General features: G+C 64.9%; 55 protein-coding genes and 2 tRNA genes (1 of these 57 only partly in view). 32 read left to right on the top strand and 25 right to left on the bottom strand.

The annotated features are described in order from the left end of the window. Both HPY67_09010 and HPY67_09005 read left to right on the top strand, forming a co-directional pair. Window positions 1-107, top strand: partial view of a chain-length determining protein gene (locus tag HPY67_09010; GenBank protein NPV04857.1) — the end only. Its footprint begins 1,459 nt before the window's first position; the window shows 107 of its 1,566 coding nt (coding positions 1,460-1,566); its start codon lies beyond the left edge, outside the window; its stop codon occupies window positions 105-107. Between the two features lie 232 nt (window positions 108-339). Further along, window positions 340-1,230 carry a polysaccharide biosynthesis tyrosine autokinase gene (locus tag HPY67_09005; protein ID NPV04856.1) on the top strand — a complete coding sequence of 297 codons (891 nt, stop codon included), beginning with the start codon at window positions 340-342 and terminating at the stop codon, window positions 1,228-1,230. Window positions 1,231-1,333: 103 nt separating this feature from the next. On the opposite strand, the gene HPY67_09000 is transcribed toward HPY67_09005, so the two are convergent. From HPY67_09000 to HPY67_08960, 9 genes are all read right to left on the bottom strand, one after another. Continuing rightward, the gene (locus HPY67_09000; GenBank protein ID NPV04855.1) at window positions 1,334-1,513 is read right to left on the bottom strand and encodes a hypothetical protein; all 180 of its coding nucleotides are present in this window, start codon (window positions 1,511-1,513) and stop codon (window positions 1,334-1,336) included. 208 nt (window positions 1,514-1,721) lie between these two features. Beyond that, complete coding sequence (locus HPY67_08995; protein NPV04854.1) at window positions 1,722-3,053, bottom strand: AAA family ATPase; 1,332 nt, start codon at window positions 3,051-3,053, stop codon at window positions 1,722-1,724. A gap of 169 nt (window positions 3,054-3,222) precedes the next feature. Continuing rightward, window positions 3,223-3,897 (bottom strand): hypothetical protein, encoded by a 675-nt coding sequence (locus HPY67_08990; GenBank protein NPV04853.1) that lies wholly within the window; start codon window positions 3,895-3,897, stop codon window positions 3,223-3,225. Continuing rightward, on the bottom strand, window positions 3,894-4,964 hold the full coding sequence (locus HPY67_08985; protein NPV04852.1) for a hypothetical protein: 1,071 nt from the start codon (window positions 4,962-4,964) through the stop codon (window positions 3,894-3,896). Before HPY67_08985 ends, HPY67_08990 begins: the two co-directional genes overlap by 4 nt. 37 nt (window positions 4,965-5,001) lie before the next feature. Continuing rightward, complete coding sequence (locus HPY67_08980) at window positions 5,002-5,949, bottom strand: hypothetical protein (protein NPV04851.1); 948 nt, start codon at window positions 5,947-5,949, stop codon at window positions 5,002-5,004. A 66-nt stretch (window positions 5,950-6,015) separates the two neighbouring features. After that, window positions 6,016-6,639 carry a DUF47 domain-containing protein gene (locus tag HPY67_08975; GenBank protein NPV04850.1) on the bottom strand — a complete coding sequence of 208 codons (624 nt, stop codon included), beginning with the start codon at window positions 6,637-6,639 and terminating at the stop codon, window positions 6,016-6,018. A gap of 63 nt (window positions 6,640-6,702) precedes the next feature. Next, window positions 6,703-7,329 carry a LysE family transporter gene (locus HPY67_08970; GenBank protein ID NPV04849.1) on the bottom strand — a complete coding sequence of 209 codons (627 nt, stop codon included), beginning with the start codon at window positions 7,327-7,329 and terminating at the stop codon, window positions 6,703-6,705. Continuing rightward, window positions 7,326-8,645, bottom strand: coding sequence for a purine/pyrimidine permease (locus HPY67_08965; protein NPV04848.1), 1,320 nt, complete (start codon window positions 8,643-8,645; stop codon window positions 7,326-7,328). The genes HPY67_08970 and HPY67_08965 overlap by 4 nt, the downstream gene beginning before the upstream one ends. 10 nt (window positions 8,646-8,655) lie before the next feature. Beyond that, on the bottom strand, window positions 8,656-9,342 hold the full coding sequence (locus HPY67_08960; GenBank protein NPV04847.1) for a Crp/Fnr family transcriptional regulator: 687 nt from the start codon (window positions 9,340-9,342) through the stop codon (window positions 8,656-8,658). 200 nt (window positions 9,343-9,542) lie between these two features. Between HPY67_08960 and hcp the strand changes: the two genes are divergently transcribed. Then, the gene (gene hcp, locus HPY67_08955) at window positions 9,543-11,171 is read left to right on the top strand and encodes a hydroxylamine reductase (protein ID NPV04846.1); all 1,629 of its coding nucleotides are present in this window, start codon (window positions 9,543-9,545) and stop codon (window positions 11,169-11,171) included. 69 nt (window positions 11,172-11,240) lie between these two features. Then, on the top strand, window positions 11,241-11,975 hold the full coding sequence (locus tag HPY67_08950) for a 4Fe-4S binding protein (protein NPV04845.1): 735 nt from the start codon (window positions 11,241-11,243) through the stop codon (window positions 11,973-11,975). 271 nt (window positions 11,976-12,246) lie between these two features. Here the strand turns inward: HPY67_08950 and HPY67_08945 are convergent, their stop codons facing one another. After that, complete coding sequence (locus HPY67_08945; GenBank protein NPV04844.1) at window positions 12,247-12,432, bottom strand: hypothetical protein; 186 nt, start codon at window positions 12,430-12,432, stop codon at window positions 12,247-12,249. An 849-nt stretch (window positions 12,433-13,281) separates the two neighbouring features. On the opposite strand from HPY67_08945, the gene HPY67_08940 reads away from it, so the two are divergent. From HPY67_08940 to HPY67_08925, 4 genes are all read left to right on the top strand, one after another. Further along, on the top strand, window positions 13,282-14,247 hold the full coding sequence (locus HPY67_08940; GenBank protein NPV04843.1) for a polysaccharide deacetylase family protein: 966 nt from the start codon (window positions 13,282-13,284) through the stop codon (window positions 14,245-14,247). A gap of 81 nt (window positions 14,248-14,328) precedes the next feature. Then, a complete protein-coding gene (locus HPY67_08935; GenBank protein NPV04842.1) occupies window positions 14,329-15,675 on the top strand; it encodes a hypothetical protein in 1,347 nt (448 codons plus the stop codon). A gap of 74 nt (window positions 15,676-15,749) precedes the next feature. Next, window positions 15,750-18,443: a formate dehydrogenase subunit alpha gene (fdhF, locus tag HPY67_08930; protein NPV04841.1), complete on the top strand. Its 2,694-nt coding sequence runs from the start codon at window positions 15,750-15,752 to the stop codon at window positions 18,441-18,443. A gap of 306 nt (window positions 18,444-18,749) precedes the next feature. After that, complete coding sequence (locus tag HPY67_08925) at window positions 18,750-18,929, top strand: hypothetical protein (GenBank protein NPV04840.1); 180 nt, start codon at window positions 18,750-18,752, stop codon at window positions 18,927-18,929. Window positions 18,930-19,106: 177 nt separating this feature from the next. Here the strand turns inward: HPY67_08925 and HPY67_08920 are convergent, their stop codons facing one another. The 4 genes from HPY67_08920 to HPY67_08905 form a co-directional block, all read right to left on the bottom strand. Beyond that, window positions 19,107-20,363, bottom strand: coding sequence for an OFA family MFS transporter (locus tag HPY67_08920; GenBank protein NPV04839.1), 1,257 nt, complete (start codon window positions 20,361-20,363; stop codon window positions 19,107-19,109). 99 nt (window positions 20,364-20,462) lie between these two features. Continuing rightward, entirely contained in the window at window positions 20,463-21,110 is a 648-nt protein-coding gene (locus HPY67_08915) for a CBS domain-containing protein (GenBank protein ID NPV04838.1), read from the bottom strand. A 10-nt stretch (window positions 21,111-21,120) separates the two neighbouring features. After that, a complete protein-coding gene (locus HPY67_08910) occupies window positions 21,121-21,468 on the bottom strand; it encodes a transcription termination factor Rho (GenBank protein ID NPV04837.1) in 348 nt (115 codons plus the stop codon). Window positions 21,469-21,638: 170 nt separating this feature from the next. Next, the gene (locus HPY67_08905) at window positions 21,639-23,765 is read right to left on the bottom strand and encodes a LysM peptidoglycan-binding domain-containing protein (protein NPV04836.1); all 2,127 of its coding nucleotides are present in this window, start codon (window positions 23,763-23,765) and stop codon (window positions 21,639-21,641) included. 136 nt (window positions 23,766-23,901) lie between these two features. Between HPY67_08905 and metF the strand changes: the two genes are divergently transcribed. Further along, window positions 23,902-24,765, top strand: a complete 864-nt coding sequence (gene metF / locus HPY67_08900) for a methylenetetrahydrofolate reductase [NAD(P)H] (GenBank protein NPV04835.1) — start codon at window positions 23,902-23,904, stop codon at window positions 24,763-24,765. 15 nt (window positions 24,766-24,780) lie between these two features. On the opposite strand, the gene HPY67_08895 is transcribed toward metF, so the two are convergent. Then, window positions 24,781-24,990 carry a flagellar biosynthesis anti-sigma factor FlgM gene (locus HPY67_08895; GenBank protein NPV04834.1) on the bottom strand — a complete coding sequence of 70 codons (210 nt, stop codon included), beginning with the start codon at window positions 24,988-24,990 and terminating at the stop codon, window positions 24,781-24,783. A 414-nt stretch (window positions 24,991-25,404) separates the two neighbouring features. On the opposite strand from HPY67_08895, the gene HPY67_08890 reads away from it, so the two are divergent. From HPY67_08890 to HPY67_08875, 4 genes are all read left to right on the top strand, one after another. Further along, window positions 25,405-25,481 (top strand) — tRNA-Arg (locus HPY67_08890). A 115-nt stretch (window positions 25,482-25,596) separates the two neighbouring features. Beyond that, window positions 25,597-25,785, top strand: coding sequence for a hypothetical protein (locus HPY67_08885; GenBank protein NPV04833.1), 189 nt, complete (start codon window positions 25,597-25,599; stop codon window positions 25,783-25,785). After that, a complete protein-coding gene (locus HPY67_08880) occupies window positions 25,770-26,090 on the top strand; it encodes a type II toxin-antitoxin system RelE/ParE family toxin (protein ID NPV04832.1) in 321 nt (106 codons plus the stop codon). Before HPY67_08885 ends, HPY67_08880 begins: the two co-directional genes overlap by 16 nt. A gap of 281 nt (window positions 26,091-26,371) precedes the next feature. Next, the gene (locus HPY67_08875) at window positions 26,372-26,689 is read left to right on the top strand and encodes a hypothetical protein (GenBank protein ID NPV04831.1); all 318 of its coding nucleotides are present in this window, start codon (window positions 26,372-26,374) and stop codon (window positions 26,687-26,689) included. Window positions 26,690-26,808: 119 nt separating this feature from the next. On the opposite strand, the gene HPY67_08870 is transcribed toward HPY67_08875, so the two are convergent. Together HPY67_08870 and HPY67_08865 are read right to left on the bottom strand one after the other, a co-directional pair. After that, complete coding sequence (locus tag HPY67_08870; protein NPV04830.1) at window positions 26,809-27,912, bottom strand: hypothetical protein; 1,104 nt, start codon at window positions 27,910-27,912, stop codon at window positions 26,809-26,811. Further along, window positions 27,909-28,664 carry a HEAT repeat domain-containing protein gene (locus tag HPY67_08865; protein ID NPV04829.1) on the bottom strand — a complete coding sequence of 252 codons (756 nt, stop codon included), beginning with the start codon at window positions 28,662-28,664 and terminating at the stop codon, window positions 27,909-27,911. Before HPY67_08865 ends, HPY67_08870 begins: the two co-directional genes overlap by 4 nt. 375 nt (window positions 28,665-29,039) lie before the next feature. On the opposite strand from HPY67_08865, the gene HPY67_08860 reads away from it, so the two are divergent. Continuing rightward, window positions 29,040-29,228: a hypothetical protein gene (locus HPY67_08860; protein NPV04828.1), complete on the top strand. Its 189-nt coding sequence runs from the start codon at window positions 29,040-29,042 to the stop codon at window positions 29,226-29,228. 223 nt (window positions 29,229-29,451) lie between these two features. After that, window positions 29,452-29,889 carry a hypothetical protein gene (locus HPY67_08855; GenBank protein ID NPV04827.1) on the top strand — a complete coding sequence of 146 codons (438 nt, stop codon included), beginning with the start codon at window positions 29,452-29,454 and terminating at the stop codon, window positions 29,887-29,889. Window positions 29,890-29,963: 74 nt separating this feature from the next. On the opposite strand, the gene HPY67_08850 is transcribed toward HPY67_08855, so the two are convergent. From HPY67_08850 to HPY67_08830, 5 genes are all read right to left on the bottom strand, one after another. Continuing rightward, window positions 29,964-30,266: an HNH endonuclease gene (locus tag HPY67_08850; protein NPV04826.1), complete on the bottom strand. Its 303-nt coding sequence runs from the start codon at window positions 30,264-30,266 to the stop codon at window positions 29,964-29,966. After that, complete coding sequence (locus tag HPY67_08845; protein NPV04825.1) at window positions 30,263-30,706, bottom strand: 4Fe-4S binding protein; 444 nt, start codon at window positions 30,704-30,706, stop codon at window positions 30,263-30,265. The genes HPY67_08850 and HPY67_08845 overlap by 4 nt, the downstream gene beginning before the upstream one ends. 131 nt (window positions 30,707-30,837) lie before the next feature. After that, entirely contained in the window at window positions 30,838-32,790 is a 1,953-nt protein-coding gene (locus HPY67_08840; GenBank protein NPV04824.1) for an aldehyde ferredoxin oxidoreductase family protein, read from the bottom strand. 132 nt (window positions 32,791-32,922) lie between these two features. Then, entirely contained in the window at window positions 32,923-33,816 is an 894-nt protein-coding gene (locus HPY67_08835; protein ID NPV04823.1) for a ThiF family adenylyltransferase, read from the bottom strand. A gap of 107 nt (window positions 33,817-33,923) precedes the next feature. Beyond that, a complete protein-coding gene (locus tag HPY67_08830; GenBank protein NPV04822.1) occupies window positions 33,924-34,610 on the bottom strand; it encodes a hypothetical protein in 687 nt (228 codons plus the stop codon). 384 nt (window positions 34,611-34,994) lie between these two features. Here HPY67_08830 and HPY67_08825 point away from each other — a divergent pair, with 384 nt between their 5' ends. The 3 genes from HPY67_08825 to HPY67_08815 all read left to right on the top strand — a co-directional run bounded on the left by HPY67_08825 (window position 34,995) and on the right by HPY67_08815 (window position 37,810). After that, entirely contained in the window at window positions 34,995-35,876 is an 882-nt protein-coding gene (locus HPY67_08825) for an EamA family transporter (protein ID NPV04821.1), read from the top strand. Between the two features lie 102 nt (window positions 35,877-35,978). Continuing rightward, window positions 35,979-36,572 (top strand): hypothetical protein, encoded by a 594-nt coding sequence (locus HPY67_08820; protein ID NPV04820.1) that lies wholly within the window; start codon window positions 35,979-35,981, stop codon window positions 36,570-36,572. A 209-nt stretch (window positions 36,573-36,781) separates the two neighbouring features. Further along, complete coding sequence (locus HPY67_08815; GenBank protein NPV04819.1) at window positions 36,782-37,810, top strand: hypothetical protein; 1,029 nt, start codon at window positions 36,782-36,784, stop codon at window positions 37,808-37,810. Between the two features lie 179 nt (window positions 37,811-37,989). Here HPY67_08815 and HPY67_08810 read toward each other — a convergent pair whose 3' ends face one another. Together HPY67_08810 and HPY67_08805 are read right to left on the bottom strand one after the other, a co-directional pair. Further along, the gene (locus HPY67_08810; protein NPV04818.1) at window positions 37,990-39,099 is read right to left on the bottom strand and encodes an alanine--glyoxylate aminotransferase family protein; all 1,110 of its coding nucleotides are present in this window, start codon (window positions 39,097-39,099) and stop codon (window positions 37,990-37,992) included. A gap of 41 nt (window positions 39,100-39,140) precedes the next feature. Beyond that, on the bottom strand, window positions 39,141-39,854 hold the full coding sequence (locus HPY67_08805; GenBank protein ID NPV04817.1) for a flagellar motor protein MotB: 714 nt from the start codon (window positions 39,852-39,854) through the stop codon (window positions 39,141-39,143). Window positions 39,855-40,152: 298 nt separating this feature from the next. Here HPY67_08805 and rpsF point away from each other — a divergent pair, with 298 nt between their 5' ends. From rpsF to dnaB, 5 genes are all read left to right on the top strand, one after another. Further along, window positions 40,153-40,563 carry a 30S ribosomal protein S6 gene (rpsF, locus tag HPY67_08800; protein ID NPV04816.1) on the top strand — a complete coding sequence of 137 codons (411 nt, stop codon included), beginning with the start codon at window positions 40,153-40,155 and terminating at the stop codon, window positions 40,561-40,563. Window positions 40,564-40,567: 4 nt separating this feature from the next. Continuing rightward, on the top strand, window positions 40,568-40,891 hold the full coding sequence (locus HPY67_08795; GenBank protein NPV04815.1) for a 30S ribosomal protein S18: 324 nt from the start codon (window positions 40,568-40,570) through the stop codon (window positions 40,889-40,891). Window positions 40,892-40,966: 75 nt separating this feature from the next. Beyond that, complete coding sequence (locus HPY67_08790; GenBank protein NPV04814.1) at window positions 40,967-41,932, top strand: YybS family protein; 966 nt, start codon at window positions 40,967-40,969, stop codon at window positions 41,930-41,932. A 234-nt stretch (window positions 41,933-42,166) separates the two neighbouring features. Further along, complete coding sequence (locus HPY67_08785; GenBank protein NPV04813.1) at window positions 42,167-42,610, top strand: 50S ribosomal protein L9; 444 nt, start codon at window positions 42,167-42,169, stop codon at window positions 42,608-42,610. Window positions 42,611-42,754: 144 nt separating this feature from the next. Further along, on the top strand, window positions 42,755-44,113 hold the full coding sequence (dnaB, locus tag HPY67_08780) for a replicative DNA helicase (GenBank protein NPV04812.1): 1,359 nt from the start codon (window positions 42,755-42,757) through the stop codon (window positions 44,111-44,113). 188 nt (window positions 44,114-44,301) lie between these two features. On the opposite strand, the gene rpoH is transcribed toward dnaB, so the two are convergent. Continuing rightward, window positions 44,302-45,162 carry an RNA polymerase sigma factor RpoH gene (gene rpoH, locus HPY67_08775; protein NPV04811.1) on the bottom strand — a complete coding sequence of 287 codons (861 nt, stop codon included), beginning with the start codon at window positions 45,160-45,162 and terminating at the stop codon, window positions 44,302-44,304. A gap of 273 nt (window positions 45,163-45,435) precedes the next feature. Here rpoH and clpB point away from each other — a divergent pair, with 273 nt between their 5' ends. The 9 genes from clpB to HPY67_08730 all read left to right on the top strand — a co-directional run bounded on the left by clpB (window position 45,436) and on the right by HPY67_08730 (window position 55,656). After that, the gene (gene clpB / locus HPY67_08770) at window positions 45,436-48,024 is read left to right on the top strand and encodes an ATP-dependent chaperone ClpB (protein NPV04810.1); all 2,589 of its coding nucleotides are present in this window, start codon (window positions 45,436-45,438) and stop codon (window positions 48,022-48,024) included. A gap of 195 nt (window positions 48,025-48,219) precedes the next feature. Then, window positions 48,220-49,071, top strand: a complete 852-nt coding sequence (gene htpX, locus HPY67_08765) for a zinc metalloprotease HtpX (protein ID NPV04809.1) — start codon at window positions 48,220-48,222, stop codon at window positions 49,069-49,071. A 219-nt stretch (window positions 49,072-49,290) separates the two neighbouring features. Further along, window positions 49,291-49,530: a DUF1844 domain-containing protein gene (locus HPY67_08760; protein NPV04808.1), complete on the top strand. Its 240-nt coding sequence runs from the start codon at window positions 49,291-49,293 to the stop codon at window positions 49,528-49,530. Further along, complete coding sequence (gene ispE, locus HPY67_08755; GenBank protein ID NPV04807.1) at window positions 49,527-50,363, top strand: 4-(cytidine 5'-diphospho)-2-C-methyl-D-erythritol kinase; 837 nt, start codon at window positions 49,527-49,529, stop codon at window positions 50,361-50,363. The genes HPY67_08760 and ispE overlap by 4 nt, the downstream gene beginning before the upstream one ends. Before the next feature lie 52 nt (window positions 50,364-50,415). Continuing rightward, window positions 50,416-50,490: transfer RNA gene (locus tag HPY67_08750), tRNA-Gln, on the top strand. 41 nt (window positions 50,491-50,531) lie between these two features. Then, a complete protein-coding gene (locus tag HPY67_08745; GenBank protein ID NPV04806.1) occupies window positions 50,532-51,476 on the top strand; it encodes a ribose-phosphate pyrophosphokinase in 945 nt (314 codons plus the stop codon). A gap of 110 nt (window positions 51,477-51,586) precedes the next feature. Then, window positions 51,587-52,252, top strand: coding sequence for a 50S ribosomal protein L25 (locus HPY67_08740; protein ID NPV04805.1), 666 nt, complete (start codon window positions 51,587-51,589; stop codon window positions 52,250-52,252). A 188-nt stretch (window positions 52,253-52,440) separates the two neighbouring features. Then, complete coding sequence (locus HPY67_08735; GenBank protein NPV04804.1) at window positions 52,441-53,043, top strand: aminoacyl-tRNA hydrolase; 603 nt, start codon at window positions 52,441-52,443, stop codon at window positions 53,041-53,043. Window positions 53,044-53,244: 201 nt separating this feature from the next. Then, on the top strand, window positions 53,245-55,656 hold the full coding sequence (locus tag HPY67_08730) for a sodium-translocating pyrophosphatase (protein NPV04803.1): 2,412 nt from the start codon (window positions 53,245-53,247) through the stop codon (window positions 55,654-55,656). The last annotated feature ends 107 nt before the right edge of the window (window positions 55,657-55,763 follow it).

Below are 55,763 nucleotides of genomic sequence, written 5' to 3'. Positions count from 1 at the left end.
CCGTTGCCGCCGTGGTCGTCCTCATCGTCGCCGTGGCCGCTTTCCACTTCTTTGTGATGGATCTCGACGTGCTGTGGGCGAAGATCATGAGGAGGATAGTGATATAAATAAACAGTTCGTTAGTTCGTTGGTTCAGAAAAAGACCGTGTTACGTGTTACGTTTTAGGTGTTAGGGGAAAAAAAAGAGTTCGTTAGTTCCTTAGTTCGTTAGTTCGTTGGTTCAAAAAAAGACCGTTTTAGGTTTTACGTTTTAGGAAAGAAAGACAGTTCGTTGGTTCGGCCGCTGCGCGGGGTTACGTTCTGGGCATCCAGTAAAATACAAGGGGATCGAGAGACGGGATGAAGATCTTGGATCGGCTGTTCGGCCGGAAAAACAGGAAGAAGCAGCGGATGAAGGCTGCTACCATCATGAAGCTCTACGAGAGACGGCCGCCCCCGCCGCCGGAGTTCCAGAGAGTCACGGAAAAGGAGGGCTGGGTGTCGCCCTCGTACACGAGTTCCAGGGCGGTGGCCCTCGACCCGAAGCTCGTGCTGGCGAACCGGTGCGTGGGCTACGTCTGCGGCTCCTACGAAGCCGAGTCCTACAAGGTGCTGCGCACCCGCATCCTGCAGAAGACGGGCGAGGAGGGCGGGACGACGGTCATGATCACGAGCGCGCTTCCCGGCGAGGGGAAGACACTGACCTCGATCAACCTGGCGCTCACCTTCTCCAAGGAGTTCAAGCAGACGGTGCTGCTCGTGGACAGCGACCTTCGCCAGCAGCGCGTCCACGAGTACCTGGGCTACGAGAGCGACAAGGGGTTGAGGGATTACCTGGTCGACGGGACGCCGCTGTCGGAGCTGATCGTGTGGCCCGGCGTGGAGAAGTTCACCGTCATCTCGGGCGGCAAGACGGTCATGGCCAGCAGCGAGCTGCTCAGCTCCCCCCGGATGCGGGACCTCGTGAAGGACCTCAAGAGCCGCTACCCCGAGCGCTACGTCCTCTTCGACGTGGCCCCTGTTCTGGCGGGCGCCGACGCGCTGGCCTTCGCCCCCCAGGTGGATCACATCATCCTGGTGGTCCGTGCGGGGGTGACGTCCATCGAGGAGGTGAAGCAGGCCCTCGACCTGCTGCCCCGGGAGAAGGTCCTGGGCGTCGTTCTCAACGGCGCCGATCAGCCTGAGATGATGAAGGAATACTATTCGCCGAAGAAGCCGAAGGCGGAAAAGGACAGGAAACTGGTCGGCTAAACATCAGGGACGTTGTTTACTAATTAGAATAACTCGTTACACATTTCGACCGGATGGAAGTTATTCTAATTAGTAAACAACGTCCCTCTTTTTTTATCTTTTTTTACAGCAGCGGGGCCAGCACGGCGATCAGTACGAGCCAGAGCAAGGCCGAGATCAGGGCACCCCACAGTATGCCCTTCCCCGGACAGGCACGCACATCCGCTGCAGCAGCCTGATGACCCGCCAGATCCTGCGGAACGCTGTCGCGCTCCGCCGCCAATACCCTGCCTTGATGACCCATGACCGCATACCCTCCATGGCCGTTCTGATGTCAGCTTGCCTTACCGCAACCATGGGATATCTTGACGAAAACGAGCTGTCCGCCTGAAGCTGACGGCCGTCAGTACCACATTTGCGCGGCGAAAGCAACTAATACTTTTTTACTAGTTTTGGGGAGGGCCGGGTGCCCTGCGGGGGATTTTCAGCGGAAGGGAAGCGCCGCGGCGTGCTCACTTGCGCGGGGATTCCTTCAGGGACTCATCGAGCGGCGGGAATACAATGGTGGTCCCCACCTCGATCTGCTTCACATCCTTGATCGAGGGGTTGTTCTTCTTGACGAACTCCATCACCCGGTCGTTGCTGAAACCATAGGCCCGGACCGTCATCCCGAAGAGGGTGTCGTCCTTCTTCACAACAGCGGTATGCGGAAACCGCCCGGCGGCTGCCTCCGGGCCTCCGGCGGCCTTTGCGGGCGCGCCGAAGGGATCGGGCGCGCGCTCCCCGTCCGCGGGGGCCGGCCCGGCCGAGCCCCTGTCAGGGCTGTCCGTTCCGGCGAGCGCCCTCTCGCGCAGCGCGGGATCGATCTTGCCTTTCACGATGGGCTGCCGGAGCCTGGCCAGCTGCGCCTTGTGCTCTTCCAGAACGTCGAACACCCTGTAGAGCATGAACGCCAGCACGACGAGAAGCAGAGCGGCCAGGCACGCGGCAACGGGGACCCACACCGGGCTCCGGTTCTTCTTTCCTTTCGGTTTTGCGTCTGACCGGTAATCGGCGATCACTTCCCGGACGATCTTCGCGCCCACGGGTTTCTCGTGGTACCCCAATCCCGTGACCAGGGCGTTGTCGCAGAGGATGTTGATGACCCTCGGGATGCCTTTGGCCCGTGCCGCGATCATCTTCACGGCCCTCTCCGTGAAGACGGGATCCCCTCCCTTCGACGCCACCGACAGCCTGTGCCGGATGTACTCTTCGCTCTCCTTCGCGCTCAGCGGGAGGATCCTCGCCCGGACGGCGATGCGCTGCTTGAGCGACTGCAGCCGGGGATGATCGAGAATGGCCTCGAATTCCGGCGGGGCGGCGAAGACGATCTGGATCAGCTTGTACGTGGACGTCTCGAGGTTGGACAGCAGGCGCATGTTCTCGAGCGTCTCGACGGGCATGTTCTGGGCCTCGTCGATGACCACGACGAAATTGCGGCCCTCCACGTACTCGTCGACCAGCACGCGCTGGAGTTTTTCCACCAGCTGCGTCGTGGTGAGCCCTTCCGTATCCATCCCCAGCTCCCGGAAGATCTTCTCGAGAAACTCCCGGAACGTGATGTTCGGGTTGATGATGTAGACGTAGCGGATGTTGTCCGGCTTGAGATCCTGCAGGAACGCGCGCAGGACGGACGTCTTCCCCGTGCCGACCTCGCCCGTGACGAGAATGAAGGCCTTCCGGTTTTCAATCCCGTAGGCGATCATGGCCATCGCTTCCTGATGCGAGGGGCTCATGTACAGGAAAGCGGGGTCCGGGGTGATGTTGAAGGGCTCCTTCGAGAACTGGTAGAAGTCGTTGTACATCGGCACTCTCGCTGCTGGCTGTCTGTCGATCGGGCGGCCAGGGGTTGTCCGCCTTTTACATGCCGAATTTTACACACGATTTGCGGCAGATGTCCACCATCAAATGAATGGGGCCGCCGGAGCCGTCCCGCAAACGGCGGCCCGGCGGGGATGCGCCCCGTGATCCCTCTCATTTTCCCGGCTTCAGGTCCGCCGGCGGGCGGACCAGGCGGTAGAAGCGGATGTGCTCGGCGGGCAGCAGCCTGTCGCCGATCATGACGTCGCCGATGAACTCCAGCGCCCCGCCGCCCTCCCAGGGAGGGTAAGGGCCCCTGGCCTGGACGGACTTCGGGTAGTAGAAGTTCACAACGAGCGAAAGGCCGTTCTCGTGCTCCCAGGGGGTCTGGATCAGGGGGTTTCGCTCCCCGGCCATGGCCTTGGCCGCGGCCTCCAGGGCATAACGCCAGAGTGCGGGTTCCCTCGGGCAGAGGAAATCCTTCGAGAAGGCGGACCGCGGCGAGACGGCGGGGTTGAACTGGCCCTTTTTGAAGACGACGCCCCGGATGCCGCTTCCGAAGGATTTTTTCATGCTCTCCGAGCGCTCGGCCAGCCGCACCCGGTTCATGACGCCCCAGGCGATGGCCTCGTGCACGAGGGAGTCGTCGCCGAAGCCCGTCGAGAGGGCCTCGGCGTAGACCAGCCGCGCCAGCAGCTCCTTCTGGCTGAGCTTTGCCTTCGCCGCCGCGTACTCGACCGTGTCAGAGGGCTCCCGCGCCAGGCACTTCGGGACGCCGGCGGCCGGAGCGGCAGGCGCGTGGGCGAGACACAGGAACAGGATGACCAGGCCCTGCGCGACGATTCTCATAGGCTGTACTCCAGGAACTCGTACTCGCAGGGCGGCCCCGCGGCGATGTACATCCGCCCCTCGGCGGGCACCATGACGAAGGAGGCCCTCGACAGGGAGGCCAGCTCCGGCGGTTTTTCCGGGTCCACGTGACGGCAGATCGAGTTGGGGTGCCCCTCGTGGTCCGAAAGGATCGCCATCATGGCCTGCGGGGTGATCGTGCCGTAGGCGCCCTCGATCCGCTCGCGCAGCCGCAGGGCCCGCGCGCCGGTGTCGGGAATCAGTTGTGCCGTCCGGTCACCGGCCTTGAACCGCTCGGTCTCGTAGTGGTTCGCGTGGACGAGAACGTCGCGCTCGGGGAGAATCAATTCGAGATCGCCCGTTACCGCCTCGATGCCCGTCATGCCGCCGTGGGACTCGGCCAGGTGAAAATACCCCATGCCGGCCATCTGCCTGCGGAGGATTCCCAGGGCAAAGCCGATACGGGGCTGGCGCATGGCCCGGGAGATGGTGAAGGAGAGCGGCACCTGGTGCTTCATGTCGCCCAGTGGGCCGAGAGTGAGGTTTGAGCAGTTGCCGATGCCGGCGGAGTTCAGATGATAGTAGGGGCTGCCGGAGAGGCACAGCACGAACTCGCGGATGCCGCTGTCGTGACGGATGCGCAGCAGGTCGAGCGTCGAGTCGGGGTGCCAGTCGACGTTCTGCCCGAGAATCGCCCCGCCGCCCGCCGTCGCCTTCCCCGCCACGGCGAAGGACGTGCACAGCCCCATGATCCTGTCGTAATTGAAGGCGATCTCGAGGGTGCACTGCAGGGCCAGGGCCTCCTCGAGGTCCATCCCGGCCCCCTCGGCCTGGCCGCGCAGCACCTCGAAGCCGTAAGGATCGAAATTGCGCGCGGCGGCCATGAACGTCACGGCCGCATCCCGGACCTGGGCCTTGCCGACACGGAAGGGGCCATGCTCGAGGCCGGCGTAGAGCAGGGCCAGCGACCTGCGGAGATTCTCGCGGCACCCTTCGCCCCACTGCCTGCCGATCTCGTAGGGCCCCCCGCCGCACTCGACGATATTCAGCCTTGTTTCCTTCTTCATCTCAAGATTGGGGACGTTGTTGACTAATTAGAATAACTCAGCCCTTCCTCTCCAAAATCTTATAAACAGCTGCTTTTGTAACTCCCAGCAGACGACCGATTTCCGCAAGCGTCATCCCGGGTAACACGATGAGCTGGCGCGCCAACCGCTCGCGCAGTTTCGCCACTTCAGCGCGCCGACTGCCTGACAACAGTTCCGCGACATTGACGCCGGTCTTCTCACAGGCGCTGCCTATAATTGCCGTTGCCGCTGCTGTATCCGGTAACGGCTGATTCTTCTCCCGCCACATACCTCGGGCAAACATCTCCCCGCCAAGGATGCGTCCATCACCAGATGTCTCCTGTCCGCCGCCAGGCTGCGAATTCCTCAACCAATCCAACAAACTCCAGTCCGATCGCCAATTGCTGCTTCCTCTGCCCACGGCCTCATCCCGAATTCCGCTCTTGAGAAACTCCTGATATCGCCGACGAGCCTCTCCCCTTTTCTCGCCGAACCGAGACAATACGAAAGAAACATCATGCCAGGGGTACTGGCTTCGATTGATCACATATGCGTGCCCGCACCAGGGGTAGGTATCTAAAGCGGAAAGGCTGTCGACCAGTCCCGCCCGGAGCGGGTTGAGGTGGATGTATCGGATCAACTCTTTGAAATAGGGTTCTTCTTCGCAAAGAATGGACTTGTATCGGTTTTGGAACAGATAACCGTGCCTTTCGTGCCTTCGGTTGTAATAGACGGCATACCCCGTTAGAAGACGCCGCATGAATTTTGATATCCCATGCGGTCCGCTGCGGATAAGCAAATGAGCGTGATTGGGAAGCAATGCCCAGGCATAGATTGTCGTCTCCGTCTCCACCGCGACAGACGCCAACCGCGAGATGAAATTTCCCCGGTCCCCGTCGTCGTCGAAGATCCGCCTCTGCTCGATCCCGCGGACGATGACGTGATGAATGGCACCGTCCGCGTCTAATCTTGCCCTTCTCGGCAACTGGCCCCTCCTGTCCCAATCCAAGCCAACACGAGTTATTCTAATTAGTAAACAACGTCCCCGATCTTAGCTGTATTTGAGGACGATGCCTTCGATGATGTTGGAGACGTCTTCGCAGTTGTCGACGGCGTTTTCGATCCGCCCGATGATGTCCTTCACCTTGATGAGCTCGATCGCGTCCTTCTCCTCCTCGAAGAGCCGCACCATGGCCGCCCGGTGGAGCTGATCGGCCTCGTTCTCGAGCGTGTTGATCTCCACGCACAGCGCGAGGATCAGCGACGCATCCTGCTTCTTCCGCACGGAGAAGACAACCTTGCGGATCTTCGCGACCGCCTCGCCGAGAATCGCCGTGATCTTCACGAGCTCTGGCGCGGGCGCCTTCATCCGGAACAGGTACATCCGCACGGCGGCGGATTCGACCTCGTCGAGAATGCTGTCCATCTTGTTGGCCAGCTGGAAGATGTCCTCCCGGTCCATCGGCGCGAGAAACACCTTGTGCATCCTCTTGTAGACCTGGTGGGTGATGTAGTCGGCCTCGTGCTCGATCTCCTTGAGCTTGCCCACCTTGTACTCCGAATACGCGTAGTTGCCGATGATCTCGGTGAACAGCTTCACCCCCTCCTCGAGCTTGTCGGCCAGCTCTTCGAAGAGGTCATAGTACTTCTCTCGGTTCGACTGGAAGAATTTCATGGCACACCGGCTTTCCTTGGAAATTGAGGCTCCCCTATATCACACTCCGGGGCCGGGTGACAGTCAGGAATGCCCGAGGAGCCCCGACAGGGCGAGCCCGTCCCGCAGCAGCAGCAGGGCGAAGACGAGAAGCGCCAGGCCCAGGGCCCGCATCACGATGCCGTAGGCCCTGCCGGCCAGCAGGCCCCTCGACCGCCCGGCGAGGGCGGCCACGATCAGCTTGGACCCGACGAGGCACGCGCTGAACACCACCACGAAGGCCGCGGCGGCCCCGGGGCTCTCGGCCCAGGCCCGGATGACCGTGGGTCCGCCGACCGTCAGCCAGAACAGGTAGGGGTGCGGGTTGAGGGCGTTGACGGCCGCACCGCGAAGCAGCGACCTCGGGCTCTCGCCGGCCCCGCCCGCCTCCGGGGGCCTGGCCCTCGCGCAGTTGCCGGCAAGGTACATGACGAACAGGGCACCCGCCAGCGAGAGGTACCCGAGGACCGCGCGGTCGGCCGCAAAGGGCAGCAGGACCAGCACGGACAGCAGGATGATGGGCACATCCGTCACCAGGGGCGCCAGGGCGGCCTTGGCGCCTTCCCGGAAGCCGAACCGGATCGACTGCGCGATGACCAGCGCGAGCAGCGGGCCGGGCGAGAACCCGGCGGAGAGCCCGTACACGGCGGCGGCCGTCAGCAGTGCGGTCATGTGCGACCCCCCTTCCGCTCGCCCGGGGCACCCGGCTTGCCGTCAGCCCGGAACAGGCCGTGCTCCAGGAAGAGAACCGCCAGCACGCCCATGACGAAGCTGTTGCCCGCCACGGGCCGGATGACGGGCGGCCATGCCTCGACGATGCCCGCGGGCAGGAAGGCCACCACGACGGCAACGAGCAGCGGGATTCCCACCACGAGGCCGCCGTTGAGGCCCCCGGCCCCTTCGCCCTCCGTCAGCATCATGATCCCCGCGGCCATCTGGGCGCAGAGGATGTAGAGCATCGCGCTGCCCACCACGACGGGCGGCACGGCCTCCATGACGGAAATGGCGGCAGGCGAGAACGCGACGGCCAGCATCAGGAGCGCCGCCGGCACCAGCGCGTGGCGCGACAGGCACCTCGAGGAGGCGACGACCCCCGGGCTCAGGGAGTAGTTGACCTGGCCCACGATGCCGAGAAAGCCCGCGGCCATGTTCGTCAGCCCCGTCACCAGGATGCCCCTGCGGAGCCTCCCGCCCCGGTCGCCCCCGCTCACGAAGACGCTCATCGACTCGATGGAGCCGATGTCGTTGACGGCCAGGGCGAGAAAGCAGACGAGGAACGCCGCCAGCAGCCCGGGGTCGAAGGCGAGCTCCGTCGTGAAGCCCCTGAAGAACGAAGAGAGAAGCGCAGCGGGGGCGGCGGGCCCGCCGGCGGCCGCGGCGGGGAAGAGGAAATGCCAGGCGACGGTGCCCGCCACCGTGGCGGTGAGGATCAGCGTCGAGCGCCAGACGCCGCCCAGCAGCCGGTACAGGACCAGCATCGCAAGGCTCATGACGAACGCGAACAGGATGCTCGCGCGCGGCTCGGCGCCCCCGCCGGTGATCAGCCGGATGATCGTCGGCGTCAGGGTGAAGGCAATGAGCAGCAGCACGACGGCCACGACGCGCCGGGTGAAGAGTTCGCGGATCTTCCCGAAGAGGCCCGTCCAGGCCAGGATGGCGAGCAGCAGGCCGCCCAGGAGGATCGCCGTGTGGAGCGCCTGCGGCCGCGCGCCGGGGCTCGACAGGATCCCGATGAGGATCACCGTCGACGGGCCGACGATGAGCGGCAGGCCGTGCCCCCGGAAGATCTGGACGAGCATGAACAGGGCGGCGACGAAGAACATCTTCTGCAGGTACACGATGGGGTCGCAGGCACCGGCGGGCCCGACGGTGCAGATGATCTTGCCGATGATGATGATGGAGGGGACGGCGATGGCGAACCACTGCAGGCCCAGGAGGACCCGCTCCAGGGGCGGAGGACGGTCGTCGAGTCCGTAGCGGAGGTCCATGGCGCCCACCTCAGTCCAGTGTCCGCCTCGCCGCGGCCACGTCGGCCAGCGCCCTGCGGTCGAGGATGGCGATTCTCCTCCCCTGCACGCGGAGGATCCCGGCCTGCGCCATCTTCGCGAACACCCGGGAGACCGACTCCCCCGTCGTCCCGAGCAGGTTGGCCAGCAGCCCCTTCTTGATGCCCAGCTCGAATTCGGCCGCCCCCTTCTCCTGGTCGCTGACGTGCAGCAGGTAGGCCGAGAGCCGCTCCGGCACGCCGCGCAATGAAAGGTTCTCGATCGCGGCGGCGAATTCCCTCAGGCGCCGCGCAAGCACCGCCAGCATGTCCAGGGCCAGGGCCGGGTTCTTCCGGATCATGTCGGTGAGGCCGTCACGGGGGATGAAGAGCACGCGGCTCGCCTCGATGGCCCCGGCGCTCGCCGGGTAGTGGCCCCCCTGGAAGACGGGGACCTCGGCGAAGGGCTCGCCGGGCCCCATGACGTGCAGGACCTGCTCCCTGCCGTTCGGGGAGAGTTTGTAGATCTTCACCCGGCCCGAGAAGACGAGGTTGAGCCCCGCCGCGCGGTCGCCTTCCCGAAAGATCGCCTCCCCCGCGGCGTACGACCGCTCCTGGACGATGCCCGCAAGGGCCTTCAGGTCCTCTTCGGGAAGGCCTCTGAACAGGGGAAGGCGGGACAGGAAGGATTGGATGTTCACGAAAATACGGTTCCTCAGTCACTTGGTTCGTTGGTTCCCTGGTTCAAGAACGAAGGAATTAACGAACTAATGAACTGTTTTTCGCTCCTTTTCAACTTTTTTCCTTTTTTTGACCCCGGTCAAGGAATTCCCGCCGGATTTCCCGTATAAAACGTCCAGGCACACGAACCCAAGCATCAACCCAGACGAGGAGGCTGACCATGTTCTGTTACCAGTGCGAGCAAACGGCGAAGGGCGAGGCCTGCACGAAGGGGGGCGTCTGCGGCAAGCCGCACGACGTGGCCGCCCTGCAGGACCTCCTGATCCACGGACTCATCGGGCTCTCGACCGCGGCGACCGAGGCAAGGAGAATGGGAATCGCCGATCGCGAGGCCGACGTCTTCACGGTCAAGGCGCTCTTCTCGACCCTGACCAACGTAAACTTCGACGCGGAGCGCTTCGTGAGCCTCATCGGGCAGGCCGTGAAAACCCGCGACAGCCTCATCGGCAAGGTGAAGGCCGCCGGCGGACGCCTCGACCCTGCCGCCGATGCGCTTGCCTTCAAGCCCGCCGGCACCCTCGAGGGACTCGTCGCCCAGGGCGAAAACGCCGGGCTGCAATCCTACCCGGCGGCAAGCGCCGACATCCTCTCTCTCAAGCACACCCTGCTCTTCGGCACCAAGGGCATCGCGGCCTACGCGGACCACGCCCAGATCCTCGGCCAGGAGGACCCGGCCGTCTTCGCCTTCGTCCACGAGGCGCTGGCCTCGCTGGCCGACGGCAAGATCACCCTCGAGGCGGCCTTGGGGCTCGTTCTCAAGTGCGGCGAGATGAACCTGCGCACGATGGAGCTGCTCGATGCGGCCAACACGGGCGCCTACGGCCACCCGGTGCCCACGTCCGTGTCCCTGGGCGCGAAGAGGGGAAAGGCCATCCTGGTCTCCGGCCACGACCTGAAGGACCTGGAGGCACTGCTCCGGCAGACCGAGGGCACGGGGATCAACATCTACACGCACGGCGAGATGCTCCCGAGCCACGGCTACCCCGGGCTCAAGAAATACGGCCACCTGGCGGGTCATTACGGCACGGCCTGGCAGAACCAGGCGAAGGAGTTCGCCGAGTTCCCCGGCGCGATCCTGATGACGACCAACTGCATCCAGCGCCCCCAGCCGGCCTACAGGGACAACATCTTCACGACGGGCCTCGTGGGATGGCCCGGCATTCCGCACATCTCGGATCGCGACTTCGGCCCGGTCATCCGGCGGGCCCTCGAGCTCCCGGGCTTCACGGCGGACGGCGCCGGGAAGTCCGTCATGGTGGGCTTCGCCCGCAACGCCGTCATGGGCGTGGCCGGCCAGGTCATCGAGGCCGTGAAGGGAAAGAAGATCCGGCACTTCTTCCTGGTAGCCGGCTGCGACGGCGCCAAGCCCGGCCGCAACTACTACACGCAGTTCGTCGAGCAGGTGCCCGCGGACTGCGTCGTGCTGACCCTGGCCTGCGGGAAGTTCCGCTTCTTCGACAAGGAGCTCGGCGCCATCGGCGGCATCCCGAGGCTGCTCGACATCGGCCAGTGCAACGACGCCTACTCGGCCGTCCAGATCGCCCTGGCCCTCTCGAAGGCCTTCGGCGTGGGCGTCAACGAGCTTCCCCTGTCGATGGTCCTCTCCTGGTACGAGCAGAAGGCGGCCGCCATCCTGCTGACCCTGCTCTACCTGGGGATCAAGGACATCCGCCTGGGCCCGTCGCTGCCGGCCTTCATCACGCCGGGCGTGCTCGACGTGCTCGTGAAGAACTTCGGCATCAAGCCGATCACGACCCCCGAGGCGGACCTCAAGGCGATTCTGGGATAATGCACAACGCCCCCTCATCCCTCCCCCTCTGAAAAAGGGGGAGGATGGGGGGTTCGGGAAAACAAGGATATGAAAGCGAAGCGACCCATCATCGAGATCAGCGAAGAGCTCTGCAATGGCTGCGGCCTCTGCGTCCCGGCCTGCGCGGAGGGGGCCATCGAGATCGTCAACGGCAAGGCCAGGCTCGTGAAGGACATGTTCTGCGACGGCCTGGGCGCCTGCCTGGGCGAGTGCCCGACGGGGGCCCTCAGGATCGTCGAGCGCGAGGCCGATGCCTTCGACGAGAGGGCCGTGCACGCGCACCTGGCCAAGACAGAGATGAAGAAGGCGCCCCCTGCCATCGACTCTGCGGCGTGCGGCTGCCCGTCGGCGACCCTGCAAACCTTCGCCCCGGGCCCGAAGAAGACCCGGCCGGCTGGGGCCGCCGGGCCGTCCGGTTCGGCCCTGTCCCACTGGCCCGTCCAGATCCGTCTGATCCCGCCGACGGCGCCCTTCCTGAAGGACGGCGACCTGCTGGTGGCGGCCGACTGCGTGCCCGCGGCCTACGCCGAATTCCACCGCGACTTCCTCGAGGGCCGCGTGCTGCTGCTGGGCTGCCCGAAGTTCGACGACAAGGCCGAGTACCTGCAGCGCTTCACCGACATCTTCCGGGCCAACGACATCCGGAGCGTCAAGGTCCTCCGGATGGAGGTGCCCTGCTGCTCCTCCCTGCTGCCCATCGTGACCGAGGCGGCGCACCGTGCCGGCAAGAACGTCCCCGTGGAAGAGGCTGTCATCACCCGCCGGGGAGAGGTCGCCCCGTAGGATGCAGAGACTGTGTTGCAATGCCTATTCTGTCATTCCGCACAAGCGAAGCGCGATGCGGAATCCAGCATGTTCAGGAACCTCTGGATGCCCGCTCCCCGCTTCCGCGAGGACAGGCTTCGCGGGCATGACAAAATTTCGTTCCATTTCCCGATTGTGACACAGTCTCCTGAGGAAAAGGCGGCAATGACATCGCCGGAGAAAGCGGTCAAACGAAGCGCCCGGCAGAGCATGCCGGGCGCTGCAAATGATTTCGAGATTTCGCGCAATCCTATTTTTCAAACCACCATCGAGCGAATTCCTTCGATTCCAACTTCTTCAGCACCTCCGCTGCCGTCCCCCTGATCGCCCGCGCATTTCTCAGCAGGTGATGCAGCCTGTTCATGACGTAACACAGCTGCGCGATGATGACGATCAGGGCCAGCAGTATGGCAAACTGGATTTCGTAGCTGTCCATGGAATCCCCTTCCGCTTCAACCGCTGCGCCGCCGCAGGGACGATGACGGACAATCCAGCCCCCCGGGTGGCCGATTTTTGCAGGCCAGCGGGTCAACCGGCAAAACACCGTGCGCGGCCCTCTTCCTCCGGACGGGCCGCATCCCTTCATCGACGGGTCCCGTGCGTCCGGCCGGCACCCGCACCCGTCCCCTCTACTTGATCGGTTTGCGCGTGATGTACGCAAGATACCCGAGTGACAGCAGGACGAGTGCCGTCAGACTGAACAGCAGAACCGTGGTCGTATCCATTGCACAATACCCTCCCGGTGAGCAGAGCCCGGACGGGCGCAGGCTGACGTGGCCCTCCGGTGCCGCGGCAATGGGGCTCATGAGAAGAAACGGAACAGCCCCGACCGCCCCTCCCCGGTCAAGGTGTTCATCCTGAGGCGGGCATGGCTGCCTGCCCTGTGGAAGGAGGTGAATCCAGTACGGATTAAAGAAAACCGTGTCAAAAAAATCAAGAGAAAAACCCCGCCTGTGAAAAAACACCGTCCCACGCCTTCAAAAGCGGCCGATTCCCCCCGGGGACCCGGTCCGCCCCCGCCGGGCAATGCCCCGGCGCCGGGAATGATTATCCACGGGCGGAAAGATCAGGGCAATCCGGCGGGAGTACCATTTCGGGGGCCCACTTTCGGGTGAGAAAAAGGGCTGTTTCTTTACGACGGAAGTATGAGCGGGCGGGAGCAGGCCTCATACTTTCTTCTGACTCGACGGGGCGGGGCTCCCGAAAATAGGGCTTAAGCCGGGGACATTTTTCTGGTAGAATGCCGCCTCTCACGGCGTGACCGCCGGGAAAGGCAAAGCACTGCATGAAGCCAGCGTTCCTGATCGCTGCGTTCCTCCTTTTCGTTCCCATCACCGTGTCGGCTTCCGAGCAGGATCAGCCCTCCTCGAGAGGGGCGATCGTGCGGGATGCGACGCCTTCCGCCCAGACAGCGCCCGCCGCGCCTGCGATACGGAAAAAAGTGAGACACCCCGCGGCAGAGGCGCCCGTCCCGCCCCCCGCCTTCGAGGCCCCGCCGGTACCGAAATCCCCGGCAGCGAAGGCTGCGCCGAGTCCCGAGCAGATCAGGAAGAGACAGATCGTCGCCGCCTACCGGGACAAGGCCCCCCGGGAGTGGGGCGAGCGGGTTGAGGGCGTCCGGACGCGCCTCGACACGGCCGAGCCGGTCATCGCGCTGACCCTCGATGCCTGCGGGGGCCCGCGGGGAGGCCGCGCCGACACGGCCCTCATCGAGTATCTGCAGAGGGAAAAGATCCCCGCCACCCTGTTCGTGAGCGGAAGCTGGATCGACGCCAACGCCGCCCTGTTCCGGAAGCTGGCCGCCGACCCCCTTTTCGAGATCGGCAACCACGGCCTTGCGCACAGGCCCTGCTCCGTCAACGGCAGGTCGGCCTACGGCATCCGGGGGACGGGCAGCGTCGCGGAGCTGGTCGACGAGATCGAGAAAAACGGCCGCAAGATCGAGGCCGCCACGGGACAGAGGCCGAAATTCTACCGGCCCGGCACGGCGTACTGTGACGAGGTGGCCGTGACGGTGGCAGGCGAGCTGGGCTACGAGGTGGTCAACTACACCGTGCTGGGCGATGCAGGGGCGACGTGGCCGCGGGAGAAAGTGAGGGATGCCCTGCTGAAGGCCGGACACGGGGACATCGTCATCCTGCACATGAACCAGCCCCGGAGCGGCACGGCGGCCGGGGTGATGGACGCCGTGCCCCTGCTGAGGGAGAAGGGGTTCAGGTTCGTGAAGCTGTCGGAGTACCCGCTCCGCTGAAGAAGAATTTGAGAAGGTGAGAAGGTCGGACCGTCGGGCGCCGACCGAAGTGCCAAACAGTGAACGGACAGGCTGGGGACCATGAAAAAACGCCGGAACCTCATTCTTGCTCTCATTCTCATCGCGCTCGCGACCACGCCGTGCGCCGCCGAGGTGTGGGAGACGGCCCCGGCCCCCCTGCCGGGCGTGCAGCCGGGGCAGGAAAAGGCCGATTTCTGGATCGCCAGGCACCCCGACCCCGACCGGCCTATCCTCAGCCCCGAGGGGATCGAGGCGATGAACCGCGCAGCCCTCAACTTCCCGGAAACGGAGCTGTCGGACGTCCTGTCAGTCCCGGACCCGCTCGACGGCATCATCGTGCGAAAGGCGATCGCAGACGTCCTGGCCGAATCGCGGCAGTCGAAGGGCTACGACCACACCAACCGGCCCATCACGGCGGCCTTCTACGACCGCATCGAGACGTCCGTCGGGCCGGTGCCCCCCGTCATCCGGCCCGCCTGGGGGCTCGTGACCGCGCGCACAAGCCTGCGGAGGCTCCCCACGAATGAGGCCTTCTACGAGCGGCCCTTTGCCAACGAATTCGACCGGTTTCAGTACTCCGTGCTGGAGTGCGGAAACCCCGTCGCCATTTTGCACCGGACGGCCGACGGGACCTGGGCTTTCGTCCGGACAACCTACACGATGGGCTGGGTCCCCTCGGCGGCGATCGCCGTGGGCGACAGGCCGTCCATCGAATCCTTCATGCGATCCGCCCCCCTCGTCGCAACGGGGGGGATGATCCCCGTCTACGCCGACCGGGGGTTCTCGACACACGCTGTGTCGATCCCGATGGGGACGAGGCTCCCCCTCGCGGAGAAGGCGAGGCACCACTACGCCGTCACCCTGCCCTGGCGTGCGCCCGACGGCGGGGTGCGGTTCGCAACAGGCTACGTGCGCCCCGACGCGGACGTGAGCGTCGGTTATCTGCCCTACACGGCCCGCAACCTCTACAGGCAGCTCTTCAAGCTCGAGGGGCACCCCTACGGCTGGGGCGACCTGTTTGACGGGCGCGACTGCTCCCGCTTCGTCATGGACGTCTTCTCGACCTTCGGGTTCACCATGCCCCGCAACAGCCGGCGCCAGGCCGCCTTCAACCCGGCAGGCAGAAAGGAAACCGCGGCCCTGTCCGAGGCCGAGAAGATCAAGATCCTGAACGGGCTCGGCAGCCGGCCGGCCCTGCTGTACATGCCCGGGCACATCATGGTCTACCTGGGCACGATCGACGGCAGGGCATACGCCATCCACAGCGCCTGGGGGCTGCGGGAGTCGCGGCTTCTCGTCGAGAGAACCGTCATGGCGGGCCGCGTCGTGGTCTCGGACATCACCCTGGGAGGCGGCGCGCGGGGCTCGCTGCTGAAGCGCGTGACGGCCATAACCCCCATGGGATAAACGAAAAAAAGAGCCTGCGGGCACAGGCCCTGCGGTCAGACCGGCCGGGCCGGCCTGCGGCGGGAAAGGTCAACATGGAAACCCAGTTCAGCATGTTCATCAACGGCAAGGAGTGCCGGGCAACCGCCGGGCAGACCATTCTCGATGTAGCCAGAAAGAACGGGATCTTCATCCCCACGCTCTGCTACTTCCCCGCCACGACCCTCGTGGGCGCCTGCCGCGTCTGCGTCGTCGAGCAGGAGGGCGCGAGAAACCTCGTGGCTTCCTGCTCCATGCCGGCCAGCCCCGGCATGGTGATCCGGACCGACACCCCGCGGGTCACCGAAGCCCGGAAGATGATCGTGGAGATGCTCTGGGCCTCGGGCGACCACAACTGCCTGCAGTGCGAGGCGAACGGCGAGTGCGAGCTGCAGGACCTCGTCTACCGGTTCGGCATCGAGAAACCCCGCTTCGAGATCACCCCGCCCGGTTACCCCGTGGACAGTTCCAACTCGATGATCTTCCGCGACCTCAACAAGTGCGTGCTCTGCGGGCGCTGCATCCGGGCCTGCAACGAGATCCAGGTCAACGAGGTGCTCGACTTCTCCCTGCGCGGAAGCCGCATGAAGGTCGGGCCCGCCTTCGACGCGGACTACATCGAGTCCTCCTGCGTCTTCTGCGGCGAGTGCATGCAGGACTGCCCCACGGGGGCGATCATCAACAGGCAGGGCCGCTTCCAGGGGCGCCCTTGGGAGCTCGAAAAGGTCCGCACCACCTGCACGTACTGCGGCGTGGGCTGCCAGCTGGAACTCAACGTCATCAACGGCAAGGTCGTCAAGACCACCGCGGACCGGGGCCACGGCGCCCCCAACTGGGGCAGCCTCTGCGTGAAGGGCCGCTTCGCCAACGAGTTCATCCACAGCCCCGACCGGCTGACGACTCCTCTGATCCGCCGGAACGGAAAGCTCGAGCGGGCCTCCTGGGACGAGGCGCTCGACTTCATCGCCGGCAGGCTGAAGGACATCAAGGCCAAGCACGGCCCGGACGCCATCGGGGGGCTCGCCTCGGCCCGCGTCACCAACGAGGACAACTACATCTTCCAGAAGTTCATGCGGGCGGCGGTCGGCACCAACAACGTCGATCACTGCGCGCGGCTCTGACACAGCTCCACGGTGGCCGGTCTGGCCGCCTCCTTCGGCAGCGGAGCCATGACGAATTCCATCGAGGAGATCGAGCAGGCCGACGTGATCCTCGTGACGGGGTCCAACACGACGGAGAACCACCCCATCGTGGGGATGTACGTCAAGCGGGCCGTCCGCAGGCACGGCGCCCGGCTCATCGTCATCGAGCCCCGCGAGATCCCGCTGGCAAAGTACTCCACCCTGTTCCTGCGGCCCAAACCGGGCACGGACGTGGCCTGGATCAACGGCATGATGCACGTCATCATCACCGAGGGCCTCTACGCCAAGGAGTATGTGGAGAAGCGCACGGAGGGCTTCGAGGAGGTCCGCAAGGTCGTGATGAAGTACACGCCGGAGCACGTCGAGTCCATCACGGGGATCCCGGCCGGCCAGCTCAGGGACGCCGCCCGGATGTACGCCGCGGCCCCGAAGGCGACCATCCTCTACGCCATGGGCATCACCCAGCACAAGACAGGCACCGACAACGTCCGCTCGCTGGCCAACCTCGCCATGCTCTGCGGCAAGGTGGGCTACGAGTCCTGCGGCATCAACCCCCTGCGCGGCCAGAACAACGTCCAGGGCGCCTGCGACATGGGCTGCCTGCCCAATGTCTTCCCCGCCTACCAGAACGTGGGCGCCGACGAGGCGAGGGCGAGGTTCGAGGAAGCCTGGGGCGCAAAGCTTTCGCCCAAGCCGGGGCTCACCGTCGTCGAGATGTCCCGGGCGGCCGGCGAGGGCAGGCTCAAGGCCCTGTACTGCATGGGCGAGAACATGATGCTCTCCGACCCGGACCTTCACCACCTGGAGGAGTCGCTCAGGAAGCTCGATCTCTTCGTCGTCCAGGACATCTTCCTGACGGAGACGGCGGAGCTGGCCCACGTGGTCCTGCCCTCGGCCTGCTTCGCCGAGAAGGGGGGCACCTTCACGAACACGGAGCGGCGCGTGCAGCGCGTCCGCAAGGCCGTCGAGCCGCCCGGGGAGGCGCGCACCGACTGGGAGATCATCGCCGACCTCTCGACCCGGATGGGATACCCCATGCGGTACGGCAAGCCCCGCGACGTCTGGGACGAGATCCGCCGGGTCACGCCCAGCTACGCCGGGATCACCTACGAGCGCATCAGCCGCCAGGGCATCCAGTGGCCCTGCCCCAACACCGACCACCCGGGGACGAAGTACCTGCACCGCGACCGCTTCACGCGCGGCCTCGGGGCCTTCGCGCCCATCGAGTTCGTCCCGCCCGACGAGGTGCCCGACCCGGACTACCCGCTGTACCTCACGACGGGGCGCGTGCTGTACCACTACCACACGGGCACGATGACCCGCCGCTCGCGGGGCGCCAACGAGCGCTTCCCCGAGAGCCTCGCGGAGATCAACCCCAAGGACGCGGCGAAGTTCGGGATCGCCGACGGCAGCCGGGTGAAGGTCAGCTCGCGGCGCGGCGCCGTCGAGGTGAAGGCCGCGGTGACGGACCGGGCCCCCGAGGGGACGATCTTCATGAACTTCCACTTCCGGGAGTCGCCCGTCAACAGGCTCACGAACCCGGCCCTCGACCCGGTCTGCAAGATCCCGGAGCTGAAGGTCTGCGCGTGCAGGATCGAGGCGGTATGAAGAAAGTTCCTTAGTTCCTTAGTTCCTTAGTTCCTTAGTTCGTTAGTTCGTTAGTTCATTAGTTCGTTGGTTCGTTCGCGGAAAAAGAAAAGGCGGGCTCGGCGCCCGCCTTTTTTCTGCCTCGCCGCCCACCGGCGGCCCCGGGTTTGTCCAATTCGTCACCGGCGTCCCCCGAACGGATTAGGCCCGTCTCATACTCCGTTCGTAGGCAAAATTCATACTTTCGTCGAATTGCCTTCTTCGCGGGAAACGTGCACTCTTTGGCCGAGAGATAAAGGGGTAATCTGATCGGGTCAGGAGAATGACATGCCGACTCCAGATTTACCCTCCGCTTCGCCCAAGAAGGAGCGCGCGCACGAGGAAAAGGCCATCGTGCGCGCCCTCATCCGGTACTTCGAGACCGCCCCTGCCGGTGCGAAATCCCCGGCGGCGTCCGAGGTATCGTCCCTCATCAACGCGCTGCACCGGTATTTCGTCAAGAAATAGCAGATGAAGATCCGCCCGGTACTCTCGGCATACGGGTTTTTGTTTTTCGCACTGCTGTTCCTGCTGTTTCTCTACATGACGAGATGACCGGCATGCCTCGCCGGCCGGCTGCGCCCTTCCCGATTGCCCCGTCCCGCGGACCCCTGCCATGAAGGGCAACGACGTATTGCGCCCGGTTCAGGGGGTGCTGCCCAGCTTGTAATAGGATACGTGCTTGGGCCGCCTGAACATCAGGGTGATGATGAAGCCCAGCGACAGACAGGCGGCCGCGGTGTAGAGGGACTGCGTCTTGTCAAACTGCGCGAACACAAACCCCCCCACGACACCGGCTGCACCCCATGCCGTCAGGACGAAGCCGTAGACCTTGCCGATAAAGGTCGGGCCGAACGAATCCGCCGCGAAAGCGGGCATGACGGCAAACCCCCCGCCGAGACAGGAAAGCAGGTAGCAGGCAATGACGGTGAACATCAGGACGCTGTCGATCTGCGGCAGCGTCACGTAGAGAATCGCCTGCGAGAGAAACATGACCAGGAACACGTTCTTGCGGCCGATCATGTCGGAGACGGCAGCCCAGAACAGGCGCCCGAGACCGTTGAACACGGAGGCCCAGGCCAGGATGTACCCTCCCAGGACGGCGAGCTTGGCCGGATCGTCGATACTGCGGGCGACCCGGATGACTTCCTGCGCCATGGGCGAAAGCTTGGACAGAAGCCCCATGCCGGCGGTGACATTCAGGAAGAGCATGCCCCAGATCATGTACCACTGCGGTGTCCTGCGGGCTTCCGTCCAGCTGAACGAATCGGCCGCGCTGACCGTGCTGGCCGGGGGCGTGAAGCCTTCGGGAAGCCATCCGGCGGGCGGGTTTCGCAGGGTCACGGCCGCCAGCAGATTACAGACCAGATAAATGACCCCCAGGACCAGGAACGCGTTGGCCACGCCGATTTGATTGATCAGGCCCGGCACGATCATGCCGATGAAGAAGGCGCCGAGGCCGAAGCCCATGACCGCCAGTCCCGTGATGAACCCGCGCCTGTCGGGAAACCAGCGGATCAGGGTGGCGATGGGCACCACGTAGGCAAGCCCGTTGCCCACGCCGGCGACGAGGCCGTAGCCGAAGAAGAGAATCCAGATATTGCCCGTGTGAAGCGCCACACCGCCCAGCAGCACGCCGATGCCGTAGAGCAGGGATCCCAGGAGGGCGACGAATTTCGGCCCCTTCCTGTCCACGAGCATGCCGCCGAAGGCCGCGGAGACGCCGATCGTGCCGATGATCAGCATGAAGACCCGCGACACGACGGCCATGTCCCATCCCTGCGCGGCCACGATGGGTTTGACGAAGACGGACCAGGCGTACACCGTGCCCAGGATCGTCATGATCACGACACCCGCGATGGCGATGACCCATCGCTTGCTCTCGAGATTCTCGTTGCTCATACGAATCAGATTTCACCTTTCATGGATTCGCCGTAACAAAAAAAGGGCCGAAAGCCTCCTGAGGTTGCCTTCAGCCCCGAAACCTTCCCGGCCCGGTGATCAAGGGTCCTCGTACTTCGTCGTGACCTTGTATCCCGCACCGCGCAGCGCCGCGCAGAGTTCGCGGGCGTCAACGGCGTTCACCCGGATCACGGCGAAGCGCGTGGCCGGATCGGCACGGTTGACGGTGGAGACCATGGAGATGATCGAGAGCCCCAGCCCCCGGACGATCTCCGCGATGCGGCCCATCTCACCCATGTCGCTGGGCAGCGTCAGCTCGATCCGCGCGCTCTCCGTGCCCATGCCCATGACCTCGAGCAGGACATTGAGCATGTCGCATGTCGTGATGATGCCGATGAGCTCGGCGTCCCGGACGACGGGCAGGCAGCCGATCCGGCGCCGGTTGAGGATCAGCGCGGCTTCCTCGATCGGCGTCTCCGGGCCCACCGTGACGGGGTTGCGCGTCATGATGTCGCCCGCCCTCATCTCCGAGAGCAGGTAGTTGAGCTCGTGCACGGAGAGGGTGCTCGCCGGGGACGCCGAGTTCTTGCGGATGTCGCCGTCGGTGATGATCCCCACGACGCGCCGTCCCTCGACCACGGGGACCTGGTTGATGTTCTTCTCGCGCAGGAGGTTGCGGACCTGGAGGACGCTTGCGTCCGGACTCACCGTCACGACGCTTCGCGACATGCGCCGCCCGACGAACATGGCCGTTCCCCTACGCCGGCTTCTCCGCCGCCTTTCCGGCCGCCTTGCGCGCGAGCCTTCTCGTCTTCTTCTTCAGGCGGCTGATCTTCCTGTTGAGCCGCGAGGCGTCTGCGCGTCTGCCCGCCCCGCGGAGTTCCTCGCGCTGCGCCCGGCATTCCCGGATCCGCCTCTTGATCTCCAAAACCGTGTCCACGGGCCTTTCCCGGGTCTGCTTCACCGGGAGGCCCTTGGCCGCCCGGATGGCGGCGATCAGCTCCTCCTTCTTCATCGCCGTGACCCCGGTGATGCCTCCCATCTCCAGGGCCATCTCCCTGAGTTCCTTGACTGTCAGCTTCTCCAACTGCTTTTCTTTTTCCATCGTCATTCCTCCGCAAAGGGCTGGATGGCAAAAGAACCCGAACGAGATTCGATCACTGACCCTTCTATCAGAGGGCACGGGGAAAATCAAACCCAATCCGGGGCGCTCGGACCTTCGGCCCCGGAGGGCCCCGCCGAACGGAAGGACGGCCCTGCTGCTCTTCGAAGGGTTTAAATATCCTCCTCCGGCGGAATGATCAGCTTCCGGTTCACGTACAGGGGGTCGTGGAGCTTGATCTTGTTGGCCTTCATCAGGGCCGCAATCGTGGTGTTGTGCTTCGCGGCGATCTTCTCGAGGGTGTCCCCCTTGCGGACCGTGTAGGTCGTGTTCCTCTTGGCCTTCGCCGTTTTTCTCTCCGCCGGGGCGTCCCTGCCCTTTTCCTTCTCGACGGCGGGAACCTTCAGCCTGCGGTCCACGTAGAGGGGGTCCTTCGGCTTGAGGTTGTTGAGCCTGGCAAGTTCGGCCGCCGTCGTGTCGTGACGGGCCGCGATCTTCTCCAGCGTGTCGCCCTTGCGGACCCTGTAGGTCGTCGTCTTCTGCGCCTGCCCGGCGGCGGGCGGCTTCCTCGCGGCCGCCCCTTTGGCCGCCGGGGCGGGCTCGGCGGCCAGCTCCTCGTCGGGCTTCCCGACGGGCACCCGGAGCGCGCGGCCGGCCGCCGGCTGCTCGCCGGCCTTCAGGCGGTTCAGGGTCCGTATGGCGCGCACCGTCGTGTGGTGCTGCAGGGCGATTCCCTCGAGCGTGTCGCCCTTCTTCACGCGGTATTGGACGGTCTCGGGCTGCGGCTTGTCCTCCTCCTTGGCCGGGGGCGCCGGGATCTTGAGCTTGCGGTCCACCCAGAGGGGGTCCTTGAGCCTCAAGTTGTTGAGCCTGGCGATCTCGACCGCCGTCGCGCCGTGCGCCGCCGCGATCTTCTCGAGCGTGTCGCCCTTTTTCACGCGGTAGGTGAGCGTCCCGTTTTTTCTCGCGCGGGCCGGGTCGGCGGCAGCGCCCTTCCGCTCCTCACCGGCCGTGGCTTTCGACGCCTTCTTCACCGCAGGCGCGTCGTCCTCCCCCACCTTCCCGGCGGCACGGCCCTCCCGCTGGCGCGGCGGATCGGCCGCCGGCTCCTTCCTGGCGGCGGGGACCGCCCTCTCCTCGTCCCGGGCGAGCTGCACGGGTGCCGGCGGCTGCCCGTTGGGGACGAACTGCACGATGGCCTTCGCGATGGCGGCTGCCATTTCGTCCTGGAAGGCCGGCGTCCGCAGCAGCTTCTCCTCGACGGGGTTCGAGATGTAGGCCGTCTCGACGAGCACCGAGGGGATCTCCGGGAGCTTCAGGACGCGGAAGGGCGCCCCCTGGACCTGGCTGAACTTGAGGGTGTTGATGTCCGACATGCTCCGCAGGGTCAGATGCGCGAGCTCGCGGGAGCGGTTGATCGTGTTGGTCATCACCATGTCGAGGGTGATGACGTCGCTGTCGTCGATCGCATCGTCGCCCGCCCAGCCGCCGATGACGTCTGCGAGGTTCTCCTTGCGGGCCAGCAGCCTCGCCGCCTCGTTCGTCGCGCCGCCCGCGGAGAGGATGTAGACCGACCCCCCGCGGATCGTGCGGTTGCGCACCGCGTCGGCGTGGATGCTGACGAAGACGTCGGCCCCGTAGTCCCGGGCGATCTTGAGCCGCTTCTTGAACGGCACGTAGTAGTCGCCCGTGCGGGTCAGGAAGGCCCGGTAACCCTCGCGCCGGTTGAGGTTGTCCCGGAGTTTCCTGGCGATCTTGAGAACGACGTCCTTCTCCCGCGTGCCCATCTTGCCGATGGCGCCGGGGTCTTCGCCGCCGTGCCCCGCGTCGATGACCACGATCCTCGCCTTCTGGAGCCTCTTGACCTCCTGGCGGCTGAGGCTCTCCTTCTCCTCGACCTCGGGGAATTGAAGGTCGATGACGATGCGGTGGGGCTTGTCGAGGAACTTCTTGAGCTTGAAGACCTTCGCCTCCACGTCCTGCGAGAGGGTGATCTCGATGCGCACGCTCTCGTCGGGCAGGGCGGTGACGTCGATCTTCTCGATGCCGGGCTTGTTCAGGAAGCTCTGCAGGGGCACGTCCTCTGCGATGTCGGCGTTCTTCACCGTCAGGGTCAGCCGCCGGCCCTCCTTCGCGACGGCATAGGCCGTCTCGTCGCTCGTGTCGATGACGACGCGCGTGTAATCCGGCGCCGCCCAGTGGCGGATGTTGGAGACGTAGACGAGACCCCAGGCAGGGGCCGCCATGAGCCCTGTCAGGAGCAGGGTTGCGGAAAGGATCGCTCTGCAGAGTCTGGTCATCGCGGTACCGGCATGCCTCAACCGTGCCGAATCTAGCAGATTTCCGGCGGTTGCACAACACCGGCATGACAGAAAATCTATTGACAGATCCGGCCCGAAGTGCCATTTTCACAGGCAATTTTCACAGGCAGACCCGATGCTGATCCGCGACCTGTTCAAGCAGAAAAAGAGAACGCTCTCCTTCGAGGTCTTCCCGCCGGCGCGGGAGGGGAACCTGGAGAGTCTCTTCACGACGATCGCCGAGCTCAAGGAGCTCAACCCCGACTTCATCTCCGTGACCTACGGCGCCGGCGGCGGGACGCGGGACAAGACGATCGAGATCGCCGCCCGCGTGAAGAAGGAGATCGGCAGCGAGGCTCTCGCCCACCTCACCTGCGTCGCCTCGACGCGGGACGACATCGCCCGCATCCTCGAGGACATGAAGGCGAACGGCATCGAGAACATCCTCGCCCTGCGCGGCGACCCGCCCCGGGGCGAGGAGAAGTTCGTCCGTCCCGCGGGGGGCTTCGGGTTCGCCAACGAACTCGTCGAGTTCATCCGGGCGCACAACGGCTTTTCCGTCGGCGTGGCGGGATACCCCGAGGGTCACCCCGAGGCGCCGAGCTTCGACGACGACCTGAAGAACCTCAAGCGCAAGGTGGACGCCGGGGCCGACTTCATCATCACGCAGCTCTTCTTCCGCAACGACGACTTCTACCGCTTCCGGGACCGGGCGATGGCGATGAAGATCCGGGTGCCCATCATCCCCGGCATCTTCCCCATCCTCAACTACAAGCAGATCCTGCGCATCACGGAGCTCTGCGGGGCGAAGATCCCGCCGGCGCTGGGCGACAGGCTCTGCTGGCTCAAGGACAAGCCCGGGGAGGTGGAGAAGTACGGCATCGAGTACGCCCAGCAGCAGGCCTGGGACCTGATCCGCAACGAGGTCTGCGGCCTGCACATCTGCACGATGAACCAGAGCCGCGCGGCGCGGAAGATCGTCCGCGAGCTGGCCCTGTGAGCCGTCGGGCAGGATTCAGTGGCGGGGCTTGCGGGACCTCTGGAGGGCGTCCGCGAGGGCCTCGCCCAGCATCCGCTCGGCAAGCACGTCGGCATCGACGCTGCAGAGGCCCTGCCCAATCCGGGCTCTCACCTCCTCCACCTTCTCGTGCCTGATCTCGGGAAGCTCCCGGACGACCTGGAGCAGCTGCAGCCTGCAATCTTCCTTGCGGAGGGGTTTTCTCATCGTTTCGCTCCCTGGCGGCGGCGTGCCGCGTTTTCTTTGCACCCCTCGTGAGCACCTCGCGTGCCGCGGGCCAAACAACGCCGCACCATCCATTTTCTGCATTCCTTTCAGGGTGTTGCAGCCTTGCCGCCGCATGCGGACGCCGGGCACGAAGCAAACCCGGCCGTGCCGTTCGGGCATCGCCGTAAAATTTTCTTTTCATTTCAGCCGGTTGATTCCGGTATGCCGATACGGAACGGCCCGTTTTGGACCCGGGCAGGGATAAACCGCCGCAATGGGACAAAACAGGGGGTTGAAAAATTTTTTCGTCAGGGTATTCACATATTTCACCGGACGTGCTAAAGAGTGTCCTCCGGGTGCGGCCTGGGAGAGATTTCACCGGTCCGACCCGGTTTCCATTTGCCGGCACACAACGGGCGGTTAGCTCAGCAGGATAGAGCGTTGGTCTCCGGAACCAAAGGTCCTGGGTTCGAGCCCCAGATCGCCCGCCATGAATGCGAAGAGGGCTTCTGGCAGAAACGGAAGCCCTTTTGCTTTTCTACCCGGATTGACAGGGGTCGGCATAGCCGATATAAGTGCTTAAACGCTCACCCGAGGGGGAATCCCATGCAAACCGCCAAAAAGGAGGTCAACAAGCTTCTCAGGCACCTGCCCGAGGACTGCTCGATGGAGGATATCCAGTATCACATCTATGTTCTTCAGAAAATCGAGCGGGGGCTGAAACAGGCCGACGAGGGGAAGGTCATCTCGACCGAGGCTGCTGAAAAAAGGATGAAGAAATGGCTCGGTCGATAGTCTGGACGCACGATGCCGTCTCCGATCTGGAAGCCATTGCCGACTACATCGCCCGGGACTCTGCCTCATACGCAGCGGCTGTCATCCGCGAACTCCTGGATGCCGGAAACTCGCTTGACAGGTTCTACCAAAGGGGCCGGATCGTCCCCGAAACCCGCCAGACAGCCATTCGCGAGCTGATCGTCAGGGAATACCGTCTTATCTACCGGGTGGAAAAGACCCGGATCGTCATCGTCACGATTGTCCATGGACGGAGGGACCTGCGAAAGCTGTGGGCAAAGGCAGAAAAAAACAAGAAGCAGTGACGACTGCTTGAAATGCAAATCCGGATCGAGCGTTGGTCTCCGGAACCAAAGGTCCTGGGTTCGAGCCCCAGATCGCCCGCCATGCAATCAAGGGGTCAGCCGATTTTCGGCCGGCCCCTTTTTCGTCGGCAAGAAACGGACCCACCGGCCCTGCGCCGGGCGGGTGCAAGGGGCCGGGCGGCCGACCTTGACAGACCCCCCCGGGATTGCGAATATAAGGCAGGCGGGGCAGAATCCATCATCCAACCGGACGATAGAACGGCACGCCCCGCGTCAGGATCATGAGCACGAACGTCGATCTGCACGTAAAGAAAACGGTGAATTCCGTCCTGGTGACCCTGGACCGTTGCGGCAAGCACGAGCTGGCGGCCACTGTTCTGCGCAAGGGGTTCTTCGTAGCCCTGATCCGGTCCGCCGAGATCGAGGAGTACTGCAAGAATCTCAAGGAGCAAGGGAAGTGGCACGCCCTGCAGCACGGAAACTTCGGCATCCTCATCGATACGCGGGCTCCGCTGCCCGAGCATTACGACGACTTCATGGAGCATGCCCGGAGGATCTCCGCGATCTTCGACGGGATCGAGCAGTGGTATCACTCCTGAGGATGCGGGGCGTACCCGAGACCGCGGATGGACTGGCACGAACGAAGGGGCCGGCCGATTGACGGCTGACCCCTTTCCTTCTTTCCCATCCGATTTCCAGCCCTGGACCCCGGGGTGACTTACTCCCTCTGCGGCGCTTTTCCTCGCCTGACCCGACAAGCGACCAGAGTACCCAGGGCTGCGAAAAAGGCAAACAGGGGCATGGGCCCCGTCTTCAGCAAAACGACGCACAGACCGAGGACCGGAAGAAGGGCGATACGGGTCAACCCCCTCAGCATCTCATGACAGTCGATGAAGGCGGCAAGGGAAGGCGAATATCTCTCGTAGAAGGCAAGGAAGAGGCGGCCGGCCGAGCTGGTCCTGAGGTAGCGCTCGCGGAACTCCCGCAGGAGCCCCAGATGGGGGTGCAGGGGCGAGCCGTACGCGGCGGTCGCGATGAAACAGCCTCCCCCGCCATCGCCGGATACCCCGCCGCCGGAGACGGGGACGTCGGTTGCCACGGCAACGGTGGTCTCCTGGATGTACTGGGTGTACGGGAAAAACATGTATCGGCCACCCTCGTGAATCATGCCGACATTGAGCGAATCCGCCAGCGGGTGCTCGAAGCTCGAGAACTCCGCGCGCTCGGCAAAGGTGTTCACCCCCGGCCAGTCCATCCAGAGCGAGGACTCACAGTTGTAGGTCTGGGTGTAGGTCCGTCCCCCGTCGAAGCCCGGATAGTACTCGTTCGCGGTGATGTTATAGCCAAGCTGCTCGTAGACGTACTCCACGAGGCCGACGCAGGTGAACGTGTCCGGCCCTTTCTGATGGCGGAACTGGATATCGTAGGGCTTTCCCACCTGCTCCCGGGCGAGGAGAATCAGCTGATCCACCTCCTCCTCGGTCCACGCATCGAAATTGACGGGCACTTTCGCCCCGAGATAGCGGCAGCCCTCGTCGAGGTCCCGCTGCGGGATGAAATTGACCGAGGCCGTCTCTTCCACCGTCGGCGTGACGGCGTGGATGATGCGTTCGTCGCCGATGTAGAGACCGACGTGGCCCGATTTCATCTCCCGGTGGGCCATCTGGATGGCCGAGCAGGGAAGCTCGAGCGCAGCGTCCCGCCCGTAGATGGTGTCGCCCTTGCTCGTGTGGTAGAGGATGGCGCCCCGCTGAAGGGCCGGGGCCTCGGAAGCGGCGAAGACGAAAAACGCGAGAATCAGGATGATGCCGGTCTTTTTCATCGGGCCGCCTCCTGCGCAATCCTTCTCACCATGGGCGAGGAATCATGGAGTGCGGCCCTGAGCGCCTGCATACCCTCCTCGCCCAGGGACGGCAGCGCGGCCAGGGAAAGGGCTGCGTTGTAGCGCACCAGCGGCTGCGGGTCGGTCCTGAGCACCCGTGCCAGAACACCCTCCGCAGAGGCGCCGGCGCTGCGGCCGACGGCACGGACGATCTGAGCGCGGACCATCCGGTCCTGCTCGACGTCAAGGCGGGAAACCAGGAGATGGACGGCCTCCTCGCTGCCGATCATGCCCAGGGCCTGGGCGGCCTTGAAACGGATCCTGTCGTCTCCGCCGGAGAGGGCCTCCGCGATGAGCATCTGCGATTCCGCCGCTTTCAGCGTGCCCAGGGAAAGGAGGATGGCGTAGCGGAGGTTCTCATCGGTCTTGCGGTCCCGGAACACCTCTTCATAGGCTTCGAGGATGTCCGGCCTCGCACGGTTCATCTCCGTCAGAGCCACGACCGCCCCGGCCCTTACCCTTCGGTCCTCGCCCGCATCCCGGAGCATGCGAAGCATGGGATCCGCATGTCTTTCGTCTCCGGATCGGCCCACGGTGCGGAGTGCGTCGAGGCGATCGTCAACAGCGCGTGTTCGATCCCGGGCCACGGCGAGGTCGGTGGCGCCGTCCCTCGCGACATCGGCAACCGCAGAGATGAAGGAAAAGACGAGCAGAACGCACAGCAGGGGGATGACGAGCTTTCGAAGAGTCATGGACCCTCCTTTTGCGGGGCATACCGTTTGCGGTCCGTGGGTCGAAGGGGGCTCGGCACGGAAGGAATGCCGGTCGGCAGACTCAACATATACGAACCCGCCGCCGAGTGCAAAGTGAAAGTTGCGGCCTTTTTCGAACAGGGGTTTGATGTTTTTCGGACAATCGGGTATGGTTTACCCAGTGGCTCACAGCGGCATAAGGTTAACGATCCAACGGTCAGCGCCAGGACCGGAGGGTGCCATGAGAGAAGCGCGGAAAACCCCGTCACTCGAAAGAGAGCGGGGTTTTGTTTCTCCTTCGCGGCTCCGGGATCCCCGGACGGTTGATATGCAGGCCCGCCGGATTACCCGTTTGCGGACAGGGGAGGACAGAGGATGAAAAAATTCTTTACCGGGATGATCTGCCTGGCGGCCATCGTGGCGACATCGGTTGTCCTCTTGCCCGCTGCTGCCGTCAAGATCGCCGTGCGATTGTCGAAGCCGCGGGACAAGGCAAGAACCGCAAGCCCCCAGGAAAAGGCGTCGTCCCCCAAGGTCTTGCAGCCGCATGGATTGCAGGGTTGAGCACGGCGCGCAAGGCCGCTCAGCGCGCATTCCCCTCACACAGGAGGCTGTGCGGCAATCGGGGAATGGAGCGAAATTTCGTCATGCCCGCGACGCCTGTCCTCGCGGAAGCGGGGAGCGGGCATCCAGAAGGCCTTGAGAATGCGGGATTCCGCATCGCGTTTCGCTTGTGCGGAATGACAGAATCCGGATGACGACACCGCCTCCAGGGAAGGAGGAACTCATGAAGGATAGACGCGCATGGACCGCCGTTGCGATGACTGCCCTGATGCTGCTCGCCGGGCCCGCGGGCCCTGCTGCGGGGGCGGAGTGGGTCTACTTCGCCACGACGGCCAAGGGTACCCACTACTACGACAGGCAGAGCGTGAAGAGAACGAACGCGACGACGAGCGTCCACGAGAAGACCGTCTACGGCGAGGAGGGGAGACGGGCGGCGGAGAAGTTCCTCGCCGGGACGGGCGAGTACAGGGGACAGAGCCTGCACCACGTCGTCACGGTGAGCGAATTCAACTGCAGGGCGGCCAAGGCGCGGAGCCTCTCCATGACGATCTACGACGCAGAGGGCAGGCGCGTCGCCGGCAGCCCTGCGGGCGGGTCCCCGTGGAGGGATCTCGTCCCCGGCACCCTGCACGACAAACTCTCCCGGCAGGTCTGCCCGTAACGATCGGCGGCACGCCGCAGAAACCGGCAACGCACACCCCGGCAGGAAGGGGCAGCGGATGGATTCCGACTGCCCTATTTTTTCGGCCTTGCGTGACTGTCGATGAAGTCGGGGGGCTTGCGGCGGACCCACCGGATGAACTTGGCGATCTCGGGGTGGGCGCGAACGGCCTCTGGCGTGCCGTACTCCGCCGCCAGTTCCTTCGGTGTGAAGACGCTGTGGATCTTGCGGTGGCAGACGACGTGGATGGCCTCGGAGTCCCGGCCTCCCCGGGACCGGGGCAGCCAGTGATGGCGGTCGGCGCTGGGGCCGTCGGCGATGGGCCTGCCGCACACGGGGCACAGGAGAGCTCCCGCGGCCTGCCGCGGGGGACTCACGGGGCCGTCTCCGCGGCCCGGGGTCCGCGCGGGGCCATGGTGATGGCGCCGACGGGGCAATCCGCCGCGCAGAGGCTGCAGCCGATGCAGCGCTTCGGCTCCTTGAGAAAAGGCCAGACGCGGGGCTCGGGCCCGGCGGAGGGCTCCCCGAGGTCGAGGCAGTTGACGGGGCAGGTGTCCACACAGATCCGGCAGGGCGTGCAGACCCGCAGATCGAAGGAGGGCTGGAGCCACTCGGCGTATTTCCTCTTCGCGCAGACCGCGCCCGAGGCGTCCCGGACGGCCTCGACGGGGCAGATGCGCCCGCAGGTGCCGCAGTCGATGCACAGCGACGGGTCGATGACGTGGAGCGCCTTCTTCTCTCCCCGGATGGCGCCGGTGGGGCACATTTTCAGGCAGGCACCGCAGCCGTTGCAAATGTTAGTGATCGCATGAGCCATGCTGGTTCCCCCGGACACCGATCGTGCATACCCCGGCCGGCATTCCCCCTCACCCCTGCCCTCTCCCGCCGGGGGAGAGGGAGCAGCTTATGGGGGTGCAGCCGTTTTCGCTTCCCAGTCTCCCTAGATTCTCAACTTCCTGACTTCCCCGCTTCTCTCTCCATAGGAGGCGGCACGCCCGTCTCCGGGTCCCAGCCGAATTGCCGCCAGTAGTCGCTCATCATCTTCGCGATGGCCACGGTCCGGCCCCTGTTGGCCCCCCGTGTCTGCGCGGGGATGCCCGCCGCGCGGTCGCAGAGGCGGTTGGCCCGCGGGTCGATGCCGTGCTTGACGTTGAAGGCCTGCCTGAGGGTGTGGATGCGCTCGCCCGCGGCGAGGTAGTCATTGGGCGTGCGGTTCCAGCCCGTGGCGGCGTTGAGCCACTCGAAGACGGGGATCCGCGACGCGCCCAGGAAGAGCCCGAACAGGCAGAGCCCGGAGGCGTTGGCCAGGGCCATGTACCGGCTGCAGGCCGCGGCCGTGACGGCCTTCTCCTCGTCGGCGACGTACTTGCGGCCCTTGAAGTACAGGAGCGGCGGCCGCGGCAGATGGCGAACCCGCTTCCAGAGCTGGAACATCTCGTAGTACATCTGGGCCCCGAGGGTGTGGCGGCCCGGCGTGGGCTCGACGGAGTAGTGGACGGCAAAGCCGGGGTCGTTGCGCCCGTCGTGCTGGGGAAGCTCCTGGCCGCCCGCGTGCACGGCGTACTGCCCGGCCCCCTTGCCGATGCGTTCGGCCGCCCTGCGGACCCCGTCGGCAAGGACATCGCCGATGCCCTCGCGGCGGATCATCTTCTCGACGAGCGCGACCATGGCCGCCGCGTTGCCCCAGGTCAGCTCGAGGCCGTCCGTGTCGGCTTTCGTGAGGACGCCCTGCTCCCAGCACTCCATGGCGAAGGAGATCGTGCCCCCTGCGGAGATCGTGTCCATGCCGGCCCGGTTCAGCAGCTCGTTCATGTGGAAGATGCTGTCGAGATCGGCATTCATGCACTGGCCGCCCAGCGAGAGGACCGACTCGTACTCCGGCTTGTGGACCTCCGGCGCACCCGGCTTCGGCACGCAGATCCCGCCGCAGCCCAGCGGGCAGGCGTAGCAGTGGTACTTCGCCTTCTCCAGGGCCTTGATGTTGTCGGGGTTGACCGAGGCGGACTTGCCCATGCCCCAGTCGGCGCTCGAGCCCTTCCAGTTCATGACGGGGGCGTCGCCGATCTCGACGGACATCTGGTTCATGCTGGTCGTGCCCCACTTGCGAAGGAAGATCTTGTAGAGCATGCCGTCGAGGGCCATCTGTGTGGGGAGAACCCGCATGAAGGCGCCGAGGTACGCCATGGCCCTCCCGGAGAGGAAGGGCGGCTGCATCTGCACCCACCGGTTGCAGGACCGGCTCAGGCGCTTCATGGCCTCGGCGTCGTGGACGGGGATGCGCAGCTTGCCGTCGAGGACCACCGCCTTGAGGCGCTTGGCGCCCATGACGGCGCCCAGCCCCGAGCGTGCGGCCATGCGGCCCCGGTCGTTGGAGATGCCCGAGATGAGCGAGAGCCTTTCGCCCGCGGGCCCGATCACGGCGACGCGGGCCCCCTTGCCGTGCTCGCCGGTCAGCATCGCCTCGGCGTCGGGGGCGTCCTTCCCCCAGAGGTGCGAGGCGTCGCGCAGCTCGGCCCGGCCGTTTTTCACGTAAAGGTAGACAGGGTTCCCGCTGATGCCGCGGAAGAAGATGCCGTCGTAGCCGTTTCGCTTGATGGCGGGCGCGAGGCTACCGCCGCAGTTGGCGTCGCCCCAGGTGCCCGTGAGGGGGGATTTGCCCACGACGCTCCAGCGTCCCGTGAAGTAGCTGGGCGTGCCCGTGAGCAGCCCCGCGGTGAACCCCAGGATGTTGTCGGGGCCGAGCGGGTCGGCGCCGGCGGGGATCCGGTCGTAGAGGATCCGGGCGGCAAGCCCGGTCCCGGAGAGGTACGTCCGGTAGATCGCATCGGGGATCGCCTCTTCGTGGATCGCCCCCGACGAGAGGTCCACGTTCAGGATCTTCCCCATGGCGGCGAAGGCCATGCCCGCACCTTCCTTCCGTTGCGCTGCCGATGGGTGAATGAATGGGTTGGGGAAACGAACGATCCGTTCCGGCTTGCTGCTTCGAGGACCCTTATACCAGAATACCGGGGAAAAGGCGAAGGTTGTTTGCGGTCACGGCGCCTTGTGCCAGCGGATTTTCCCCGTGAGCCAGTTCGGGATCCCGATGCGGTTCTTCTCGGCGTCCCAGTAGTAGGCGCTTCCGCGGAAGGGGTCGAAGACCTGCACGAGGGGGAACTCGATGACCCTCGTGTTCTCGAGGGGGAGGCCGTTGAGCACGGCGGTGTTCTTCACGATCTCCCAGCAGGCGGCGGCGTTGACGAGGGAGACGAAGATCTTGCAGTTGCGCGGTGCGATCTCGCCGCGCTGGACTCTCTGCAGCGTTTCGGGGTAGAGCCGCTCGGTGCGGCCGGGGAACATGTAGATCCGCATGAAGGCAGGCAGGACGGCCTGGTAGTCGATCTCCCGCGCGTCGATGCCCTCGGTCCCGAAGCGGCCCACGCGCTCCAGCGAGACGTCGCCCTCGTGGGTGAAGGTGCTCACGGCCCAGCAGTTCGACGTGCCGGGACCCACGACCATGCGCTTCCGCAGCCGGTGACAGACCCGCGGGATCAGGAAATTGGCCTCGATGTCGGTCATCCCGAGGGCGACGATGTCCACCCCCGCGATGACGCCGGTCAGCCAGGCCTCGTCGTTCTTCGTCACCCTGCGGCAGTGCATGGTGACCTCGCAGGCGGGGTTGACCGCCTGGAGATACTCCTTCCACGCCTCGGCCTTCGTCTTCCCGACGGCCGCCGGCGTGAAGGGAAGGCGGTTGAGGTTGGTGGCCTCCACGACGTCGAAGTCGATGATGACGAAGCGCTGGAATCCCGTGCGGACCAGGAAATCGAGCACGGCTCCGTTGCCCCCGGCGCCCGCCACGAGGACCCTCGTCCGGCCGATCGCCTCGATGAGCGCATCGCTGAAGTTGACGATCCCCCTCTGCCGGTCGACGAGTTCCTTCCACATGATGCCGCAACCCCTGTCGGGATATCAATCCCCGCTCCCCGTTTTCGCCCGCCCTCACCCCCGGTCTTCCGCTCTTCGCGGTCATGGGCGGCAATGCAGCCCGCTGCTCAGCCGCCTCGCCCCGCCATGAGGGACCTGCCGGGATCCACCCCCGCCTTGCGGTACTCCTCTTCGAGCAAGGCGACGACGTCGTCGCCGGCCCGGGCCAGGGTGTCCGTCCGCTGCACGCCGAAGTAATGCAGCTCCTCCGCCGTCATGGGCCGCCTGCCGGAGCGCAGCCACTCGACGGTGGCCGGCTCGTCGGCGTTCTGAAAGAACCAGCGGTAGAGGTTGCGCCGGCCCTTGGCCCCGGCATAGCGCTCCCTGTACCGGGCCTCCATCGTCTCGAGGTTGAGCCGGGCATACAAGACCGGCTCCCCCGTTTTCGGGCTGATGCGCGTCTCCGGGGACACCTCGTCGAACAGCAGGAAACGGGCGTAGAAGTCCCGGTGGCGGGCCATGACGGTGGCGACGATGTCGGTGCATCCCAGCACGCGGACGGCGGTGAGGTGGGCCAGGCGGTACAGGTGCATGGCCAGCTCGGGCGGGACGCCGACGCCGGGCTCCTCCGTCACGACGAGCGACGCGATTTCGCACAGCCGCCGGCCGGCTCTGCGCAGCTCCGCCAGGGGCTCGGGGAAGATGCGGTCCGTGGGGAGCCCCAGCGGGGAGTCGGGCATCACCGCCACCGAGCCCGCAAGCCTGCCCTTCTTCTCGGCCAGGAAGATCGTCGTCCCGGGGTGCAGGTGGTGCACCGTGCACCACAGGCCGCTCTCCCGCCCGTAGCGCAGGTCGTAGCCCTCGGCGGCGTAAACGTCGTAGACGAGCCGGAAGGCCTTCTCGCGCAGCTCCCTCGTGTCGGCAATGAGGACCCTCCACTCCTTCCCCGCGCCGAATCGGTATTCGTTGTTGGCGTTCAGTGTGCTTGTTCCCTTCCCTGTGTCGCGCCCGTTGCCCGGGATTCCCCGCGGCGTCTCGAGGCCACAGGGTATGGCAAAGGAGGGCCCCTGTCAAGCCCGGGCAGGGCGCAGCGGAGGCGGATACGGTCCGGGCGGCCCGGTCCGCTGTATCCAAGAATTCGTTTTTCATGTACGATGGTCCGGCTTTTTCGCGATCCCATCGCAGCGGAGCATCGCGCCATGCGCCTCGGCTACCTGCTTGCCGCCCTGGCGGCCCTGTTCTGGGCCGCCTCGGGGACGGCGGCCAAGTACCTGTTTCTGAGCGGCATCAGCGCCTTCGAGCTGGTGCAGATGCGGACGACGCTGGCCGCCTGCGTCATCTTCGCCTGGCTGGCCGTTCGACACCGTCCGCTGCTCGCGGTGGAGCGGAGGGACTGGCCCTATTTCATCACCCTTGGCATCGGGCTTGCGGCGGTGCAGTTCACCTACCTCCTGGCCATCAGCAGAATCCAGGTGGCCGCCGCCATCCTCATCCAGTACCAGGCGCCCCTCTTCGTCGCCCTCTACACCCTGACCATTCTGCGCGTCACGCTGCCGCCCGCGGTCTTCGCCGCGATGGCCGGCTCGCTTTTCGGCTGCTGGCTCGTCGTGGGGGGATACAACCTGGACCTGCTGGCCCTCAACCGGGTCGGGCTGCTCTCGGCCCTGGCCTCGGCTGTGAGCTTCGCGTGGTACACGGTGCGCTGCGAGTACGGCATGCAGCGCTACCCCCCCTGGACGGTCGTCTTCTACGGGCTGCTGTTTGCCGCCGTGACCTGGAACATCCTCCACCCGCCGCTGACCGGGTTTCTCAGGCCGTCGGGGGCCGCGCAGTGGGGCTGCGTCCTCGTCGTCGGGCTTCTCGGCACGGTGCTGGCCTTCATCTGCTACAACGAGGGTATCAACCGGATCGGCGCCGCCCGGGCCAGCATCACGGCGACCCTCGAGCCGATCACGGCGGGCCTCATCGCCTGGCTCCTGCTCGGGGAGTCGATGGAGCACTGGCAGGTCCTCGGCGCCGCCCTCGTGATCGTCTCGATCATCGGGCTCCAGCTGAGCGGGCGGCCGGAGAGAAAGGGCTGAGTGCCGGCGTCCCGGACCGGGCGACGGGCGCGCTTTTTTCTTTTGTCACGACCGGCACCTTTCTGCTAAGGTTTCCGCATGACGACGAACGGAGGTGGCGCCATGAAAAAGACCCATAGGGCCGTGCGGAACGTTCTGTTGCTCTGCGCGGCCGCGGCTGTCGCGCTCTTGAGCTGCGCGGCGGGGCAGATCGCCCGGCCCGGCGCTGCGCAGGACGACGCGGGGGCCCGAAAGGCCTTCCTGGAGGCCTCGGCCGTCCTGTTCCACCCCCGCTGCGTCAACTGCCACCCGGCGGGGGACGCGCCGCTGATCCGCGACGACGGGCAGCCGCACATGTTCAACGTCAAGCGCGGCCCCGAGGGCAAAGGGGTCGGGGCCATGAACTGCACGCTCTGTCACAGGGAGAAAAACCAGCCCGGCGGCCCCCCCGGGGTGCCCAACTGGCACATGCCGCCGGAGAACATGCCCATGATCTTCCAGGGCCGCACGCCCGGCGAGCTGTGCCGCCAGCTGAAGGACCCGAAGCAAAACGGCGGCCTGACGGGCGACCAGGTCATCGGGCACATCGACAAGGACCCCCTCGTGCTCTGGGGCTGGGACCCCGGCGAGGGCCGCTCCGTGCCGAAGATGAGCCACAAGGAGTTCTCGGCGAAGATGCGCGAGTGGATCGCCAAGGGCGGGGCGTGCCCGGATTAAAGAAGGAAGTTCGGAAGTTGAGAAGATAAGAAGATGATAGCGTAAAATACGCGTTACCTGTTCTTTGAAAAAGCAGAGAGCATCTGATACGCCTTTGGAGAATTCGCCAAAACTCGAAAGGAGGTATCAAGATGCTCCCAGGAGAGTTACCCCTCCCGGAATGGATTGTTGCCTGCCCCGGGGACGTTGTCAACCGGTTGTTTGTTCATTTGGCCGCCCTGTACGATCAGGCCTTTCCCCGGAGTTACGGGCAGCGGCTTCGGGACATCCAGCTGCAGTGGCTGTCGGCCCATCGGGGCCGGCTGCGCTGTCCGCGCTGCGACGGCACGGCGCTGATCCGCAAGGGTTGGCGGAGCCGGGTGCTGCGGACGTCGCGGGGGCGCCTGTCACTGGCGGTCCTGCAGATGCGCTGCAAGGCCTGCGGCCGGACGTTTCGGCCGGTCAATGCCGTGCTGGGGCTTCCCTTCGGGCGGCGCTTCCTCGACGAGCTGGTCGAGAAGGCCATCGGGCTGGGGATCCAGATGCCCTTCGGGCGGGCCTCCTGGGCCCTGCGCGCGCTGCTGGCCGATGCGCCTTCCCCGGAGGGGCTGCGGCGCCAGATCGCCGCCCGGGCCGCGACGCTCGCCCCGAGCGACGAGGTGGCCGGCAAGACCGTGCTGGTCGACGGCACCCGGGTCAAGGCGGGGAAGAACCCGCGGGGCTCGGCCGTTTATCTGGCCGTCAGCGCCATCCCGGGTCCCGCGGTGGCCGGACGCCCGACCATCGTCAAGCGGCTGGTGCACGTGCACGTGGGTGATGCCGAGGGGCTTCGCCGGCGACTGCTGGGGTTGCCCATCGAGCGGCTCGTGCATGATGGGGGCCTGAACCTCGAGGCCTGTGCCTCTGCGGTCCAGCGCTGCCGCTGGCATCTGGTGCACCAGCTCAATCACTACCTCTGGCTCGACGGCATGCAGGTCGAGCAGCGCCGGCACTACCAGAAGCGCCTCAAGCGGTTGCTGTGGCGCCGGGGGCCCCGAGCCCCCGAGGGCTTGGATGCCTTTATCAAAGAGCTGCAGCGCGACGGCTTCCGTCAGTCGGCCGAGCACCTCCAAAACGCTCAGCCGCACGCCTTCAGCTGGCAGGCCGACAAGGGCTTTGCCTTCACGACCACCGCTCCCCTGGAGCGGGAGATGAGGGAACTCAACCGCAGGGCCGATGCGGGGCCCGCTGGAGCGACCGCGGGATCGAAAACGTCCTGACGGTGCTGTTCCACTACCGGCTCAATGAAAAACCGATAGTGCCCCTAAGGGCGTATCAGTAGGTAACGTGTTTTTGTTGCTATCAAGAAGATAGGAACAAATGCGAAGCGGGCGGAGAGATTTCCGCCCGCTTCGTTGTTTGAGCGAATCATGCTGTCCCCCTTTTCCACGGGGGGTTCTCATGCAATGACCTTCCGGAGGGCGTCGAGGAAGCGCTCGACGTTTTCCTTTCTCGCCGTGTGGCCCATGAGGCCGATGCGCCAGATCTTGCCGGCCAGGGGCCCGAGCCCCCCGCCGATCTCGATCTTGAACTCGCTCCGCAGCCGCCGCCTCGCGGCCAGCTCGTCGATCCCCTCGGGGCAGTAGACCGTGTTGAGCATGGGAAGCCGCCAGGGTGTCTCGACGACCATCTTGAGGCCCATCCCCTCGAGCCCCTTGACGAGCAGCAGGTGGTTGTCCAGGTGCCGCTTGAAGACCTTCGCCGGCCCCTCCTCGAGGATGAGAAGCAGCGCCTGGTAGAGGGCATAGGTCATGTTGACGGGGGCGGTGTGGTGGTAGACGCGGTTCTGGCCCCAGTAGTTGGCGATCAGCGAGATGTCCAGGTACCAGTTGGGCACCTTCGTCCTGCGCGCGCCCAGCTTCGCCATGGCCTTCTCGGAGAACGACAGCGGCGCGAGCCCCGGAGGGCAGGACAGGCACTTCTGGGTGCCGCTGTAGAGGGCGTCGACGCCCCAATCGTCCATGCGGACCTCGATGCCGCCCAGGCTCGTCACCGCGTCCACGAGGTAGATCGTGTCCGAGCCCTTCAGCAGGGCGCCGATCTCGGCCACGGGGTTGCGCACGCCCGTCGAGGTCTCGGCGTGGACGACGGCCACGACCCGGTAGGCCTTCTCCTTCAGCTTCTTCGCCACGTCGTCGACGACGACCGGCGTGCCCCAGGTGAACTCCAGGGCGTCGACATCGGCCCCGAGGCGGCTCGCCACCTCGCGCATCCGCACGCCGAAGACGCCGTTGATGAGGACGAGCACCGGGTCGCCCGGCTCGACGAGGTTGACGAAGCAGGCCTCCATGCCCGCCGAGCCCGTGCCGGAGATCGGGACGGTCAAATTGTTGTTCGTGTTCAGCAGCGCCCGCAGGTGCTCCTTGAGCCCGTCCATGATCTGCAGGAAGTACGGGTCGAGATGCCCCAGCGTCTTTTTGCCGATGGCCTCGTAGACCGCGGGGGGCACGCAGGAGGGCCCCGGCCCCATCAACAGCACTTCCTCGATCCCGTCGAGCAGGTTCTTCATGACACGATCCTCCTTCTCGTTTTTCGATCCGCGGGGCCCCGTCAGTCCCGGGGAACCAGCACGATCTCGATCCGGCGGTTCCTTGCCCGCCCTTCCGGGGTGTCGTTCTCCGAGACGGGGCGGAATTCGCCGTACGCAACCGCGGACAGCAGGGCGGGGTCGACGCCGAGCCGCTGGAGATAGCGGGCCACGTTGACGGCGCGGGCCGCCGAGAGCTCCCAGTTCGAGGGGAAGGCACGGGCCAGCGCCGGGCTGATCTTGACGTTGTCCGTGTGGCCCTCGACGCGGATGGCCTTGTCCTCCACCTGGTTGATGACCTCGGCCACCTTCTGCAGCACCTGCCTGCCCTCGGGCTTGATGTCGGCCTTGCCCGAATCGAACAGGATGGCGTCGACCATGTTCACGGTGAGCCGCCCCTGCAGCTCCGTGATCGTGACCTGCCCCTCGGCGATCTCCGCCTTCATCTTCTCGATCATGGCCGAGTAGGCCTTGCTCGTCTCCTCCTTGACCGCCTGGACTTCGACGACCTTCTTCTTCTGCTCCTCCAGCTGGGCGGCAAGCTCGGCCTGCTGCTTTTCCAGGGCGGCGATCCGGGCAGCCTGCTCGCCGGCCTTCTGCTCGCACGCGGCGAGCGATTTCTCCAGGCTGCCGGCCTCCTCGACTTTTTTCAGGTACGTGCTCTCCGTCACCATGCACCCGGAGACAAACAGGGCGAGCGCCGCACAGCCGACCGCAAGCCAACCCGTTCTGATCATGAGCGATCCTCCCGTTGCAGGCCTCTCTTCCGAGGATGCGGGAACGGCCCGCCCCGCCCGCTGCGGGGCCGAACCTTTCCGTCCCCCCTTGATAGGGAAAGGCCGGTGTCCTGTCAAGCCTCATTTTGGGCTGCCGGCGGCACGGGCCCCCTCGTTCGCCGTGCCCCCGGCGGCAACCTCAAGAAAGGGCTTGATTTCCCGTTCCGTCTGTTGTAAAAGAGCAGCTTCAAAATTTCATATCAGGCACTCCTTGCCCGGACCCCGTGTACGGGCTACAGAGCCGAAAGGAGGTCACGTCTTGAAGCGTTACGAAACCCTGTTCATCGTCCAGTCCGAGCTCACGAGCGACGACATCACCGCCATCATCGACCGGTACAGCAAGATCATCACCGACATGAAGGGGACGGTCCTGAAGGTCGAGCGCTGGGGAAAGCGCAAGCTCGCCTACCTCATCCGGAAGCAGAGCCGCGGGTTCTACATCCTCATCGACTTCGCCGGGAAACGCGAGATCGTCGCGGAGCTCGAACGGATCCTGAAATTCGACGACAAGGTCCTGAAGTACATGACCGTGAAGATCGCCGACAGCATCACGGCCGAGGAAATCGAAAAGGAACTGGCCGGGCAGAAGGCCGAGGCGGAGGCCCCGGCGGCCATCACGCCGCCGAGCGCGGCGGCCGCGGCGGCGCCGGAAGTCACGACGGAGGGATGACGCCATGAAAACACCTGCAGAGAGCACGACGGGAAGCCGGCCCCCCAAGACGGGCGGTCCGGGCGGCAGAGACTCGAGAGGCCCCGGGAGGCCGCGCGGCGACCGGAGGGTCTATCACCGCAGGAAGGTCTGCCGGTTCTGCACCGACTCCAGCATCAAGATGTCCTACAAGGACGTGGACACCCTCCGTTACTTCGTGACGGAGCGAGGGAAGATCATCCCCCGGCGCATCACCGGAAACTGCGCGCTGCACCAGAGGGCCCTGACGGTCGAGATCAAGCGCGCCCGAAACATCGCGCTGCTCCCCTTCATGGTCACGGAGAGCTGAGCGGCAGCACGATCCGCCTGCAGCCGGCGGGCCGGCGGCCCCGCCGGCTCGCGGCCGCATGAGGACGGTACCCCCTTGGAGGCAGGCAGACCCTTCAACGTCAAGGAATTCATCCTGGGCACGGCGATCGCCACGTCCCTGTTCATGATCGTGGCCGTCAGCCCCGTTGTCGGTTTCGTCTTCAGCCTGCTCGCGCCGCTGCCCATCGCCTTTTTCTCCTGGCGGATGGGGCGTGTCCCCGGGATCGCCATGTATGCCCTGTCGATCGGCCTTCTGCTGGCCGTCTTCAGGATCGGAGGCTTTGCGGAGAGCGTCCCCTTCTTCGCGGTGCTGGGCTCGGCGGGGATCCTGATCCCCGAGGTCGTGAGGAGGCAGCACAGGATCGAGACGACGGTGGGCCTGTCGGTCGCCGCGTTCCTTGCGCTGATCGCCGGCACGCTGGTCGGCTACAGCCTGGCGCTCGAGCGGAGCGTCCCCGAGATCCTCCGCGGCTACGTCGGCGAGAGCATCCGGTACAGCATCGCGCTGTACGAGGAGATCGGGCTTCCGCAGGATCAGATCGACGTGCTGCGCGAGAGCGCGCCGGAGGTCGCCGCCTGGATCCTGAACCACGGCATTGCCCTGCTCGTCACGGGGGTGACGTTCTTCATCTGGCTCAACGTGCTCGGGCTGCGGTTTCTCTGCCAGGACCGGGACCCCTCGTTTCCGGACTTCGGCGACCTCACCCGGTGGAAGATGCCCGACTGGGCCGTGTGGTTCGTGATCGCGTCGGGGATCGCCATGATCGTCCCGGAGGAGACCCTGCAGATCGCCGGGCTCAACGTGCTGATCGTGGTGCTGTTCCTGTACCTGCTCCAAGGGCTGGCCATCGTGCAGTTCTTTTTCAGGCAGAAGAACATCCCGAGGTACCTTCGGGCCCTGTTCTACGCCCTGATCGTCTTGTACCAGTACCTGCTGGTGTTCGTGTCGGCCCTGGGCCTGTTCGACCTCTGGGTCGACTTCAGGAAGATGAACCGCCCCGCGAGCGACACGACGGCGTGACCGGCGGTCCGAGCTCAATCAGTGCCCTTGGACTGCCGCCCGATGCCTGAATGAGCGGGGCCTTGAAGCACAGGAAATCAGGAAGTCAGGAAGATCAGAAGAGCGGCGCCGAACACCTGCTTTCTTTGGGCTCCGCTCTTCCTCACTTCTGTTCTTCCGCTCTTCGCCGTCATCGGGCGAAAGAAATCCGCTCGTCCGAGACCGGCAATACGGTCATCATCAAAGGAGGCGAAAATGAAGGTCATTCTGAAGGAAGACGTCGAAACCCTCGGAAAGCGCGGGGACACGATAAAGGTCGCCGACGGGTACGCCCGGAACTACCTGATCCCGAAGGGCCTCGCCATGGAGGCCACGAGCATCTCCGTCAAGGCGATCGAGCACGAGAGGAAACTCATCGCCAAGCGGGCCGAAAAGGAGAAGAAGAACGCCGAGGCCCTGCTGGCGAGCTTCGCCGGCGTCGAGGTCAGCATCGCCCGCAAGACGGCGGACCAGGAAAAGCTCTTCGGCTCCGTCACGGCCAAGGACATCGAAAAGGCCCTGGAGGAGAAGGGGCTGAAGGTGGACCGCAAACAAATCGTACTGGACGAGCCGATCAAGCAGCTCGGGGAGTACCCCGTCAAGATCAAGCTCTACCCGGGGATCGTCGCCGACATCACCGTGAAGGTGGTGGAAGAATAGGTCTCAGGCACCACGCGTTGGGCGACGGGATCGTGAATGCATGCATGATCGCGGATCGAGAGACCCTCGCACTCGATAGTGGGAATCGACGTCTTTTGATATATGGGCCTAAAGCCCGATGCCTCATGCCGGGTGCCTGATTCCATGAAACCCGCCGACCCCTCCATCCTCAAAGTGCCGCCCCAGAACCTGGAGGCCGAGCAGTCCGTCCTCGGGGGCATCCTCCTCGAGAATGCCGCCCTGAATGCGGTCCTGGAGATCATGGGGGTCTCCGATTTCTACAGCGACGCGCACCGGAAGATCTTCGCGGCCATCCTGGAGCTCTCCGACCGCAACCAGCCGGTGGACCTCATCACGCTGAGCAACCACCTCCGCGACAAGAAGCAGCTCGACGCCGTGGGCGGCGCCGTGTACCTCTCGCAGCTCGTCGACAACGTCCCCTCGGCGGCCAACATCGGCCACTATGCCCGGATCGTCAAGGAGAAGTCCGTCCTGCGCAGCCTCATCGGGACGGCCACGGAGATCCTGAACCGCACCTACGGGGCCGGCGCCGACGTGGACAGCGTGCTCGACGAGGCCGAGCACGCCATCTTCGAGATCTCGCAGAACAAGATCAGGCCCTCCTTCTACCCCCTGAAGGACATCATCAAGGACAGCTTCCGGACGATCGAGCGTCTCTACGAGCGCAAGGAGCTCATCACCGGCGTGCCCACGGGCTTCACAAAGCTCGACGAGATGACCTCGGGCCTGCAGCGCTCGGACCTCATCATCGTCGCGGGCCGTCCCAGCATGGGCAAGACGGCCTTCGCCCTGAACATCGCGCAGTACTGCTCCGTCGAGGAAGGCGTGCCCGTCGCCGTCTTCTCGCTGGAGATGGCCAAGGAGCAGCTCGCCATGCGCATGCTCTCCTCGGAGGCCCGCGTGGACTCCCAGAAGATCCGCAAGGGGTTCCTGGGCGAGTCGGACTGGCCGAAGCTCACGACGGCGGCAGGCCGCCTCTCCGAGGCCCGCCTGTTCATCGACGACACGCCGTCCATCTCGGTGCTCGAGATGAAGGCCAAGGCCCGCCGCCTCAAGGCCGAGCACGGCCTGGGGCTCATCGTTCTGGACTACCTGCAGCTCATGCGGGGCAGCGCGTACGCCGACACGCGCGAGCAGGAGATCTCGGAGATCAGCCGCTCGCTCAAGGGGCTCGCCAAGGAGCTCAACGTGCCCGTCGTGGCCCTCTCCCAGCTCAACCGCAAGGTGGAGGACCGCACGAGCCGCAGGCCCCAGATGGCCGACCTGCGCGAGTCGGGCGCCATCGAGCAGGACGCCGACGTGATCCTCTTCCTCTACCGCGACGAGGTGTACAACAAGTCCGAGGACAACCCCGAGAAGGGCTTCGCCGAGGTGATCATCGGCAAGCAGCGCAACGGCCCCGTCGGCACGGTGAAGCTCGTCTTCCAGGAGAAGTTCACCCGCTTCGAGAACCCGGCCTTCGTCCCCGGCGAGGAGCCCTAGCCCCCCACCGTCGGCCCGCCCCGCCGAAATCCCCGAACCCGTCATCGGACCCCCGGCCCCGAGGCATCGGGGCCAGGGAGAGGGAGACAGGACACACAAAAAAGCCCCCGGCCGCATCGGCCGGGGGCTTCTGATTTTCCGCTTTCTCGTTTTTTCCTTTGCCCCGAATCCCTTCCCCTGGACCCTGGTTACGCCCTGGCCGCCTCCGGCTCCCAGCCGCCGATGGCCTGGCGCATCTTGCGCAGGGCCTCCTTCTCGACCTGGCGGGCCCGCTCGCGGGTGATCTTGAACCTGTCGCCGATCTCCTGGAGCGTCTCGGGGTTGTCGGACATCACGCGGTTGCGGATGATGTAGGCCTCGCGCTCGTTGAGCTTCGCCAGGGCCCCCGCGATGTTGCGCTTCACCAAGGCCGTCTCCTCGTGGCGGATGAAGGCTTCCTCCTGGCTCTCAGACTTGTCGGCCAGGCAGTTGATGTGGGACAGCTCCCCGTCCTCGTCGATGAAGGCATCGAGCGAGAGGTCTCGGCTGTTGAGTCGCACGTCCATCTCCTCGATCTCCGCCTCCTTGACGTTGAGCGACTCGGCGATCTCGCCGAACTCGGGGTTCTTCGACGCCAGGCTCTGGAGCTTCTTCTTGGCCTGGTTGAGCTTGAAGAAGAGCTTGCGCTGGTTCTGCGTCGTCCCGATCTTCACGAGGCTCCAGGTCTTGATGATGAAGTTCTGCATGTAGGCCCGGATCCACCACACGGCGTAGGAGATGAGCCGGTAGCCCTTGTAGGGGTTGAATTTCTTGACGGCGTGCATGAGGCCCACGTTGCCCTCCTGGATCAGGTCCAGCAGCTTCACGCCGTAGTTGCGGTACTCGTGGGCGATCTTGACGACGAACCTGAGGTTGGAGACCACGAGTTTCTCGGCCGCCTCCATGTCGTTGTACTTCTTGTAACGGACGGCCAGCTTGAACTCCTCCTCCGGAGTCAGGACGGGAAACCGGTTGATCTCGGAAATATACAGATCCAGCGTGCTGGTTGCAGCCGGTAGGTTCATGCTCATGGCTTTTCCTCCATTTTCAGCCGGACAATCTAAGCCACTGAGAATATAGACAGCGTTCGGCTCTTGTCAAGACCTTGTTAGCAAAAATCGTACAGGGCCAAAGGACCCCGGGGAGCAGATAACCCGTTGATTGCATGCCCTTTCTTGACATCCCCCCGAGGGGTCATTATGTTACCGTGGAGCAGGCGGGGGAGGCAATGCCGAACCCTGCCGCACTGACCATTCGTATCGGCATAACATAACGAAATTTTATGATATTTTTTGAGGAAAACGATGAGATTCGATAAATTCACCGCAAAAGTCCAGGAAGCCCTCCAGGAGGCCCAGGGCCTCGCCGGCCAGTTCAGCCACCAGGCCGTGGACGTGGAGCACCTGCTTGCCGCCCTGATGCGCCAGCCCGAGGGGATCGTCACGGCAGCCCTGAAGAAGCTCGGGGTCGACATCCGGTCGATCCAGCGCGAGCTCGAGAGGGCCCTGAACGCACTGCCCAAGGTATCGGGCGGGGCACAGACCTACATGACCCCGAGGCTCAGCAGGGTCCTGGAGAGCGCCTTCGAGGAGGCCAAGCGCCTCAAGGACGAATTCGTCAGCGCCGAGCACATCCTCATCGCCATGGCGGAGGACAAGGAAGGCCCCGCCGGCAGAGCCCTGCGGAATGCCGGGGTGACGAGGGACGCGATCTACCGGGTTCTCGTGGACATCCGGGGCAGCCAGAGGGTCACCGACCAGAACCCCGAGGAGAAGTACCAGGCCCTGGAGAGATATGCAAGGGATTTCAATGAGTTGGCAAAGAAGGGGGCCTTCGACCCGGTCATCGGCCGCGACGAGGAGATCCGCCGCATCATGCAGGTCCTCTCGAGGCGCACGAAGAACAACCCCTGCCTGATCGGCGAGCCCGGCGTGGGCAAGACGGCCATCGTCGAGGGCCTCGCCCAGCGGATCGTCAACGGCGACGTGCCCGAGACGCTCAAGGACAAGCGCGTCGTCGCCCTGGACATGGGCGCACTCGTGGCGGGCTCGAAGTTCCGCGGCGAGTTCGAGGACCGGCTCAAGGCCGTCCTGAAGGAGGTGACCGACGCCGAGGGGCAGATCATCCTCTTCATCGACGAGATCCACACCGTCGTGGGCGCGGGGGCCGCCGAGGGGGCCATCGACGCCTCGAACATGCTCAAGCCGGCCCTGGCCAGGGGCGAGCTGCGCTGCATCGGCGCCACGACCCTCAACGAGTACCGCAAGAACATCGAGAAGGACCCCGCGCTGGAGCGCCGCTTCCAGCCCGTGCTCATCAAGGAGCCCACCGTGGAGGACACGATCGCCATCCTGCGGGGCTTGAAGGAGCGCTACGAGGTGCACCACGGCGTGCGGATCAAGGACTCGGCCATCGTGGCCGCGGCGACGCTGTCGGACCGCTACATCAGCGACCGGTTCCTGCCGGACAAGGCCGTCGACCTCATCGACGAGGCGGCCTCGCGCCTGCGGATCGAGCTCGACAGCCTGCCCGCCGAGATCGACACGCTGGAGCGCCGGATCATGCAGCTCGAGATCGAGCGGCAGTCGCTCAAGAACGAGACGGACGCGGGGGCCCTGGAGCGCCTCAAGAAGCTCGAGGACGAGATCGGCAGGCTCACGGCCGAGCGCGACGAGAAGAAGAAGCACTGGTCGAGCGAGCGCGAGGTCATCAAGCGGATCCAGTCCCTCAAGGCGAAGATCGAGGAGCTCAAGAACGAGGAACTCAACGCCCAGCGTGCGGGCGACCTCGCCAAGGCCGCCGAGATCCGCTACGGGCGCCTCGTGGAGCTCAACAAGGAGCTGGAAAAGGAGCAGGCGGCCCTCGCCGGCATCCAGAACGGCGAGAAGATGCTCAAGGAAGAGGTCGAGGCCGAGGACGTGGCCGAGGTGGTCGCCAGCTGGACGGGCATCCCCGTGGCACGCATGATGGAAACCGAGGTGACGAAGCTCATCCACATGGAGGAGCGCCTGCAGCAGCGGGTGATCGGCCAGGAGGAGCCCATCCACGCCGTCTCCAACGCCCTGCGGCGCGCGCGCTCGGGGCTGCAGGACCCCAACCGGCCCATCGGCTCCTTCATCTTCATGGGGCCCACGGGCGTCGGCAAGACCGAGCTGGCCCGTGCCCTGGCCGAGTTCATGTTCGACGACGAGCAGAACATGATCCGCATCGACATGTCGGAGTACATGGAGAAGCACTCCGTGGCCCGGCTCATCGGGGCGCCCCCGGGGTACGTGGGCTACGAGGAGGGCGGCTTCCTGACTGAGTCGGTGCGCCGACGGCCCTACTCCGTCATCCTCTTCGACGAGATCGAGAAGGCGCACCCGGACGTGTTCAACATCCTGCTGCAGATCCTCGACGACGGCCGGCTCACCGACGGCCACGGCCGCACGGTGGACTTCAAGAACACCGTCGTCATCATGACCTCGAACATCGGCAGCCAGTTCGCCGTCGACGCCTCGATGAGCGAGGCCGAGCGGAGGATACGGATCAACGAGGCGCTGCGGGCGACCTTCAGGCCCGAGTTCCTCAACCGCATCGACGACATCATCATCTTCCGGTCGCTGACGATCAGCGACATCAACAAGGTGATCGACATCCAGATCGGGCGGCTCCAGAAGATGCTCGCCGACCGGAAGATCACGATCGAGCTGACGGACAAGGCGAAGAAGCACATCGCCAAGGCGGGCTACAGCGCCGTCTACGGCGCCCGGCCGCTCAAGCGGGCCCTGCAGAAGATCGTCCAGGACGGCCTGGCCATGAAGATCCTCGAGGGCTCCATCGCGACGGGCGATCACGTGGTCGTCGACGTGAGAGACGACGGCGAGGTGCTGTTCGAGAAAAAGGCGGCATAGGGGGCAGGGTCGCGCCCTTGTGCGCGACCCCGCTTTCCGGTATAATCCGCCGCGAAAAGACGGAAGTTCAGAAGATCGGAAGTTAGGACGTTCGGAGAAGCAGGAGTCGTGGGTTGACTTTCGGCATGTCCAAGCTTCTCAATTTCTCAACTTCACAACTTCTTTTTCAACATTTCTTACGGAGGAAGCGACACCATGAATTCTCTCAAGACTGCGGTCCTGCTCGGCGCGCTGACGGGACTCCTGGTCCTGATCGGCGGCTACATCGGCGGCAAGAACGGCATGTTCATCGCCTTCCTCTTTGCCATGGGCATGAACTTCTTCAGCTACTGGTTCTCCGACAAGATCGTCCTGCGCATGTACCAGGCGCAGGAGGTCACGCCCCAGCAGGCGCCGGAGCTCCACCGGATGGTCCACGACCTGGCCATGAAGGCGGGCCTGCCCATGCCGCGGGTCTACATCATCCCCGGGGACACGCCCAATGCCTTCGCCACGGGGCGCAACGAGAAGCACGCCGTCGTGGCCGTCACCGAGGGCATCCTGCGGATCCTGAGCCGCGAGGAGCTCGAGGGCGTCATCAGCCACGAACTCTCCCACATCAAGAACCGCGACATCCTCATCGGGTCGATCGCGGCCACGATCGCCGGCGCCATCACCATGCTGGCCAACATGGCGCAGTGGGCGGCGATCTTCGGCGGGGCCCGCGGCGACGACGACGAGGGGGGCGGCGGCGTGATCGGCATGCTCTTCATGGCGATCCTGGCGCCCATCGCGGCGATGCTCATCCAGATGGCCATCTCCCGCTCCCGGGAGTACATGGCCGACGACGGAGGCGCCCGGGTGTCCGGCAAGCCCTGGGCCCTGGCGAGCGCCCTGGAGAAGCTCCAGATGGCGAGCCAGGCCGTCCCCATGAACGCCAACCCGTCGACGGCGCACATGTTCATCGTGAACCCCCTGACGGGACGGTCGTTCGCGAACCTCTTCAGCACGCACCCGCCCATCGAGGAGCGGATCGCGCGGCTGCGCCGCATGACGCCGCGGATGTAGGCGGGCCGCGGGGAGGCGACCATGGGCGACGAGAAGCAGGAGAAGGGGTTCATCATCAAGGACCGGCGCCGGTTCGACGGCACGGGCGAGGCCCGCCCGCAGGCGCCCGACGAGGGGGCGTCCCCGGGGCGGCAGGAAACGAAGCCGGACGCGGAGTCCGCGCAGGCCCAGTCGGCAAAGCCCACGGGGCAGCCGCAGGAAGGGGCCCCGTTGCCCGACATGACCTTCTCGGCCTTCGTCTTTTCGCTCGGCACGTCGGCCATGCTCCACTTCGGCGATTTCCCGGACCCCGTGACGAAAAAGGCCGAGCGCAACCTCGAGGCCGCCAAGCAGACGATCGACATCCTCGGCATCCTGAAGGACAAGACGAAGGGCAACCTGAGCGACGACGAGGAACGGCTTCTCGACTCGCTGCTCTACGAGCTGCGGATGCGCTACGTCCGGGAGTCGGGCAAGTGATCGCCGCCTCCTCGCCGGCCAAGGTCAATCTCATCCTGAAAGTACTGCGGCGCCGGGAGGACGGCTACCACGACATCGCCTCGCTGATGCAGAAGGTGAGCCTCGCCGACGAGATGGAGTTCACCCCGCGGCCCTCGGGCATCGCGCTGGCCTGCCCGGGGTCGGATCTCCCCACGGGCGAGGGCAACCTCGTCGTCCGTGCGGCCCGGGCCCTCTTCGCCGAGGCGGGATTCACGGGCGGGGTGGCCATCACCCTCCGGAAACGCATTCCCACGGCGGCGGGCCTCGGGGGCGGAAGCTCCAACGCCGCCACGACCCTCGTCATCCTCAACGATCTCTTCGGGCTCGGTTTCGGCCGGGAGAGGCTCATCCGGATCGGCGCCCGGATCGGCGCCGACGTCCCCTTCTTCCTCTACGGCAGCGCGGCCTGGGCCTTCGGCATCGGCGAGATCCTCGAGCCCGCCGTCATCCCCGCCGGGATGTGGCTCGTCCTCGTCAACCCGGGGTTCGAGGTTTCCACGAAATGGGTCTACGAAAGCCTGAATTTGCCGTTGACAAAAACGGCCATCCAGTATAGCATTCCTACCTTTTCAGGGGCGCGGGAACTCGCCGCGGCCCTGACCAACGACCTGGAACGGGTGACCGTGGCACGCTATCCCCTGCTCGACGAGCTCAAGGGGTTTCTCCGGAAGCACGGTGCCCTCGGGTCGCTCATGTCGGGGAGCGGGCCCACGGTCTTCGGGCTTTTTGACAACGAATCCGACGCGATCCGGGCGGAAGGCGCGCTGACGGCCTCGTACCCCTACGCGGCGTTCAGGGCCCGAACGATCTGACCCGCGGCCGCCCCGCGCCTGTCGCCGCACCGGCAGGGCAATCGGTCGAGGATGGGGCGTCGGCAAGCGGCAAGCCACGGGACTTTGGCTCCCGCATTCGGAGGTTCGAATCCTCCCGCCCCAGCCATTTTACAACCCGCGGCGGAATCCAACACCAGGGTGACGGACATGCTCGAGAGAATGCGCATCTTTTCGGGGAATGCGAACAGGAAGCTCGCGGAGGACATCTGCGCCAAGCTCGGCATTTCCCTCGGCAAGGCCAACGTGGCCACCTTCAGCGACGGCGAGACGCGCGTGGAGATCAACGAGAACGTGCGCGGGATGGACGTCTTCATCGTCCAATCCACCTGCCCGCCGGTGAACGACCACGTCATGGAGCTGCTGGTCCTCATCGACGCGATGAAGCGAGCCTCGGCCGACCGGATCACGGCCGTGATCCCCTACTACGGCTATGCCCGGCAGGACCGCAAGGTCGCCCCTCGCGCCCCCATCACGGCGAAGCTCGTGGCCGACCTGATCACGACCGCCGGGGCCAACCGGGTCATGTCCATGGACCTCCACGCCGGACAGATCCAGGGCTTCTTCAACATCCCCGTGGACAACCTCTACGCCACGCCGATCCTCCTGAAATACATCCAGAAGAATTTCGCGGAAAACCTGGTCATCGTCTCACCGGACACGGGGGGCGTCGAGCGTGCCCGCGCCTTCGCACGCAGGCTCAACGCGGCGCTGGCCATCATCGACAAGCGGCGCGAGGGACCCAACGAGTCGCAGGTGATGAACATCATCGGCAACGTCAAGGGCAAGCGGGTCATCATCCTCGACGACATGATCGACACGGCGGGCACCATGGTCCAGGCCGCGGCCGCCCTGGAGGCCGAGGGGGCCACGGAGGTCGTCGCCTGCTGCAGCCACCCGGTGCTTTCGGGCCCGGCCATCGACCGGATCGACGGCTCGAACCTCAGGGAGGTCATCGTGACGGACACGATCCCGCTGCACGAGCGGGCCAGGCAGTGCAAGAAGAAGATCACCGTGCTGCCCGTGGCGGGCCTGCTGAGCGAGGCGGTCCGGCGCATCTACTACAATGACTCGGTGAGCTCGCTGTTCATTTAAAAGAGGGGCTCAAGGCAAAGGGCTAAGGGCCAAAGGAAAATTGGAGCGTGCGTTTTCCAAAGCCTTTCGCCATTAGCCGTTTGCCATCAGCCATAGAATTGGAGGTCTTCATGGAAGCGTTGGAGTTGCAAGCGAAGATTCGCACGGAATCGGGTAAGGGGCCTGCCAGGCGACTGCGGGCCGAGGGGCTCGTTCCTGCCGTCCTATACGGGTCAGGGGCCGAGTCGATGCTGTTAACGGTGAGCGCGGCGGACCTGATTCGGATCATCCGCGCCGAGAAGGGCGAGTCAGGGTTCATCAGGCTCCTGATCGACGAGGGCGGGAAGAAGACCGAGCGGGTCTCCGTCATCAAGGAACTCCAGACCAACACGGTCACGAGGAAGATCGTCCACGCCGACTTCTACGAGATCCGGATGGACCGCAAGCTGACGCGGGACGTGCCGATCCACATCGTGGGCACCTCCATCGGGGTGGAAAAGGGCGGCGAGCTCAAGCAGTTCAAGCGGGAGGTGAAGCTCTCCTGCCTGCCCGGCCTGATGCCCCGGCATGTGGACGTCGACGTCACGAACCTGGCGATCGGCGGCACGATCCGGGTGGGCGACCTCAAGCTGCCCGACGGCATCGAGATCCTCGACGCGGGCAGCGTGAGCATCGTCACCGTGGCCGCCAAGCGCGGCGCCGTGACCGAGGAGGCGGCGGCGCCTGCCGAGGGGGCCGAGGAAGCGCCCAAGGAACCCGAACTGGTCGGCAAGAAGGGCGCGAAGGAAGAGGACTGAGGCAACCTTACACTCACAGGGCATGGAAGGCCCCGTTCGCCGACAGGCGGTGCGGGGCCTTTTTCATGGCCGCTGGAGTGTTGGAATGGTGGAATGATGGGTGAGGAAAAATGCATTTTTTTCTTTCTTTCTCCCGATGATTCCATTATTCCATTACTCCATCACTCCATGATTCCGGTATTTCTCAAATGAAAATTATTGCCGGCCTGGGAAACCCCGGCGACCAATACCGCCTGACCCGCCACAACATGGGCTTCCTCGTGCTCGATGCCCTCGCCGATGACGCGGGTATCGCGGTGCAGAAGAAGAAATTCGAGGCCCTGCTCGGCGACGGGCGGGTCGGGGGCGAGCGCGTCCTGCTCGTCAAGCCCCAGACCTTCATGAACCTCAGCGGACAGGCCGTGCGGCAGATCATCGATTATTATCAGAAGACCGCAGAGGACCTCATCGTCGTCCACGACGACCTCGACCTGCCCTTCGGCACCGTCCGCATCAAGGTCGGGGGGGGCGACGGCGGGCACAAGGGGGTCCGATCCATCATGGACCACCTCGGCGACGGGGCGTTCACCCGCGTCCGGCTCGGGATCGGCAAGCCGCCCTTCAAGGGCGACACGGAGCACTACGTCCTTCAGACATTCCCGAAGGCGGACCTGGAGGCCCTGGCCGAGACCGTCCGGAGGGCCTGCGACGCCATCCTCGAGATCCTGGCCGCCGGTGTCCGGCCCGCCATGAACCGTTTCAACACGCGCGAGCGCAAAGCCGCGCCGGAAGCGGACAACCCACCGGAATAATTGCACGATTCCCGTCATCGGCCCGTGCGCCTCACCGCCCGCCGGGTCCGGCGCCCACCCCGCGCCCCTGCAATCCCCCGACGGCCCACCCGGACAATAAAATCTTTGACAAAAGGGTCAATATTTGCTATGTCACGGCGGCCTTAATGGTTGGTTCCCATCGGTTCATGATCACCAATAACATTGGGAGGAGATGGAGAGATGATTAGCGAGAGAGTCAAACGTGTCCTCAGCGCTGCGTTCCCGGCGCTGTGCGTTCTGCTCCTTGCGGCACCCGTGTTCGCAAGCGAAGCAGACCTGGTCATTCCCCCGCTGACGGCCGCGCAGAACAACCTGCTGATGATCGGCTTCGCGATTTGCTTCCTGGGAATGGGTTACGGCTACTTCATGTACGCCAAGGTCAAGGGGCTTCCGGCACACAAGTCGATGACCGACGTGGCGGAGATCATTTTCCAGACCTGCAGCACCTACCTCATCCAGCAGGGCAAGTTCCTGTTCATCCTGTTCGTCTTCATCGGCGCGTGTATCTTCTACTACTTCGGCTTCCTGCAGCACATGGGCATGAAGGACGTCCTGCTGATCCTGGCCTGGACCGTCATCGGCATCCTCGGCTCCTACGGCGTGGCGTGGTTCGGCATCCGGATGAACACGCTGGCCAACGCCCGCATGGCCTTCGCCTCGCTCGAAGGCAAGCCCATGAAGCTGCTCGACATCCCCCTGACGGCCGGCATGAGCATCGGCGTCCTGCTGGTCTGCGTCGAGCTCATCATGATGCTCATCATCCTCGTCTTCATGCCCCGCGAAGTGGCGGGCGCGGCCTTCATCGGCTTCGCCATCGGCGAGTCGCTCGGCGCCTCGGCCCTCCGTATCTGCGGCGGTATCTTCACGAAGATCGCCGACATCGGCTCCGACCTCATGAAGATCGTCTTCACGATCAAGGAAGACGACCCGCGCAACCCCGGCGTCATCGCCGACTGCACGGGCGACAACGCGGGCGACAGCGTGGGCCCCACGGCCGACGGGTTCGAGACCTACGGTGTCACGGGTGTCGCGCTCATCAGCTTCATCGTGCTGGCCTGCCTGCCCCAGTACCAGGCGGAGCTGCTCGTGTGGATCTTCGTCATGCGCATCCTCATGATCGTCACCTCCATCGGCGCCTACTTCATCAACAAGATGCTCACCGACTCCCTCTGGGGGGGCAAGGAGAAGGTCAACTTCGAGGCGGCCCTCACGTCGCTCGTCTGGATCACCTCGATCATCTCCATCATCGTGACCTTCCTCGTCAGCAAGTGGCAGCTGGGGCACTACCCGAACGAGCTGTGGTGGAAGCTCTCGATCATCATCAGCTGCGGAACCCTGTCGGCGGCCCTGATCCCCGAGCTGGTGAAGGTCTTCACGAGCTCCAACTCCCGGCACGTGGCCGAGGTCGTCACGGCGTCCCGCGAGGGCGGCCCGTCCCTGAACATCCTCTCCGGGTTCGTCGCGGGCAACTACGCCGGCTTCTGGATCGGCTTCTCTCTGTTCGTCCTCATGTTCATCGCCTACTACACGAGCACCCTGGGGCTTTCGGCCTTCATGGAATACACGGCCGTGTTCGCCTTCGGTCTCGTGGCCTTCGGCATGCTCGGCATGGGCCCCGTGACCATCGCCGTGGACAGCTACGGCCCCGTGACGGACAACGCCCAGTCGATCTACGAGCTCTCCCTCATCGAGACCATCCCCAACCTGGAGCAGGAGATCCAGAAGGACTACGGCTTCAAGCCCAGGCTTGACGTGGCCAAGCACTACCTCGAGGAGAACGACAGCTGCGGCAACACCTTCAAGGCGACCGCCAAGCCCGTGCTCATCGGCACGGCCGTCGTCGGCGCCACGACGATGATCTTCTCGCTGATCCTGCTGCTCAAGAAGGCGCTGAACATCCAGCCCGAGCAGATTCTCAACCTGCTCAACCCCTGGACCCTGCTCGGCCTGCTCTGCGGCGGCGCGGTCATCTACTGGTTCACCGGCGCCTCCACCCAGGCCGTCGTGACCGGCGCCTACCGGGCCGTGGAGTACATCAAGAAGAACATCAAGCTCGACGACGCGGCCAGCCTCAGCGCCTCGACGGAGAACTCGAAGGAAGTCGTGAAGATCTGCACGGTGTACGCCCAGAAGGGCATGTTCAACATCTTCATCGCGATCTTCTTCTTCGCCCTGGCCTTCGCATTCCTCTCCGCCCCGGTGAAGGGTCCGGAGTCCGCCTCGTTCTTCATCAGCTACCTGATCTCGATCGCCGTGTTCGGCCTCTACCAGGCCCTGTTCATGGCCAACGCGGGCGGCTGCTGGGACAACGCGAAGAAGGTCATCGAAGTCGATCTCAAGGAGAAGGGAACGCCCCTGCATGCGGCCGCCGTCATCGGCGACACCGTCGGCGACCCCTTCAAGGACACCTCCTCGGTGGCCCTGAACCCGATCATCAAGTTCACCACCCTGTTCGGCATCCTGGCCATGGAAATCGCCATCGCCCCGGACATGAGGGGGACGGCCATCACCGTCGGGCTCCTGTTCCTCGCGATCGCGATCACCTTCGTCTACAGGTCCTTCTACGCCATGAGGATCCCGCTGGAGAAGTAACGACGTAACCGATTTCGAATGCACCGGGGCCGGCAGCAATGCCGGCCCCTTTTTTGTCCGGCGCCCCTCGGGAACAATTCCCTTGACAGCCGGGGGCAAACCCAATA

Source organism: Syntrophaceae bacterium (assembly GCA_013177795.1).
GTDB lineage: Bacteria > Desulfobacterota > Syntrophia > Syntrophales > UBA2192 > UBA2192.
Note: the sequence above shows the minus strand (reverse complement) of the source record. Positions and strands in the feature narration are given on the sequence as shown.

Excerpts from the sequence above, each read along its gene's own strand:
- HPY67_08730 (NPV04803.1), top strand. The coding sequence starts at position 53,245 with ATGATTAGCGAGAGAGTCAAACGTGTCCTCAGCGCTGCGTTCCCGGCG.
- HPY67_08885 (NPV04833.1), top strand. The coding sequence starts at position 25,597 with ATGCAAACCGCCAAAAAGGAGGTCAACAAGCTTCTCAGGCACCTGCCC.
- HPY67_08825 (NPV04821.1), top strand. The coding sequence starts at position 34,995 with ATGCGCCTCGGCTACCTGCTTGCCGCCCTGGCGGCCCTGTTCTGGGCC.
- HPY67_08915 (NPV04838.1), bottom strand. The coding sequence starts at position 21,110 with ATGTTCGTCGGGCGGCGCATGTCGCGAAGCGTCGTGACGGTGAGTCCG.
- HPY67_08785 (NPV04813.1), top strand. The coding sequence starts at position 42,167 with ATGAAGGTCATTCTGAAGGAAGACGTCGAAACCCTCGGAAAGCGCGGG.
- HPY67_08820 (NPV04820.1), top strand. The coding sequence starts at position 35,979 with ATGAAAAAGACCCATAGGGCCGTGCGGAACGTTCTGTTGCTCTGCGCG.
- HPY67_08795 (NPV04815.1), top strand. The coding sequence starts at position 40,568 with ATGAAAACACCTGCAGAGAGCACGACGGGAAGCCGGCCCCCCAAGACG.
- HPY67_08940 (NPV04843.1), top strand. The coding sequence starts at position 13,282 with ATGAAGCCAGCGTTCCTGATCGCTGCGTTCCTCCTTTTCGTTCCCATC.
- clpB (NPV04810.1), top strand. The coding sequence starts at position 45,436 with ATGAGATTCGATAAATTCACCGCAAAAGTCCAGGAAGCCCTCCAGGAG.
- HPY67_08905 (NPV04836.1), bottom strand. The coding sequence starts at position 23,765 with ATGACCAGACTCTGCAGAGCGATCCTTTCCGCAACCCTGCTCCTGACA.
- HPY67_08985 (NPV04852.1), bottom strand. The coding sequence starts at position 4,964 with ATGAAGAAGGAAACAAGGCTGAATATCGTCGAGTGCGGCGGGGGGCCC.
- HPY67_08835 (NPV04823.1), bottom strand. The coding sequence starts at position 33,816 with ATGTGGAAGGAACTCGTCGACCGGCAGAGGGGGATCGTCAACTTCAGC.
- rpoH (NPV04811.1), bottom strand. The coding sequence starts at position 45,162 with ATGAGCATGAACCTACCGGCTGCAACCAGCACGCTGGATCTGTATATT.
- metF (NPV04835.1), top strand. The coding sequence starts at position 23,902 with ATGCTGATCCGCGACCTGTTCAAGCAGAAAAAGAGAACGCTCTCCTTC.
- HPY67_08950 (NPV04845.1), top strand. The coding sequence starts at position 11,241 with ATGAAAGCGAAGCGACCCATCATCGAGATCAGCGAAGAGCTCTGCAAT.
- HPY67_08970 (NPV04849.1), bottom strand. The coding sequence starts at position 7,329 with ATGACCGCACTGCTGACGGCCGCCGCCGTGTACGGGCTCTCCGCCGGG.
- HPY67_08945 (NPV04844.1), bottom strand. The coding sequence starts at position 12,432 with ATGGACAGCTACGAAATCCAGTTTGCCATACTGCTGGCCCTGATCGTC.
- HPY67_08760 (NPV04808.1), top strand. The coding sequence starts at position 49,291 with ATGACCTTCTCGGCCTTCGTCTTTTCGCTCGGCACGTCGGCCATGCTC.
- HPY67_08745 (NPV04806.1), top strand. The coding sequence starts at position 50,532 with ATGCTCGAGAGAATGCGCATCTTTTCGGGGAATGCGAACAGGAAGCTC.
- htpX (NPV04809.1), top strand. The coding sequence starts at position 48,220 with ATGAATTCTCTCAAGACTGCGGTCCTGCTCGGCGCGCTGACGGGACTC.
- HPY67_08810 (NPV04818.1), bottom strand. The coding sequence starts at position 39,099 with ATGAAGAACCTGCTCGACGGGATCGAGGAAGTGCTGTTGATGGGGCCG.
- hcp (NPV04846.1), top strand. The coding sequence starts at position 9,543 with ATGTTCTGTTACCAGTGCGAGCAAACGGCGAAGGGCGAGGCCTGCACG.
- HPY67_08860 (NPV04828.1), top strand. The coding sequence starts at position 29,040 with ATGAAAAAATTCTTTACCGGGATGATCTGCCTGGCGGCCATCGTGGCG.
- HPY67_08840 (NPV04824.1), bottom strand. The coding sequence starts at position 32,790 with ATGGCCTTCGCCGCCATGGGGAAGATCCTGAACGTGGACCTCTCGTCG.
- HPY67_08920 (NPV04839.1), bottom strand. The coding sequence starts at position 20,363 with ATGAGCAACGAGAATCTCGAGAGCAAGCGATGGGTCATCGCCATCGCG.
- HPY67_08935 (NPV04842.1), top strand. The coding sequence starts at position 14,329 with ATGAAAAAACGCCGGAACCTCATTCTTGCTCTCATTCTCATCGCGCTC.
- HPY67_08845 (NPV04825.1), bottom strand. The coding sequence starts at position 30,706 with ATGGCTCATGCGATCACTAACATTTGCAACGGCTGCGGTGCCTGCCTG.
- HPY67_08735 (NPV04804.1), top strand. The coding sequence starts at position 52,441 with ATGAAAATTATTGCCGGCCTGGGAAACCCCGGCGACCAATACCGCCTG.
- HPY67_08880 (NPV04832.1), top strand. The coding sequence starts at position 25,770 with ATGGCTCGGTCGATAGTCTGGACGCACGATGCCGTCTCCGATCTGGAA.
- HPY67_09000 (NPV04855.1), bottom strand. The coding sequence starts at position 1,513 with ATGGGTCATCAAGGCAGGGTATTGGCGGCGGAGCGCGACAGCGTTCCG.
- HPY67_08865 (NPV04829.1), bottom strand. The coding sequence starts at position 28,664 with ATGACTCTTCGAAAGCTCGTCATCCCCCTGCTGTGCGTTCTGCTCGTC.
- HPY67_09005 (NPV04856.1), top strand. The coding sequence starts at position 340 with ATGAAGATCTTGGATCGGCTGTTCGGCCGGAAAAACAGGAAGAAGCAG.
- HPY67_08875 (NPV04831.1), top strand. The coding sequence starts at position 26,372 with ATGAGCACGAACGTCGATCTGCACGTAAAGAAAACGGTGAATTCCGTC.
- HPY67_08855 (NPV04827.1), top strand. The coding sequence starts at position 29,452 with ATGAAGGATAGACGCGCATGGACCGCCGTTGCGATGACTGCCCTGATG.
- dnaB (NPV04812.1), top strand. The coding sequence starts at position 42,755 with ATGAAACCCGCCGACCCCTCCATCCTCAAAGTGCCGCCCCAGAACCTG.
- HPY67_08975 (NPV04850.1), bottom strand. The coding sequence starts at position 6,639 with ATGAAATTCTTCCAGTCGAACCGAGAGAAGTACTATGACCTCTTCGAA.
- HPY67_08805 (NPV04817.1), bottom strand. The coding sequence starts at position 39,854 with ATGATCAGAACGGGTTGGCTTGCGGTCGGCTGTGCGGCGCTCGCCCTG.
- HPY67_08925 (NPV04840.1), top strand. The coding sequence starts at position 18,750 with ATGCCGACTCCAGATTTACCCTCCGCTTCGCCCAAGAAGGAGCGCGCG.
- HPY67_08995 (NPV04854.1), bottom strand. The coding sequence starts at position 3,053 with ATGTACAACGACTTCTACCAGTTCTCGAAGGAGCCCTTCAACATCACC.
- HPY67_08990 (NPV04853.1), bottom strand. The coding sequence starts at position 3,897 with ATGAGAATCGTCGCGCAGGGCCTGGTCATCCTGTTCCTGTGTCTCGCC.
- HPY67_08895 (NPV04834.1), bottom strand. The coding sequence starts at position 24,990 with ATGAGAAAACCCCTCCGCAAGGAAGATTGCAGGCTGCAGCTGCTCCAG.
- HPY67_08910 (NPV04837.1), bottom strand. The coding sequence starts at position 21,468 with ATGGAAAAAGAAAAGCAGTTGGAGAAGCTGACAGTCAAGGAACTCAGG.
- HPY67_08740 (NPV04805.1), top strand. The coding sequence starts at position 51,587 with ATGGAAGCGTTGGAGTTGCAAGCGAAGATTCGCACGGAATCGGGTAAG.
- HPY67_08965 (NPV04848.1), bottom strand. The coding sequence starts at position 8,645 with ATGGACCTCCGCTACGGACTCGACGACCGTCCTCCGCCCCTGGAGCGG.
- HPY67_08870 (NPV04830.1), bottom strand. The coding sequence starts at position 27,912 with ATGAAAAAGACCGGCATCATCCTGATTCTCGCGTTTTTCGTCTTCGCC.